General features: G+C 64.8%; 54 protein-coding genes and 1 tRNA gene (2 of these 55 running past the window's edge). 28 read left to right on the top strand and 27 right to left on the bottom strand.

Translation table 11 applies throughout. The features are described from left to right. The 5 genes from AC1RRJ_RS15795 to AC1RRJ_RS15775 all read left to right on the top strand — a co-directional run. Positions 1–1,833, top strand: partial view of a TonB-dependent receptor plug domain-containing protein gene (locus AC1RRJ_RS15795; protein WP_493124344.1) — the 3' portion only. The gene continues 363 nt to the left of window position 1, outside the view; the window shows 1,833 of its 2,196 coding nt (coding positions 364–2,196); its start codon lies off the left edge, out of view; it ends in the stop codon at positions 1,831–1,833. 113 nt (positions 1,834–1,946) lie between these two features. Continuing rightward, complete coding sequence (locus tag AC1RRJ_RS15790; RefSeq protein ID WP_493124342.1) at positions 1,947–2,882, top strand: phosphate/phosphite/phosphonate ABC transporter substrate-binding protein; 936 nt, start codon at positions 1,947–1,949, stop codon at positions 2,880–2,882. After that, complete coding sequence (locus AC1RRJ_RS15785) at positions 2,879–3,604, top strand: phosphonate ABC transporter ATP-binding protein (RefSeq protein ID WP_493124340.1); 726 nt, start codon at positions 2,879–2,881, stop codon at positions 3,602–3,604. Before AC1RRJ_RS15790 ends, AC1RRJ_RS15785 begins: the two co-directional genes overlap by 4 nt. Then, the gene (phnE, locus tag AC1RRJ_RS15780; RefSeq protein WP_493124338.1) at positions 3,601–4,596 is read left to right on the top strand and encodes a phosphonate ABC transporter, permease protein PhnE; all 996 of its coding nucleotides are present in this window, start codon (positions 3,601–3,603) and stop codon (positions 4,594–4,596) included. The genes AC1RRJ_RS15785 and phnE overlap by 4 nt, the downstream gene beginning before the upstream one ends. Positions 4,597–4,630: 34 nt before the next feature. Beyond that, positions 4,631–6,733: a phosphocholine-specific phospholipase C gene (locus tag AC1RRJ_RS15775; protein WP_493124336.1), complete on the top strand. Its 2,103-nt coding sequence runs from the start codon at positions 4,631–4,633 to the stop codon at positions 6,731–6,733. Positions 6,734–6,898: 165 nt separating this feature from the next. Here the strand turns inward: AC1RRJ_RS15775 and AC1RRJ_RS15770 are convergent. Then, positions 6,899–6,975, bottom strand: a tRNA-Arg gene (locus AC1RRJ_RS15770). A 147-nt stretch (positions 6,976–7,122) separates the two neighbouring features. On the opposite strand from AC1RRJ_RS15770, the gene AC1RRJ_RS15765 reads away from it, so the two are divergent. Further along, complete coding sequence (locus AC1RRJ_RS15765) at positions 7,123–8,154, top strand: YeiH family protein (protein ID WP_493124951.1); 1,032 nt, start codon at positions 7,123–7,125, stop codon at positions 8,152–8,154. A 32-nt stretch (positions 8,155–8,186) separates the two neighbouring features. On the opposite strand, the gene AC1RRJ_RS15760 is transcribed toward AC1RRJ_RS15765, so the two are convergent. Then, positions 8,187–8,987: a zinc-ribbon domain-containing protein gene (locus AC1RRJ_RS15760; RefSeq protein ID WP_493124334.1), complete on the bottom strand. Its 801-nt coding sequence runs from the start codon at positions 8,985–8,987 to the stop codon at positions 8,187–8,189. 207 nt (positions 8,988–9,194) lie between these two features. Between AC1RRJ_RS15760 and ftsE the strand changes: the two genes are divergently transcribed. From ftsE to AC1RRJ_RS15740, 4 genes are read left to right on the top strand one after another with little or no spacing between them, the layout of a single operon-like run. Next, entirely contained in the window at positions 9,195–9,890 is a 696-nt protein-coding gene (gene ftsE / locus AC1RRJ_RS15755) for a cell division ATP-binding protein FtsE (protein ID WP_493124332.1), read from the top strand. 7 nt (positions 9,891–9,897) lie between these two features. Then, entirely contained in the window at positions 9,898–10,803 is a 906-nt protein-coding gene (locus AC1RRJ_RS15750) for a cell division protein FtsX (RefSeq protein ID WP_493124330.1), read from the top strand. Further along, positions 10,800–11,330 (top strand): YdcF family protein, encoded by a 531-nt coding sequence (locus AC1RRJ_RS15745; RefSeq protein WP_493124328.1) that lies wholly within the window; start codon positions 10,800–10,802, stop codon positions 11,328–11,330. Before AC1RRJ_RS15750 ends, AC1RRJ_RS15745 begins: the two co-directional genes overlap by 4 nt. A 5-nt stretch (positions 11,331–11,335) precedes the next feature. Then, positions 11,336–12,046 (top strand): lysophospholipid acyltransferase family protein, encoded by a 711-nt coding sequence (locus tag AC1RRJ_RS15740; protein WP_493124326.1) that lies wholly within the window; start codon positions 11,336–11,338, stop codon positions 12,044–12,046. Between the two features lie 34 nt (positions 12,047–12,080). Here AC1RRJ_RS15740 and AC1RRJ_RS15735 read toward each other — a convergent pair whose 3' ends face one another. Together AC1RRJ_RS15735 and hisC are read right to left on the bottom strand one after the other, a co-directional pair. Further along, entirely contained in the window at positions 12,081–12,989 is a 909-nt protein-coding gene (locus AC1RRJ_RS15735; protein WP_493124324.1) for a prephenate/arogenate dehydrogenase family protein, read from the bottom strand. Positions 12,990–12,993: 4 nt separating this feature from the next. Further along, positions 12,994–14,100 (bottom strand): histidinol-phosphate transaminase, encoded by a 1,107-nt coding sequence (gene hisC, locus AC1RRJ_RS15730; protein WP_493124322.1) that lies wholly within the window; start codon positions 14,098–14,100, stop codon positions 12,994–12,996. A gap of 77 nt (positions 14,101–14,177) precedes the next feature. Between hisC and metX the strand changes: the two genes are divergently transcribed. Together metX and metW are read left to right on the top strand one after the other, a co-directional pair. Continuing rightward, a complete protein-coding gene (gene metX / locus AC1RRJ_RS15725; protein ID WP_493124320.1) occupies positions 14,178–15,299 on the top strand; it encodes a homoserine O-acetyltransferase MetX in 1,122 nt (373 codons plus the stop codon). A 3-nt stretch (positions 15,300–15,302) separates the two neighbouring features. Beyond that, the gene (gene metW, locus AC1RRJ_RS15720) at positions 15,303–15,890 is read left to right on the top strand and encodes a methionine biosynthesis protein MetW (RefSeq protein WP_493124318.1); all 588 of its coding nucleotides are present in this window, start codon (positions 15,303–15,305) and stop codon (positions 15,888–15,890) included. Between the two features lie 36 nt (positions 15,891–15,926). Here the strand turns inward: metW and AC1RRJ_RS15715 are convergent, their stop codons facing one another. Further along, positions 15,927–16,553, bottom strand: a complete 627-nt coding sequence (locus tag AC1RRJ_RS15715; protein ID WP_493124949.1) for a TetR/AcrR family transcriptional regulator — start codon at positions 16,551–16,553, stop codon at positions 15,927–15,929. A gap of 208 nt (positions 16,554–16,761) precedes the next feature. On the opposite strand from AC1RRJ_RS15715, the gene AC1RRJ_RS15710 reads away from it, so the two are divergent. Further along, on the top strand, positions 16,762–19,125 hold the full coding sequence (locus AC1RRJ_RS15710) for a TonB-dependent receptor (protein ID WP_493124316.1): 2,364 nt from the start codon (positions 16,762–16,764) through the stop codon (positions 19,123–19,125). A gap of 103 nt (positions 19,126–19,228) precedes the next feature. Here AC1RRJ_RS15710 and AC1RRJ_RS15705 read toward each other — a convergent pair whose 3' ends face one another. Genes AC1RRJ_RS15705 through hemC form a run of 5 tightly spaced genes read right to left on the bottom strand, consistent with a single transcriptional unit; the run spans position 19,229 to position 24,152 of the window. Next, a complete protein-coding gene (locus tag AC1RRJ_RS15705; protein ID WP_493124314.1) occupies positions 19,229–20,353 on the bottom strand; it encodes a CaiB/BaiF CoA transferase family protein in 1,125 nt (374 codons plus the stop codon). A gap of 1 nt (position 20,354) precedes the next feature. Then, on the bottom strand, positions 20,355–21,557 hold the full coding sequence (locus AC1RRJ_RS15700) for an acyl-CoA dehydrogenase (RefSeq protein WP_493124312.1): 1,203 nt from the start codon (positions 21,555–21,557) through the stop codon (positions 20,355–20,357). Between the two features lie 45 nt (positions 21,558–21,602). Beyond that, complete coding sequence (locus AC1RRJ_RS15695) at positions 21,603–22,499, bottom strand: mitofilin family membrane protein (RefSeq protein ID WP_493124310.1); 897 nt, start codon at positions 22,497–22,499, stop codon at positions 21,603–21,605. A gap of 19 nt (positions 22,500–22,518) precedes the next feature. Next, positions 22,519–23,208 carry a uroporphyrinogen-III synthase gene (locus AC1RRJ_RS15690; RefSeq protein ID WP_493124308.1) on the bottom strand — a complete coding sequence of 230 codons (690 nt, stop codon included), beginning with the start codon at positions 23,206–23,208 and terminating at the stop codon, positions 22,519–22,521. Continuing rightward, a complete protein-coding gene (gene hemC, locus AC1RRJ_RS15685) occupies positions 23,205–24,152 on the bottom strand; it encodes a hydroxymethylbilane synthase (protein ID WP_493124306.1) in 948 nt (315 codons plus the stop codon). The genes AC1RRJ_RS15690 and hemC overlap by 4 nt, the downstream gene beginning before the upstream one ends. A gap of 63 nt (positions 24,153–24,215) precedes the next feature. Between hemC and tsaD the strand changes: the two genes are divergently transcribed. The 3 genes from tsaD (at position 24,216) to AC1RRJ_RS15670 (ending at position 27,842) form a co-directional block, all read left to right on the top strand. After that, the gene (tsaD, locus tag AC1RRJ_RS15680) at positions 24,216–25,250 is read left to right on the top strand and encodes a tRNA (adenosine(37)-N6)-threonylcarbamoyltransferase complex transferase subunit TsaD (RefSeq protein WP_493124304.1); all 1,035 of its coding nucleotides are present in this window, start codon (positions 24,216–24,218) and stop codon (positions 25,248–25,250) included. Then, positions 25,247–26,242 carry an NAD(P)H-dependent glycerol-3-phosphate dehydrogenase gene (locus tag AC1RRJ_RS15675; RefSeq protein WP_493124302.1) on the top strand — a complete coding sequence of 332 codons (996 nt, stop codon included), beginning with the start codon at positions 25,247–25,249 and terminating at the stop codon, positions 26,240–26,242. The genes tsaD and AC1RRJ_RS15675 overlap by 4 nt, the downstream gene beginning before the upstream one ends. Positions 26,243–26,318: 76 nt before the next feature. Beyond that, entirely contained in the window at positions 26,319–27,842 is a 1,524-nt protein-coding gene (locus AC1RRJ_RS15670; protein WP_493124300.1) for a lipopolysaccharide biosynthesis protein, read from the top strand. A 38-nt stretch (positions 27,843–27,880) separates the two neighbouring features. Here the strand turns inward: AC1RRJ_RS15670 and AC1RRJ_RS15665 are convergent, their stop codons facing one another. Next, positions 27,881–28,879 (bottom strand): adenosine kinase, encoded by a 999-nt coding sequence (locus tag AC1RRJ_RS15665; RefSeq protein WP_493124298.1) that lies wholly within the window; start codon positions 28,877–28,879, stop codon positions 27,881–27,883. Positions 28,880–28,989: 110 nt separating this feature from the next. Here AC1RRJ_RS15665 and AC1RRJ_RS15660 point away from each other — a divergent pair, with 110 nt between their 5' ends. Together AC1RRJ_RS15660 and AC1RRJ_RS15655 are read left to right on the top strand one after the other, a co-directional pair. Beyond that, a complete protein-coding gene (locus AC1RRJ_RS15660; RefSeq protein WP_493124296.1) occupies positions 28,990–29,682 on the top strand; it encodes an EI24 domain-containing protein in 693 nt (230 codons plus the stop codon). Then, entirely contained in the window at positions 29,679–30,068 is a 390-nt protein-coding gene (locus AC1RRJ_RS15655; RefSeq protein WP_493124295.1) for a hypothetical protein, read from the top strand. The genes AC1RRJ_RS15660 and AC1RRJ_RS15655 overlap by 4 nt, the downstream gene beginning before the upstream one ends. Before the next feature lie 7 nt (positions 30,069–30,075). On the opposite strand, the gene queG is transcribed toward AC1RRJ_RS15655, so the two are convergent. Continuing rightward, a complete protein-coding gene (gene queG, locus AC1RRJ_RS15650) occupies positions 30,076–31,128 on the bottom strand; it encodes a tRNA epoxyqueuosine(34) reductase QueG (protein WP_493124293.1) in 1,053 nt (350 codons plus the stop codon). A gap of 49 nt (positions 31,129–31,177) precedes the next feature. Between queG and AC1RRJ_RS15645 the strand changes: the two genes are divergently transcribed. From AC1RRJ_RS15645 to msrB, 4 genes are all read left to right on the top strand, one after another. After that, on the top strand, positions 31,178–32,152 hold the full coding sequence (locus tag AC1RRJ_RS15645; protein ID WP_493124291.1) for an ABC transporter ATP-binding protein: 975 nt from the start codon (positions 31,178–31,180) through the stop codon (positions 32,150–32,152). Further along, a complete protein-coding gene (locus AC1RRJ_RS15640) occupies positions 32,149–33,423 on the top strand; it encodes an ABC transporter permease (RefSeq protein WP_493124289.1) in 1,275 nt (424 codons plus the stop codon). Before AC1RRJ_RS15645 ends, AC1RRJ_RS15640 begins: the two co-directional genes overlap by 4 nt. An 87-nt stretch (positions 33,424–33,510) precedes the next feature. Further along, positions 33,511–34,746: a cytochrome P450 gene (locus AC1RRJ_RS15635; RefSeq protein ID WP_493124287.1), complete on the top strand. Its 1,236-nt coding sequence runs from the start codon at positions 33,511–33,513 to the stop codon at positions 34,744–34,746. Between the two features lie 56 nt (positions 34,747–34,802). After that, entirely contained in the window at positions 34,803–35,288 is a 486-nt protein-coding gene (gene msrB / locus AC1RRJ_RS15630; protein ID WP_493124285.1) for a peptide-methionine (R)-S-oxide reductase MsrB, read from the top strand. Between the two features lie 6 nt (positions 35,289–35,294). On the opposite strand, the gene AC1RRJ_RS15625 is transcribed toward msrB, so the two are convergent. From AC1RRJ_RS15625 to AC1RRJ_RS15585, 9 genes are all read right to left on the bottom strand, one after another. Continuing rightward, positions 35,295–38,042, bottom strand: coding sequence for an MSCRAMM family protein (locus AC1RRJ_RS15625; protein WP_493124283.1), 2,748 nt, complete (start codon positions 38,040–38,042; stop codon positions 35,295–35,297). Between the two features lie 33 nt (positions 38,043–38,075). Continuing rightward, positions 38,076–38,900 (bottom strand): fimbrial biogenesis chaperone, encoded by an 825-nt coding sequence (locus AC1RRJ_RS15620; RefSeq protein ID WP_493124281.1) that lies wholly within the window; start codon positions 38,898–38,900, stop codon positions 38,076–38,078. A 237-nt stretch (positions 38,901–39,137) separates the two neighbouring features. Beyond that, entirely contained in the window at positions 39,138–39,647 is a 510-nt protein-coding gene (locus AC1RRJ_RS15615) for a DUF4402 domain-containing protein (protein ID WP_493124279.1), read from the bottom strand. Positions 39,648–39,897: 250 nt separating this feature from the next. Continuing rightward, on the bottom strand, positions 39,898–40,851 hold the full coding sequence (locus AC1RRJ_RS15610; RefSeq protein ID WP_493124277.1) for a ParB/RepB/Spo0J family partition protein: 954 nt from the start codon (positions 40,849–40,851) through the stop codon (positions 39,898–39,900). Continuing rightward, positions 40,852–41,634, bottom strand: coding sequence for a ParA family protein (locus tag AC1RRJ_RS15605; RefSeq protein WP_088473607.1), 783 nt, complete (start codon positions 41,632–41,634; stop codon positions 40,852–40,854). It lies immediately after the preceding gene. Then, positions 41,631–42,290, bottom strand: a complete 660-nt coding sequence (rsmG, locus tag AC1RRJ_RS15600) for a 16S rRNA (guanine(527)-N(7))-methyltransferase RsmG (protein WP_493124274.1) — start codon at positions 42,288–42,290, stop codon at positions 41,631–41,633. The genes AC1RRJ_RS15605 and rsmG overlap by 4 nt, the downstream gene beginning before the upstream one ends. A gap of 68 nt (positions 42,291–42,358) precedes the next feature. Beyond that, positions 42,359–44,221: a tRNA uridine-5-carboxymethylaminomethyl(34) synthesis enzyme MnmG gene (gene mnmG / locus AC1RRJ_RS15595; RefSeq protein ID WP_493124271.1), complete on the bottom strand. Its 1,863-nt coding sequence runs from the start codon at positions 44,219–44,221 to the stop codon at positions 42,359–42,361. A 185-nt stretch (positions 44,222–44,406) separates the two neighbouring features. Further along, positions 44,407–45,711 carry a tRNA uridine-5-carboxymethylaminomethyl(34) synthesis GTPase MnmE gene (gene mnmE, locus AC1RRJ_RS15590; protein WP_493124947.1) on the bottom strand — a complete coding sequence of 435 codons (1,305 nt, stop codon included), beginning with the start codon at positions 45,709–45,711 and terminating at the stop codon, positions 44,407–44,409. Positions 45,712–45,734: 23 nt separating this feature from the next. Next, complete coding sequence (locus AC1RRJ_RS15585; RefSeq protein ID WP_088473611.1) at positions 45,735–46,028, bottom strand: DUF6489 family protein; 294 nt, start codon at positions 46,026–46,028, stop codon at positions 45,735–45,737. Positions 46,029–46,145: 117 nt separating this feature from the next. Here AC1RRJ_RS15585 and AC1RRJ_RS15580 point away from each other — a divergent pair, with 117 nt between their 5' ends. The 3 genes from AC1RRJ_RS15580 to AC1RRJ_RS15570 are packed head-to-tail and all read left to right on the top strand — an operon-like array spanning position 46,146 to position 48,841. Continuing rightward, positions 46,146–46,853, top strand: a complete 708-nt coding sequence (locus AC1RRJ_RS15580; RefSeq protein ID WP_493124269.1) for a dienelactone hydrolase family protein — start codon at positions 46,146–46,148, stop codon at positions 46,851–46,853. Next, entirely contained in the window at positions 46,850–47,248 is a 399-nt protein-coding gene (locus AC1RRJ_RS15575) for a nuclear transport factor 2 family protein (protein ID WP_493124267.1), read from the top strand. The genes AC1RRJ_RS15580 and AC1RRJ_RS15575 overlap by 4 nt, the downstream gene beginning before the upstream one ends. A gap of 54 nt (positions 47,249–47,302) precedes the next feature. Next, a complete protein-coding gene (locus AC1RRJ_RS15570; protein WP_493124945.1) occupies positions 47,303–48,841 on the top strand; it encodes an FMN-binding glutamate synthase family protein in 1,539 nt (512 codons plus the stop codon). Here the strand turns inward: AC1RRJ_RS15570 and AC1RRJ_RS15565 are convergent. The 6 genes from AC1RRJ_RS15565 to hemE all read right to left on the bottom strand — a co-directional run bounded on the left by AC1RRJ_RS15565 (position 48,838) and on the right by hemE (position 53,373). Then, complete coding sequence (locus AC1RRJ_RS15565; protein WP_493124265.1) at positions 48,838–49,239, bottom strand: DUF1489 family protein; 402 nt, start codon at positions 49,237–49,239, stop codon at positions 48,838–48,840. The genes AC1RRJ_RS15570 and AC1RRJ_RS15565 overlap by 4 nt on opposite strands. 61 nt (positions 49,240–49,300) lie before the next feature. Next, a complete protein-coding gene (locus AC1RRJ_RS15560; RefSeq protein ID WP_419722570.1) occupies positions 49,301–49,963 on the bottom strand; it encodes a TerC family protein in 663 nt (220 codons plus the stop codon). Between the two features lie 59 nt (positions 49,964–50,022). Continuing rightward, positions 50,023–50,316: an antibiotic biosynthesis monooxygenase family protein gene (locus AC1RRJ_RS15555; RefSeq protein ID WP_493124263.1), complete on the bottom strand. Its 294-nt coding sequence runs from the start codon at positions 50,314–50,316 to the stop codon at positions 50,023–50,025. 10 nt (positions 50,317–50,326) lie between these two features. After that, the gene (gene rho / locus AC1RRJ_RS15550) at positions 50,327–51,583 is read right to left on the bottom strand and encodes a transcription termination factor Rho (protein ID WP_493124261.1); all 1,257 of its coding nucleotides are present in this window, start codon (positions 51,581–51,583) and stop codon (positions 50,327–50,329) included. A gap of 297 nt (positions 51,584–51,880) precedes the next feature. Next, positions 51,881–52,297 carry a CopD family protein gene (locus AC1RRJ_RS15545; RefSeq protein WP_493124259.1) on the bottom strand — a complete coding sequence of 139 codons (417 nt, stop codon included), beginning with the start codon at positions 52,295–52,297 and terminating at the stop codon, positions 51,881–51,883. A 50-nt stretch (positions 52,298–52,347) separates the two neighbouring features. After that, complete coding sequence (gene hemE, locus AC1RRJ_RS15540; protein ID WP_493124257.1) at positions 52,348–53,373, bottom strand: uroporphyrinogen decarboxylase; 1,026 nt, start codon at positions 53,371–53,373, stop codon at positions 52,348–52,350. A 340-nt stretch (positions 53,374–53,713) separates the two neighbouring features. On the opposite strand from hemE, the gene AC1RRJ_RS15535 reads away from it, so the two are divergent. The 3 genes in view from AC1RRJ_RS15535 to aroE are tightly spaced (each overlapping or abutting the next) and all read left to right on the top strand, a layout consistent with a single transcriptional unit that may run on beyond the window. Beyond that, complete coding sequence (locus AC1RRJ_RS15535; RefSeq protein WP_088473621.1) at positions 53,714–54,526, top strand: pyruvate, water dikinase regulatory protein; 813 nt, start codon at positions 53,714–53,716, stop codon at positions 54,524–54,526. After that, the gene (locus AC1RRJ_RS15530; protein WP_493124254.1) at positions 54,523–55,119 is read left to right on the top strand and encodes a Maf family protein; all 597 of its coding nucleotides are present in this window, start codon (positions 54,523–54,525) and stop codon (positions 55,117–55,119) included. Before AC1RRJ_RS15535 ends, AC1RRJ_RS15530 begins: the two co-directional genes overlap by 4 nt. Beyond that, a protein-coding gene (aroE, locus tag AC1RRJ_RS15525) for a shikimate dehydrogenase (protein ID WP_493124252.1) crosses the window boundary here: on the top strand, positions 55,116–55,190 show its start. The gene runs 744 nt beyond the window's last position; the window shows 75 of its 819 coding nt (coding positions 1–75); the start codon lies at positions 55,116–55,118; its stop codon lies beyond the right edge, outside the window. The genes AC1RRJ_RS15530 and aroE overlap by 4 nt, the downstream gene beginning before the upstream one ends.

Below are 55,190 nucleotides of genomic sequence, written 5' to 3'. Positions count from 1 at the left end.
GGCGTCCCGCTTTATGACCGCGGCCCCGCGCTCGAGGATATCTGGGGTACGACGACGATCGACCCGCATATGATCGAGCGCGCCGAGGTGTTCCGCGGCGGCAACAGCCTGTTCTTCGGCAGCAACGGCGGCATCGGCGTGATCAGCCTTGTCACCAAGCGCCCCGACGGCACGAGCAAGTTCGAGTTGGGCGCGCAATATGGCGCCTTCAACACGCGCGAAATCTGGGGCAATGCCAGCTTCCCGATCGACGCCGACGGGCGCCACAGCCTGATGGTCTATGGCGGCAGCATCCAGACCGACGGCCCGCGCATCTTCGCCCCCGAATCCTATGTCGACAATGTCGCCAAGGCCGGCGGCATCCAGAAATATCCGCTCAATCGCGGCAATATCGGAATCAAATATCTGTGGCAGGTCGACGACAAGACCGAATTGCGCGTCAACGGACAATATACCCAGATCGAGTTCCAGGACCCGTTCCCCGACGCCGAAACCTATTCGCCCAACCGTGTGCGTTACCCGATCGTCGATTTCACGCTCGACCGACGCTGGTCGGACAATGTCTACACCGAGATTGCGGGTTACTGGAGCAACCCGCAGCTCAACAACACCGAAACCTATCCGGAAATCTGCAAGATCGCCGCGGGCTGCATCGATCCGACGACCGGCAAGACGATCGCGTTCGGCGACGGCACGGGCAAGTCGATCCCCGCCGCCAACAAGGGCTTCGGCAAGGATTCGAAGGTCGGCGGGTTCCGCGAGATGGGGCTCAACATCCGCAACACCCTGTCCTTCCCCGACCTCTTCGAGTTGGTCACCGGCGTCCAGGTCGTATCGTACAAGGATGATTCCGATCCAGTCTTCCCCATCCCGAACAAGGCGAATACGATCACCGGCGTCTATGCCGATTTTCGTCCCGTGCTCTTCTTCAGCCCCACCACCAAACTCTCGCTCGCGCTGCGCACCGATTTTGCCGACAGCTTCGGATCGCGCACGATCTGGAAATTCGGCTTCCGTCAGCCGATCGGCGATTTCTACATTCGCGGCAACGGTGGCACCTCATACAGCCTGCCGCGCACCAACGAGCTTTTTGCCCAAAGCCCCACGCTCGTCGGCAACCCCGACCTCAAGACCGAAGAAACCGAAACCTATAATGGCGGCGTTGGTTTCGCGACCGAGTTCGGCAATGTTTCGGTGAATGCCGAAGTCGGCGCGTTCCGCACCGACGTCACCAACCGCATCCAGACGAAAGTTCCGCTGGCTGGAGAAGGCGTCGGCATTCCCGGCTGGGCACCAGGGAAATCCATCTATTTCAACAACGACCGAACCACCCAGATTCGCGGGCTGACCGCCGATCTCGACGTCCGCGTCGGCAAGGGCTTCTCGTTCAACATCAACTATACCAAGCAAAAAGCGCATCTCGACGGCGACAAGCTTCAGATCGGCGAGACCCCCGAATATATGATCGGCGGCAATGTCAGCTGGCGCAGCCCCGACGAGCGTTTCCACATCACGCTCTTCCCGCGTTACCAAGGACCCGAATTTGCGACCGGCGGGGTCAACAACTCGCTACGCCACAATTTCGGCAATTATTTCCTGATGAACGGGTCGATCGGATACCGGCTTGGCGACGAGCGCCAGCATCAGTTCCAGCTGCGTATCGTCAACATCTTCGATCAGAAATATGCCGAGCGCTACGGCTATGGCAACATGCGCTACAGCTCGGCGTTCAACCGCGGCGAGATCAAGCTCAACAGCCCCGAATATTTCTATGGCTATGAGTTCGAGGGCAAGCCGCGCAGCGTCTATGTCTCCTACTCCACCAAATTCTGATCATTCCGGGTCTGGCGCAGCAGAGCGCGCCAGACCCGCCGAACCCCGATTCACGATGCTGTCACAGCCCCCTCGTAGCTGCCCCCCGTCTTTCGGGTCGATGGAGCTTGCCTATGCGACGGTGGATCATGGCGGGCGTGCTGGCGGCGATGCTCGTCGCCGGCACGGGCTGGATCGCCTTGCGCCCGAAGCCGGCTCAGCCGCCACCGCTGCGCGTGCTGTTGATTCCCGCCGATGGCGGGACCGAAAGCGGCACGCTCGCCGACTATCGGCCGATCTTCAACGCGGTGGCGCTCCGTACCGGGATGCGCTTCGAGCTGAAGGTCGCACAATCCTATGGCGGGGTGGTCGAGGCGATGTGTAACAATGCCGCCGATATCGCCTTTGTCGGGTCCGTCACCTATCTCCAGGCGCGCAAGCGCGGCTGCGCCGAACCGCTAGCGGTCGCGGTCAAATCGGGGCGGTCGGTCTATTATGCCGGGCTGTTCGTCCGCGCCGACTCCCCCGTTCGCGCGATCAGCGAGCTGCGCGGCAGGCGCGTCGCTTTTGGCGACGTCAACTCGACCTCGGCCTTCGTCTTCCCTGTCGCCATGCTGCTCGACGCCGGGATCGATCCGGTCCGCGACCTGTCGGCGGTGCGCATGACCGGGACCCACGCCAACAGCCTCGCCGCGCTGATCAACGACGAGGTTGATGCCGCCGCGCTGTCGTTCGATAGCTATGACAAGGCGGTGCGCGCCAATGTCCCCGGCGCGCGTGCGCTGCGCGTCATCGCGCGGAGCGATCCGATTCCTTATCCACCGCTGATCGCGAGTACGCGCCTGCCTCCTGCGCTGCGCGGGCAGTTGCGGGCGGCCTTCGAGAATCTCGACGACAGCCCCGGCGTCACGCCCGCAATGATCCGCGGCTATGGCGGCGCGCAGGTCGATTCCTATGTCGGGCATGTCGCCCCCGATCATTTCGACCCCGCCGCGCGCAAGATGGCGCAGGTCAGCGAGGCACTGAAAGACGAGTTGCTGCGCAAGTCAGCTGAAAGACCCCGCCGATGATCGATATCCGCATCACTAACCTGTGCGTTGGCCATGCCGGCGGCACCGAGGCGCTGACAGATATGTCGCTCCACATCCCCGCAGGCCAGTTTTGCGCAGTGCTCGGCGCGTCGGGCGCGGGCAAATCGACCTTGCTGCGGGTGATCGCCGGAATGACAGCGGCCCACGCCGGGCAGATCCTGTATGACGGTTTCGCGTCGAACGCCTCGCTCCGCCGGCGCATCGGGCTGATCCCGCAAGACTTCGCGCTGTGCGGACGGGCGAGTGTTGCGGGCAATGTCATGGCGGTCGCCGATGTGGCGCTATGGCGTAGCTTCACCGGTCTTTACTCACAACCCGAACGCGAACGCGCGGCCCGGCTGCTGACGGAGCTAGGGTTGGAGCAAACCCATCTCGCGCGCCGTGCCGACAGTCTTTCGGGTGGTCAACAGCAACGCGTCGCGATCGCGCGCGCGCTGCTCCACCACCCCGCGATCATCCTCGCCGACGAGCCCGTCGCGAGCCTCGATCCGGCGACTGGCGAGGCAACGCTGGCGCTTCTCCGCGACGAGGCGCGCGACCTCGGCGCCACGCTCGTCTGCAGCCTGCACCAGCCCGACCTCGCGCGACGTTATGCCGATCGTATCATCCTGCTCGACGCCGGCCGCGTCGTCTTCGACGGCATCCCGGCGATGTTCGACGGCGGCATTACCCGGGCGCGCCTGTTAGCAGCACGGTCATGAACGCGGCGCTTCCCTGGCGCTTCCCGACCTTGCTCAACGCGCGCGCCGCCGCTATCCTCGTCGGCGCATTTCTCCTGCTCTTCTACACCGGCCAGCGCGTCGAGATCGACCGGATGCTGGCCCTCAGTGGCGAGGCGGTACTGGCACAGACCGGATTCGCCGAGCGCTCGCAGGTCGCCGAGGGGCTGGGCAGGACGCTCAGCCAACTGACGCCGATCCAGCTATCGTCGCGGCGCGAGGTGAACAGGATCGAGGGTTTCGACCCCGACAATCTGCCGCCATTCGCGCGCATCGAAAATGTCGAGACGCGCATCACCGAACTCAGCCCCGAGACACTCCGCCACGAGGAACGCGTCGTGCGCACCGCGTGGCTGGTCGAGCCGTTCGGCTATATCTTCCATATCGCGGCAAAAATGCTCGAGACGCTCGAGATCGCGCTTTGGGGTACGGTTATCGCGGTGTTGATCGGGCTGCCGCTCGCGCTGTTCGGCGCGAGCAATGTCAACCCGCACCCTGCAATTCGCGCCATTGCCCGCGCGGCATCGGCTTTCTTCCGCGCGGTGCCCGAACTCATCTCGGCGCTCTTCCTCGTCATCGCCTATGGTTTCGGGCCGATTGCCGGGGTGCTCGCGCTCGGCCTGCATGCCGCGGGCTTTCTCGGCAAATTCTATGCCGACGATATCGAGGATGCCGATCCGCGCCCGCAAGCCGCACTGGCGGCGATGGGCGCCGGGCGGTTGACGATCTGGCGCAGCGCGATCCTGCCGCAGGCGCTGCCGCAGCACATCGCCTGCACGCTCTACACCTTCGATCGCAACGTCCGCATGGGCGCGGTGATCGGCCTCGTCGGTGCCGGCGGCATCGGCCAGGAATTGAAGGGCCGTTTCGACATGTATGAATATGGCCATGTCGGCACGATCCTGATCGCCATCTTCATCGTCATCCTCACCCTCGACCTGATCGCGTCCCGCGCACGTCGGGCGTGGCGGTGACGCCAGTTTTTCTTTTCAATCCGGAGTAATTTGAATGAGCGAGTCTCGACGTCATTTTCTGAAAACCGCCGGTGTCGCCGGATCGGCCGCAGCGTTCCACGCCAGCATCGGCCGCGCGCTGGCGATCCCCGCCAAGCGTACCACCGGCACGATCAAGGATGTACGCCACATCGTCATCCTGATGCAGGAAAACCGCTCGTTCGACCATTATTTCGGGACGATGAAGGGCGTGCGCGGCTTTGGCGACCGCCATCCGATCCCGCTGCCCGACGGCAAGAATGTCTGGTTCCAGAGCAATGGCGCGCGCGATCTGCCGCCCTTCCACCTCGATACCGCGCGCACCAACGCGCTGAAAGTGCCGGGCACCCCGCACAGTTTCTCCGATGCGCAGGCGGCGTGGAACCAGGGCAAGTTCGGGCTGTGGCCCAAGTTCAAGACCGACTATTCGATGGGTTATTACAAGCGCGAGGACATTCCCTTCCAGTTCGCACTCGCCGAAGCCTTCACCATCTGCGACGCCTATCATTGCTCGATCACCACCGGCACCGATCCCAATCGCATCGTCTTCTGGTCGGGGTCGAACTTCGATCCCGAGGTCGCTGCGACCGGCACCAATTGCCGCGATGACAAATCGGAGCCCAATAATCTGCGCTGCTGGATCAAGGGTGCGCTGCCCGAGCCCGGCTATACCTACGCCGGCAATGCGCTCGAATGGGCGACGATCCCCGAGGTGCTCGAAGATGCAGGCGTCGACTGGCGCATCTATCAGGACCCCAATGACAATTGGACCGGTGCGATGCACGGCGGGCTGGCGTTCAAGGGCTTTCGCGACGCGAAGCCGGGCTCACCAATCTATGAACGCGGCATGGCGCATCATTCGCTCGAACAGCTCGCTGAAGATGCCAAGAACGGCACGCTGCCCGCGGTGTCGTGGGTGCTGCCGCCCAAGCAATGGTCCGAACATCCCTCGGCTTCGACCCCGATCGAGGGCGCCGAATTCACCGCGCGCGTGCTCGATGCGCTGACCGCCAATCCCGACGTGTGGAGCGGTACGGTCTTCTTCCAGACCTTCGACGAAAATGACGGATTGTTCGACCACATGCCCCCCGCCGCGCCGCCGTCGTACAATGCCGACGGCACGCTCGCGGGCAAGGCGACGCTCGCACTGCCCGGCCATTATTTCGACGATCATGAGGATAAATATCTGTCACGCGACGACAGTATCTCGGGGACGACGCGCCCCTTCGGGCTTGGCCCGCGCGTGCCGATGTATGTCGTCTCGCCGTGGAGCAAGGGCGGCTGGGTCAGCAGCGAGGTGATGGATCACACCTCGGTCGGCCAATTCCTCGAAAAACGTTTCGGCATCACCATCCCCGCGATCAGCCCGTGGCATCGCGCGGTGTGCGGCGACATGACCTCCTGCTTCGATTTCACCAAAAGCGCCGATGCGGCCTTTCCCGCGCTGCCCGATGTCAGCGGATCGACCGCGATCCTCGATACGCATTTGCAGCGTCCCAAGGCGATGCCGCCGCGCGTCCCGCAGGATCTGTTCCAGGAAAAGGGCATCCGCCGTTCGCGCGCGCTGCCTTATATCCTTCATGTCGATGCCCGGATCGACGCCGCGGGGAAAGCGGTCGGGCTCGACTTCGTCAATCAGGGCGCTGCCGGCGCGGTGTTCCACGTATATGACAAGCAAAATCTCGATCGCATTCCGCGCCGCTATACGGTCGAGGCAGGCAAGACGATCAACGATCGCTGGGACGTTGGCGCCGACGGGGCGTTCGACCTGTGGGTGCTCGGCCCCAACGGTTTTCACCGCGCCTTTCGCGGGAAATCGGGTGAAGCTGCGCGCGCACCCGCGATGACCGCGCGCTATGATGGGAAGAAGCTGGCATTCACCTTCGTCAATGAAACCGGTGATCCGCAAAAGGCCGTGATAGCGCGCGACGCCTATGCCCCCTCGGCCAGCAAGGAGATTGCAATCGCGGGTCGCAGCAAGGCGATACAGCCATGGCCGACCCCGAAGGATCATGACTGGTACGACGTGACCGTCACGCTGCCCGGCATCGAAACCCGCCTCGCCGGGCGTATAGAGCGCGGCGTTCACGGAATCAGCGATCCCTATATCTTCGCCTAGAAGCGCAGGAAAAGCCGGGCAGGCCGATCGCCTGCCCGGCTTTTCCTGCCGATCGGGGCGCGTCGGCAGCCAGACAGCAGAAAGATTCGGCCGCGGGCGACCGCGACAATCATGTCGCCAAATTTTGATGTGCTGAAAAGACCGCATGGTCAAACCATGGAAAAATGGCGCACCCGAAGGGATTCGAACCCCTGGCCTCTGCCTTCGGAGGGCAGCGCTCTATCCAGCTGAGCTACGGGTGCCGGTAGAGCGCGGCTCCTAGCAAGCTCCGGGCGCGCCAGCAATGGCCTTATCGCACGATCATTGCGCGGACGCATCCACGGGTGCAAAGCGGGGCCGCCGCCACGCCACAGGGAGCCGACGTGAAACCATCCGAAACGCGCTGGCCGATGGCCGCCGATCTTTATGGCGAGATGCAGCTTGAGGTGCATCCGCCCGCACGGCATCGCTGGCGCGACTATCTGCCCGGCATTCTCGTCACCGGCATCGCCGCGCTCGCCGCCGCGTGGCTCGCCGACCATTATGCCGCACCGCTGGTGTTGATGGGGCTGTTGATCGGCCTCGCCATGAGCTTTTTGTCGCAGGACAAACGCACCCACGCCGGGCTCGACCTGATGTCGCAAACCGCGCTGCGCGTCGGCATCGTCCTCGTCGGCGCGCGCATCACCGCGCAGCAGCTCGCCGAACTCGGCCCGCTGCCCTTCATCCTGCTCGTCCTGATCATGCTCGCGGTGATCATCGTCACCGTCGCGAGCGCCCGGCTGTTCCGGCAGGACAGCCATGCCGCGCTGCTCGCCGGCGGCGCGACCGCGATCTGCGGCGCGTCGGCGGCGCTCGCGCTCTATTCGCTGATCGGCGACAAGCGCGTCGATCAGGCACGCTTCACCATGACCCTCGTCGGCATCACCGTCGCGAGCGCGCTCGCAATGTCGGCCTATCCGGTACTGGCCGCCGAATTCGGCCTGACCGACGCGCAGGCAGGTTTCCTGATCGGCGCGTCGATCCACGACGTCGCGCAGGCGATCGGCGGTGGTTTTTCCTTCTCTCCGGAAGCGGGCGAGGTCGCGACGATCGTCAAGCTGGCGCGTGTCGCGCTGCTCGCGCCGATGCTGATGCTCGTCGCCATGTGGCTCGGCCGCGGCGGCGAAGGCGGCAAGATGAGGATTCCGCTGCGGCTGCCGTGGTTCATCACCAGCTTTCTGGCGGTCGCCGCGGTCAATTCGCTGATCGCCATCCCCGCGCCGGTTCAACACGCCGCAAACGGCGGTGCACAAGCCCTGCTGCTGCTCGCGGTCGTCGCCACCGCGATGAAGGCGCAGCTCGCGCTGCTGCTCGATCAGGGCTGGCGCAGCTTCGCGCCGATCATCGTCGCAACGCTGACCAGCTTTTTGCTTTCACTCGCCGCCGCACTCAGCCTGTGACGCCGTGACGTCACACCAACCCCCTGTATGATTTAGTTTTTTGGTAGGGCCCAGCTGACGGTCAGCTGCGTCGCGCGGCGCGGAATGTCGAGCTTCGCTTCGCTGAAATTGACCTTCTCATTGGGCGGCAGCATCCGCACCGGCGGCTTGATCGTCCAGCTATAGACGATCGTCCCCTGCGCATCGCGCAGCTCCGCAAGGATTGGCGGCACGCGCTGCTCGCGATCGGTCGGGTTGATGATCACCCCCGACGCGGCGAAATAAATCGTGCCGTCGGCGAGTTCGCGATGGTCCTGATTCGGCGGCAACTCGATCACCAGATCGGGTTCGTCGGCGGCCCCCGGAAGCCCGAGCCCCTGCGCCCAGCTCGGCAGTCCGAACCAATAGAGCGCACCGGTTGCGCCCAGCATCAGCGCCGCAGCGCCACCGGCAATGATCGTCCAGCGTTTTGCCGGGTTACGGCGGGCACGACGGAAAGGCAGCGGCGCGTCGTTCACGGGGGTCCGGGCGGGACGCGGCGCGGGTTCCGCCGATGCTGGCGCTGCAAAAGTCTGGGGCGGCTGGGATGGCGGAGGCGGCGGTGGCGCCGGATCGGCAACCGTCGGTGGTGCAACATCGACCTGCGCGGCAGCTACGGGTGCGGAAGAAGCCGGAGCGGAAGCCGGTTCGGGAAACGCTGCCGGGGCCAGCGGCGCGGCGGTGGCAGTTCCCGCCGCAGGCTCCTGAAACCAGCTATGACGACAACTGGCGCAGCGTACCGTGCGACCATTTGGACCGATCGCCGTATCGGGTACGACATAACGGGTGTGGCAGGACGGACAGGCGAGGATCATGGGACCCTTCTAAACACGCTGAGTCGCGGTGTTGCAAGCGCCGCGTCGTGCGCCCGCGATTACTCGCCGCTTTACCTCGTCGAACAGCCGTGCAACAGGCGTCGGGATGAGCGCGGAGGCTCCCCTGCTGACCGAACCGGCAAAGGCGCGAAATCGCGCCGGGGTGACACCATGACATTGACAGAAATCCCTCGCCCCGGAGGCGCGATGGTCGAATTCGACGGCGTCGGGCTGCGCTATGGCCCCGATGCGGAGGTGCTCGCCGACATCAGCTTCAACCTGCAACCCGGCAGCTTCTATTTCCTGACCGGCGCATCGGGCGCGGGCAAGACCTCGTTGCTCAAGTTGCTCTATCTCGCGCAGCGGCCGAGCCGCGGCATCGTCCGCCTGTTCGGCGAGGATCTGGTATCGATGCCGCGCCACCGCCTGCCCGGCTTTCGCCGCCGCATCGGCGTCGTCTTTCAGGACTTCCGGCTGATCCCGCACCTGTCGGCGCGCGACAATATCGCGCTGCCACTGCGCATCGCGGGGGTCAGCGAAGAGGATCTGTCAGGCCCGGTCGGTGAAATGTTGAGCTGGATCGGGCTCAGCGAACGCGCCCACGCGCACCCCGCGACTCTGTCGGGCGGCGAACAGCAGCGTGTCGCGATCGCCCGCGCCGTGATCGCACGCCCGCAATTGCTTATCGCCGACGAACCGACGGGCAACGTCGACCCCGAAATGGCGATGCGGCTTCTCGGGCTGTTCGAGGCGCTCAACCGCCTCGGCACCACCGTCGTCGTCGCGACCCACGATATCCATCTGATCAGCCGGATCGAAAATGCCCAGATGATGCGGCTCGAACGCGGCCGGCTCGCCGATCCAACCGGCGCGCTGCGCTATCCACCGGCGAACAGGGCGTGATTTGCACATGATCATCCCGCGCGTCCCCGTCCAGCATCGCCGCCTGCTTCCCGACCGTCGCCTGTCGGGTCCGACGCCGTGGGTGATCGCATTGTTGATGATGCTCACTCTGCTTGCCGCCGCCGCGGGGGTCGGGCTAGCACGCTCGGCGAACGCAATCGGCGATGCGATCGCCGGGCGTGTCACGGTGCAGATCGTCACCGCCAACCCCGTGACCCGCGCGCAGCAGGCGCGCGCACTGCGTCGCCGCGCCGCCGCACAGGACTTCGTCCTGTCGGCCCGCTCGGTCGAACAGGAGGAATTGCAGGCGACGCTCGGCCAGTGGTTCGGCAGCGCCGAGGGCGACGACCCCGTGCTGAAGTCGCTACCGCTCCCCGCGCTGATCGACATCGATTTCGTCGGCGAAAATCACGCCCGCCATATGCGCGCACTACGCACGCTCGTTGCTGAAGAAGCGCCCGGCGCGCGGATCATCCCGCATGCCGAATGGCTGGGGCCAGTCGCTCGGCTGATCCGCTCGCTCGCGTGGGTGGCAGGGGGGCTGGTGCTGCTGATGGCACTCGCCAGCGCGGCGGTGGTGATCATGACGGCACGCGCCGCGCTCGCCACGCATTTTCCGACGATCGAGATGCTCCACCTGATCGGTGCAACCGACCGCCAGATCACCCGACTGTTCCAGCGCCGCATCGCGATCGACACCGCTTATGGCATCGCGCTCGGCACCACGGTTGCCGCGGCGATCCTGCTGTTGATAGGCTTGCAATGGACCGGCGTTACGTCAGGGCTCGCCGCGACCGCATCGCTTGGGGCCGCGGGCTGGCTCCTCTTGCTGGCGTTGCCGCTATTGGCTATCGCGCTTGCAGCCCTTACCGCGCGGCAGACCCTGCTCAGCGCGCTCAAGAAGATTTTATGATCAAGCGCCTGATTTCCTTGCTCTTCCTGGCCTGGGTGCTCGGCTTCGCGTGGTTCGCGCTGCTTCTGCCGCTGCCCGCCAAGGACCAAAAGACCGACGCGATCGTCGTGCTGACGGGCGGGCCGGGGCGCATCGATCGCGCGCTCGAGCGGCTCGAGGCAGGCGACGCCAAGCGTCTGCTGATCAGCGGCGTCGCGCGCGAGGTCAAACCGCACGAACTCGCCGCAACCTATCACCGGCCGATGAAATTGTTCGATTGCTGCATCGCGCTGGGGTTCGAGGCCGAAGATACGCGCTCGAACGCCACCGAAGTCGCAACCTGGGTTGCGCGGCGCAACTATCAGAGCATCCGGCTGATCACCACCGACTGGCATATGCGCCGCGCCGAATATGAAATCGCCCGTGCGGTCGGCGACAAGGTGACGATCCTCCCCGACGCGGTACGTAGCCAGCCGAGTTTCGCGACCCTGTTTCGCGAATATCACAAATATCTGGCGGGGATCGCCGGCGGATGGCTTGGCCTGTGAGATATATGATCGCCCTCGTCCGCTCGATCCTGTTCTGGTTCGCCTTTTTCGTGATGAGCAGCATCAGCTCGATCGGCGGGGTCATCGCGCTGCCGGTTTCGCATCGCGGCACCATTTTCTTCGTCCGCATCTGGGCCAATTCGCATCGGTATTTCTGCCGCTTCCTGCTCGGCCAGACGATTATCGTCGAGGGCGAGATGCCCGATATCCCGGTGCTCTATGTCTTCAAGCATGAATCGGCGTTCGAGACGGTCGAACAGCCAATGCTGTTCAAGCACCCCGCGGTGTTCGCCAAGGAAGAATTGTTCTCGATCCCCGTCTGGGGTCAGGCGGCGCGCTTCTATGGCCTGATCCCGGTCGACCGCGACGGCGGCGGCAAGGCGATGCGCGCGATGCTCGGCGCCGCCAAGGCCGCGCTCGCGGCGGGGCGGCCGCTCTGCCTGTTCGCCGAAGGGACGCGCGTTCCGCATGGCGAGGCACCAGAGCTTCGCGCCGGTTTCGCAGGCATGTATCGTCTGCTTGGAGTGCCGGTGATTCCCGTCGCGGTGAACAGCGGCCTCGCTTATCCACCGCGCCGCTGGGTCAAATGGCCGGGCACGATCACTTACAAGGTCGGCGCGACGATCCCCGCCGGACTGCCGCGCGAGGAGGCAGAGCAACGGGTGCGCGTAGCGATCAATGCGCTGAACCCACCGGAAGCCTTGCTGGAATCCTGAACGTCGCCCCGCGAAGGCAGGGGCGACGGTGCAATCAGTGCTTGCGCCCGAAATCGGGCGCCGGGTCATCCTGACCCTCGGCGATGATCGAACGGCGGATCGCCCGCGTACGCGTGAACCAGTCCTCCAGCTTGTCGGCGTCGCCGCGGCGGATTGCCTGCTGCAGCACCGTCAGATCCTCGTTGAAGCGCTGCAGCGTCGCGAGCACCGCATCCTTGTTCGCAAGAAAGACGTCGCGCCACATCACCGGGTCGCTCGCCGCGATACGCGTAAAGTCGCGGAAACCGCCGGCCGAATATTTGATCACCTCGCTCTCGGTGACCTCTTCCAGCTCGCTCGCAGTGCCGACGATCGTATAGGCGATCAAATGCGGCAAATGGCTGGTGACCGCGAGCACCATGTCGTGATGCGCGGCGTCCATGACGTCAACTTTGGCGCCCAGTGCCTCCCACAACGACGACACCGCCTCGACCGCATCGGCGGGGGCGTCGGCGCCCGGGGTCAGGATGCACCAGCGCCCTTCGAACAGGGTCGCAAAGCCCGCCGCGGGGCCGCTATTCTCGGTCCCCGCGACCGGATGCGCGGGAATGACGACATGATCAGGAAGCGCCTTGGCAAGCGCCGCGGCGACCCCCGCCTTCGACGATCCGACGTCGGAGATAATCGCATGTGGCGCCAGCCCCGGCACGATGGCTTGCGCGGCATCGGCCATCCCGCCGACCGGAACCGCGAGGATGACGATATCGGCGTTTTCGACTGCGGACGCAGGATCGTCCGACAGATGGTCGCACAGGCCCAGACCGCGCGCGATCTCGCGTACAGCTTCGCTGGCGTCATGGCCGGTTACGACAACCTGCGGCAGCCGTTCCTTGACCGCGCGCGCGATTGACGATCCGATCAGGCCGAGCCCGATGACCGCCACCCGTTCGACGCTGCGCGCCATCGGCTCAGCCTTCCAGCGCGGCGCGGATCGCCGCCGCGAGTCCGCGCGTTTCATCCTCGGTGCCGATCGTCATGCGCAGCGCATGCGGCAGGCCCTGCCCCGGCAGCCAGCGCACGATATAGCCCGCCTCCATCAGCGCATTGTTCATCGCCTCGGCGGTGACCTTGCCCTCGAACAGCACGAGCAGGAAATTGGTCGCCGACGGCACGACGCGGACGCCATGATTGCCAAGGCTTTCGAGCTCGGCCTTCAACCAGCTGCGCCATTCGGCATTTTGCGCGCGGCTGCGATTGACGAAATCATCGTCGCCGACCGCCGCGATCGCGGCTTCCTGACCGCAGCGCGTGACGTTGAACGGCGCGCGAATCTTGTGGAGCGCCGAAATCACCTCGCTCGAGGCATAGCCCCAGCCAATGCGTTCGGCGGCGAGGCCGTGGATTTTCGAAAAGGTGCGCGTAACAAAAACATTCGCAGCGGTTTCGGCGAGTGCGAGCCCGGCGTCATCTTCGCCCGGCTCAAGATATTCGGCATAGGCCTGGTCGAGGACGAACAGCACATCGGCGGGCAGCCCGGCGTGGAGCCGCGCGATATCCGCCCGCGACGACAATGTGCCGGTCGGATTGTTCGGATTGGCAACGAAGACGACGCGCGTTTTCTCGGTCACCGCCGCGAGCAGCGCGTCGACATCGGTCGCATAATCTGTGTCGGGCGCCTCGACGGGCGTCGCCCCAACGCGCCGGGCCGCGATTTCATAGACCGCGAATCCGTAACGCACATACAGCACTTCGTCGCCGGGCCCGGCATAGGCACTCGTCGCAAGGTGAAGCAGCTCGTCCGAACCGGTGCCATAAATGACGCGCGCGGGGTCGAGGCCATATTTCGCGGCAATCGCTTCGCGCAGCGCCGCCGCGCCCGGATCGGGATAGCGCGCGAGATCATCTGCGGCAGCGCGAAACGCCGCGCGCGCCTTCTCACCGGTGCCAAGCGGATTCTCATTCGCCGACAGTTTGACGAGCGGTCGGCCATCGGCGCCCGCCGATTTGCCGGGAACATAGGGAGCGATGCCACTGATCCACGGCTTCGGCTGCAAGATACGGGTCGTTTCGGTCATGCGCGGCGTTTAACGCGTGACAGCGCCGAGTCCAGTCCGTTGACAGCCCGCCCCCGCCCGCTTAGCCCCGCCGCACCATGGCGAGCATGCTCCATCAGATCCAGCACCAGAGCGTGACAATCCGCACTCCGCTGCCACTCGACAGCGGCCAGCGGCTCGACGCGGTCACCATCGCCTGGCAAAGCTATGGCACGTTGAACGCCGACAAATCGAACGCCGTGCTGATCTGTCACGCGCTGACCGGCGACCAGTATGTCGCGAGCGACCATCCGGCGACGGGCAAGCCCGGCTGGTGGGCACGCATGGTCGGGCCGGGCAAGCCAATCGATACCGACCGCTTCCACGTCATCTGCGCCAATGTGCTCGGCAGCTGCATGGGGTCGAGCGGCCCCGCGACGCCCGACGCCGCGACCGGCCAGCCGCTGGCGATGCATTTTCCCGTCATCACCATCGGCGACATGGTGCGTGCGCAAGTGATGCTGCTCGACCATCTGGGGATCGCGCGGTTGCACGCCGTCGTCGGCGGATCGATGGGCGGGATGCAGGCGCTCGCCTGGACCGTCCATTATCCGCAGCGCATAACCTCGGCGGTCGTCATCGCCAGCGCGGCGCGCCACTCGGCGCAGAATATTGCGTTTCACGAGGTCGGGCGGCAAGCAATCATGGCCGACCCCGACTGGCGGGACGGCCAGTATTACGCCAGCAACCGCGCCCCGACCAAGGGGCTCGCGGTCGCGCGCATGGCGGCCCACATCACCTATTTGTCCGAAGCCGGACTGACCGAGAAATTCGGCCGCCGCCTGCAGGCGCGCGACATCAAAAGCTTTGGTTTCGACGCCGATTTCCAGATCGAATCCTATTTGCGGCACCAGGGGCTGGCCTTCACCGACCGCTTCGACGCCAACGCCTATCTCTATATCACCCGCGCGATGGACTATTTCGACCTCGCGGATCCGCACGACGGGCGGCTCGCGGGGGCGTTCGCGGCGGCAAGGGATGTGCGCTTCACCCTGGTCAGCTTCGACACCGACTGGCTCTATCCGACCAGCGAATCGCGCCGTATCGTCCAGGCGCTGCAAAGCGTCGGCGCGGCGGCGAGCTTCGTCGAACTGTCGGCGCCTTTCGGCCACGACAGCTTCCTGCTCGACGTCCCCGCACTCGACCGGATCGTCGCCGGCGCATTGACGGCGGGGGTCTGACCCATGGCGCTGCGCCCCGACCTTGCGACTATCGCCGACGCCGTGCCCACCGGCTCGCGCGTCCTCGACGTGGGCTGCGGTGACGGCGAGTTGATGGCGGCGCTGCAGGCCAAGGGCGTCGACTCCCGCGGGCTGGAGATCGACCCCGCCAATGTCACCGCAGCGATCGCGCGTGGCCAGTCGGTGGTTCAGGGCGACGCCAACCGCGACCTCGCCGATTATCCGGGCGGCGCCTTCGACTATGCGATATTGTCGCAGACGCTGCAGACAACCGAGCGCCCCGACCAAGTGGTCGACGAGCTGCTGCGCATCGCGCCGCGCGCCTTCGTCAGCTTTCCCAATTTCGCGCATTGGCGCGTGCGGCTCGCGCTGCTCTGGGGCGGCCGCATGCCGGTTACGCGTTTGCTGCCCGTCGCCTGGTACGAGACCCCGAACATCCACCATGTCACCGTCAGCGATTTTCGCGACCTGCTGCGCGCCAAGGGCATATCGGTCGAAGGCGCCTGGTATCTGTCGGGCGACCGGCCGACGAGCGACGCGGCCGCAAGTTGGCGCGCCGAACATGCAATTTTCCTGATTTCGCGAGCCTGACGACACCTTCTCCCGCATGCGGGAGGGGGAATAAGCTCAGCCCTTTCGAATCCCGTCGGCGATCAGCGCATTGGCGCGGCCAGCGACCTCGGCAATATCCTCGCGCCGGTCCCACACGCCGTAACGCAGCCCCAGAAACACGTTCATCCCCATGATCGCCCAGGCCTCGACCTCGCCGATCCCGTTCCGCAACTCGCCCGCGTCGGCGCCCGCGGAGAGGCGCGCGGCGATGCGATCGGCGGTCGTGGCATAATGGCCGCGAAAGCTGTCGGGGTCGACAAACTCGGCCTCGTCGATGATGCGATAGATTTCCTGATGCTCGCGCGCGAAGTGCAGGAAAGCGGCGAGCGCGCGGCCTTCGGCGTCGATCGCGCCTTGGGCCCCCTCCATCGCGGGGGCGACATGGTCGCGCACCCGCCCCGACATATCAGCGACGAGTGCGCGGAAGATCGCATCCTTCGAATCGAAATAGGTGTAAAAGCTGCCAAGCGCCGTGCCGGCGCGGCGGGTGATGTCGCTGATCGACGCGTCGTGAAAGCCCCGCTCGCCAAATTCGATCGCCGCTGCATCGAGCAATTTGCGCAGTGTACGCCGTCCGCGCTCGGTGCGCGGCGTCTTTTCCGGGTTACCGGCATCTTCTGCTGCTGATCGCGGCTCGTCCATAGCTGCCCCTGCGTCCTTCCCGCTCCGTTCGCCCGCACCGCCATCGTGGCTTTTCCGCACCACTGGCAAGCAAAAAACGTCCGGCGCAACTTCCAAGTTGAAACTTGGTTCACCTTTCATTATTGGACGTGCCGCGGCTTGGCAAGCACCGGGCCCAAAAAGAATGACAAGGGTGGCGAGGGGTCACCCGTCCATTGGGAGACTCTTCATGCGCCCTTTCGCCCGCCAGCTTCGCCGTGCCGTCCTCGCCACGAGCGCGCTTTCCATGCTCGCCTTCGCGCCGGCCGCCGCTTTCGCACAGGACGAAGGCGCGAGCGCCGACGCCGGCGATGAGGACATCATCGTCACCGCGCGCCGCCGCGACGAGCGGCTGATCGACGTGCCGATCGCGGTCACCGCGATTTCAGGCGATGCCCTCGCCGCAGCGGGCGCGATCGACATCACCGACGTTGCCAATATGACGCCGAACACGACGCTCGAAAATTCGCGCGGTACCAACTCGACCCTCACCGCCTTCATCCGCGGCGTCGGCCAACAGGATCCGGTTCCGGGCTTCGAAGCCGGCGTCGGCCTCTATCTCGACGACGTCTATCTCAACCGCCCGCAGGCCGCGGTGCTCGACATCTATGACGTCGAACGCATCGAAGTGCTGCGCGGACCGCAGGGCACGCTCTACGGCCGCAACACCATTGGCGGCGCGGTCAAATATGTGACCCGCGCGCTCAACCCCGACTCACCCGAGCTTCGGATTCGCGGGACTTTTGGTACATACAAACAGGCCGACCTGGTCGTGACCGCAAGCGCGCCGATCAGCGACATCCTGCGCGTCGGCGGATCGGTAGCGCGGCTGTCGCGCGGCGGCTTTGGCGATAATCTGAGCATTGCAGGCCTTGAAAATTACAACAAGGATGTCTGGGCCGGCCGCGGCACTGTCGAACTGGGCGGCAATGGCGCGCCAGTGCTGATCCGTATTTCGGGCGATTATACCCGCGACAAATCGGATCCGCGCAACGGCCACCGCCTGATCCCCGGGCTCATCTCGGGTGCCCCGGTCCTCGACAATGTCTATGACACGCGCGCCGGCCTCAACGACCCCAAGCAGGACATCAAGGCCTATGGCCTGGCGATGAATGTCTCGGCCGAACTGACCGACAATGTCACGCTCCGCTCGATCAGCGCATGGCGCAAGGACACGAGCTTTACTCCGATCGATTTCGACGCGCTTCCGGCGGTCGATGTCGATGTTCCGGCCGTCTATCGCAACGAACAGCTGAGTCAGGAATTTCAGCTGCTCTATGAAAGCGACCGACTGCACGGCCTCGTCGGCTTCTATTATCTCGATGCCAAGGCCGCGACGTCGTTCGACGTATTGCTCGGCCTGACGGGTGCAACATTGCCGCCCATACTCGGTGGACCGTTTCCCGGTTATAACGCCTATACTGCGGGCGACGTGCGGACAAAAACCTGGTCGGTGTTTGGTGACTTCACCTTTGACTTCAACGATCAACTCAGCCTCTCGGTTGGCGGCCGCTATACGAACGACAAGCGCAGCGCCTATGTTTACAAGGCAAGTCTGACCTCGGGCCTGTCTCCCGAATTTGGCGGGAACCCCCATGTCATTCTTGGCCCGCCGCTGGGCAACGGCCTTCCCGTGACCGACTTCCGCGGCGATCGCACATTCAAGGAATTCACACCCCGCGCGTCGCTGAGCTTCAAGCCCGATGCGAATAATATGGTCTATGCATCCTATTCAAAGGGCTTCAAGGGCGGCGGCTTCGACCCGCGCGGTTCGGGAACCTCGGCACCGATCAGCAACCCAGCTACCGGGCGCTCCTATAATGACACCTATAATTTCCTCGCCTTCGACCCGGAGAAGGTCGACAGCTATGAACTCGGCTATAAAGGCTCGCTGTTCGACCGCCGTCTGACACTCAGCCTCGCCGGCTTCTATATGGATTATAAGGATGTGCAGATCCCCGGCTCGGTCGGATGTCTGGTCAACAATATCCAAAGCTTCTGCGGCATCACCACCAACGCGGCGAAAGCGCGGCTTCAGGGGATTGAGGCCGAAGCCAATGCGGTGCTGGCGCGCGATTTTGCAGGCGCGGGCTCGACCTTCCGGTTCAACGGCGCACTCGGCTATGTCGATGCCAAATACAAGCGCTTCATCGGCCCCACCGGCGCCGACGTCGCCGATATCCGCACCTTTCAGAACACGCCGAAATGGACGCTGTCGGGCACGATCGCAGCTGGCATCCCGGCGATGGGCGGCAATGTCGACGCGTCGACCAGTCTGTCGTACCGCAGCCTGACGCATCAGTTCGAGGTACCGATTCCTGCGCTCGATCAGCCGGGCTATATGCTGTGGGACGCCAGCCTTGTCTGGACGGCAGACAGCGGCGATTATTCGATCGGCCTTCACGGCAAGAATCTCACCGACAAGCAATATATCACATCGGGCTATAATTATCAGAACGCCGCCGGTGCCTCGACGCTGGGACGCGAAGGCGTACAAACCGCCTTTTACGGCAACCCGCGCCAGATCTTCGTGACCGGCACGGTGAAGTTCTAGAGACAGGGCCCATTTCTCCGTTCGTGCCGAGCGATGTCGAGACACCCGTCGCGGTGTTTGCCCTTACGGCATCTCGACTTCGCTCGATGCGAACGGGTTTTGATTATCCAGCCAGCGGTGGCGCTCCCGTGGAAGCCACCATCCGCTCACCGTCGATGACGATCGGGCTCGCCAGCCCGTCGACGAATGCGCCATCGGGACGAAAGCGCATCCCGCGCGCCTGAACCTGCGGATTGGCGAACACCCCGGCCAGATCGTTGATCGGGCCCGCAGGGACATCCTCGGCTTCCAGCGCATCCGACAAAGGCTGCGCGTCCCAGCCCGCAATCTTCGCCGCGAGCATCGGAATCAGTTCGCGCCGGTTCGCAAGCCGCGCCGAATTGTTCGCAAAGCGTGCGTCATCGGCCCAGCCGACTTCGCCCAGGATCGTGCACAGCTTGCGAAACTGGCGGTCGTTGCCGACCGCGATCACCAGCTGGCCGTCGGCGGTCGCGAACGCCTGATAGGGCACGACATTGGCGTGGCCATTGCCCATCCGCGCCGGCGATACGCCGCTCGCCAGATAATTGGCCGCCTGATTTGCGAGCACCCCGACCTGACAATCGAGCAGCGCCATGTCGATATGCGCGCCCTTTCCGGTGACGTCACGACGTCTCAAGGCGGCAAGGATCGCGACGGTCGAATACATGCCGGTGAAGACATCTGCATAGGCGATTCCGGCCTTTTGCGGCGCGCCATCGGGCTCACCGGTCAGCGACATCGCGCCCCCCATCGCCTGGATGATGAAATCATAACCCGCGCGGTGTGCGTAGGGTCCGGTCTGCCCGAAACCGGTGATCGAACAGACGATCAGCCGGGGAAATTCGGCGCAAAGCGTCGCCGGATCGAGCCTATATTTGGCGAGCCCGCCCAGCTTGTAATTTTCGATCACCACATCAGCGCCGGCGATCAGTGTGCGGGCCTCGGCCTGGCCTTCGGGGGTCGCAATATCGATCGCGACCCCCGACTTGCCGCGATTGGTGCTGTGATAATAGGCCGCACCCAAATTCGCACCATCGTCATCCGTGATGAAGGGCGGGCCCCAACTGCGTGTGTCGTCGCCGACGCCGGGGCGCTCGATCTTCACCACCTCGGCGCCGAGGTCGGCGAGCAATTGCCCGCACCATGGCCCCGCAAGAACCCGCGCCAGTTCGACGACGCGAATTCCGGCCAGTGGCTTCGGCGCCACCTCAGGCAAAAGCAGCGATGCCGGTGATCGCGCGGCCGAGAATCAGCGCATGAACGTCGTGCGTCCCTTCATAGGTGTTCACCGTCTCGAGGTTCACCGCATGGCGGATCACATGATAGTCGGCTGAAATGCCGTTGCCGCCGTGCATGTCACGCGCGACGCGGGCGATATCGAGCGCCTTGCCGCAATTGTTGCGCTTGAGCAGGCTGATCGCGTCGGGAATGAGACGGCCCTCGTCGATCAACCGGCCGACGCGCAGCGCCGTTTGCAGCCCCAATGCAATTTCGGTGAGCATATTGGCGAGCTTGAGCTGGACGATCTGGTTCGCCGCGAGCGGACGCCCGAACTGCTTGCGGTCGAGCGTATATTGGCGCGACGCCTCATAGCAGAATTCGGCGGCGCCCATCGCGCCCCAGCCGATGCCGTAACGCGCGCGGTTGAGGCAACCGAAGGGGCCCTTGAGCCCCGACACGTCGGGAAGCAGTGCATCTTCGCCGACTTCGACCCCATCCATGACAATCTCGCCAGTGATCGACGCCCGCAACGACACCTTGCCCTCGATTTTCGGCGCCGACAGGCCCTTCATGCCCTTTTCGAGGAGAAAGCCGCGAATCGCGCCATCGTGCGCATCGGACTTCGCCCAGACGACAAAGACGTCGGCGATCGGCGCATTGGTGATCCACATTTTCGCGCCCTTGAGGCGGTAGCCGCCCGCGATCTTCTCGGCGCGCGTCCGCATCCCGCCGGGGTCGCTGCCCGCATCGGGTTCGGTCAGGCCAAAACAGCCGACAAGCTCACCCGACGCGAGGCCGGGCAGGAAACGCTGCTTCTGCTCTTCGCTGCCATAAGCGTTGATCGGGTGCATCACGAGCGAGCTTTGCACCGAACAGGCCGAACGATAGCCCGAATCGACGCGCTCGACTTCCCGCGCAATCAGCCCGTAGCTGACATAATTAAGCCCCGCGCCACCATATTTCGGGTCGATCGTCGCGCCAAGCAGGCCCAGCCCGCCCATTTCGCGCATGATCTCGCGGTCGAAACGCTCATCGAGAAAGGCCGAGGTGACGCGCGGCAGCAATTCGGCTTCGGCGTAGCTGCGCGCGGTATCCCGCACCATCCGCTCTTCTTCGCTGAGCTCGGCATCGAGTTGCAACGGGTCGAACGGGTCGAGCGCCTCGATGCGCTGTTCATCGGCGTGGGCCATATCGGTGAGCTTTCTCTGCAGCGAGCTGCCCTCCCGGGACGCACGCTATGGTGTCGGTTCGGCCTCTTTGCGGGCCATTGCGGCAGCGGGACTGTCGCGCGGCTCCAATATCGCCGCGGTCTCGATCAGGTCAAGCGCGCGCCGCGCTTCATGATAGCGACGGGCATCGATCAGCCAGTCATTCGCAGCGGCTGCGCCCGGCATCGCCTGAACCTCTTCGATCGCCTTGTCGACCTGCCCGCCCGCCAGATAGCGGCGTGCGCGCTCGAGCCGTTCCGACGCGCGCGGCGATTGCGTTCCCGCCGGCCGCACGACGAACAGTTCGGACAATTCACGGCGCAGCCCGGTCCACAGGCTGCCGCTACCCTCGCTCCGCCCGACTAGGTGGGGCGACAGCGCATCGAGTTCGGCGCGCAATTGTTCGAGCGTCACGGGCTCGCGCGAGGTTTCGATGATCGTCTTGACCGCATTGGGCTGATCATCGCCGAAGCGCAGCCGCAGTTGCGCATCGAGATACCCGAGCGACAGCCCGCGATCGAGCGCGCGGCGCACCGCGAACGCGACGAGCAACCCCTCTGCGCGCGAGGCATTGCCCGACGCCGACGCGGCTTCGAGTGTGATGCGCGACAATCTTTCTTCGAGGTCGGCTACCCGCGTCGCGAGCGCATCAGCGCCATCGACCGGCTTGACGACCAGCGGAACCTGTCCGCCAGTTGCCGGATCGTCCGCCAGTACCGCCGCGCCGCTGCCGGACGCATCGGCCACCTTCGTCACCGTCCCGGCATTGCGGTCGGCAAGCCAGCGGTTCATCGCCCAGCCGCCGCCGGCAATTCCGATCAAGAGCAGGATGAAAGCCCCGATGGCGAGAGCGCGAAACGAGAGCCCCCGCCTCGGGGCCACGCCGTCCGCAGGCGAGGACGTGTCGATATTGTCGATTGCCATGTGTCTCTTTCGAACGACCCTATTTTTGGCCCTTGTGGCACAAAGCATACGCCTGTGCCAACAATGCCGCATCGTCGGGGCGCTCGGCAACCCCTGCCGCAGCCCAGCCCGTACCCGCAGCCGCCGCGACCTTGGCGCTGATCGCAGCGAGGCGAAGATGCCCGCGCGAGGCTCCGGCAAGCTCGGCGATCCGCGTCGCACCGCGTACCGAATGCGCGAGCAGCACCGCCGGCGCAGCGATCGTTGCGACCCAGTCAGAAGGCGGCGCAATCGGATCGACCGCATAGCAAGGAAGCGGTACCAGCGTCGCGCCGAGTGGATCGAAAACCGACCGGTCGCGCGCGCAAAGCCATAAAATATTTCGGATATTTCGTGACGTCATAGCGCCAAGAAGGTCTTGCCCATCGGTCGATCCGGTCATTTCGACGCGCACCCCGGCGGTCTCCAATGCTGCCGCGGTCGCTGACCCGACGGCATAGGCAGGCAGCGACGCCAGCCGCGCAAGATCGGGTCCAGCAAGGCGCGCCGCCTGCGCGCTGGTCACCAGCAGCGCGTCAAAATCCATCGTCGCGGGAAGTGTCCAAGGCAGCGGCTTCGCCGCGAACAACGGCATCGGACGCGCGTCGAGCCCCAGCGCTTTTGCCCGCCCGACCGTCGCCGCGCCGCCCGGATCGGGGCGGGTGACGATCAGCGGCAGGCCGACGCTCATGCCGAAAACAGGCGCCGCACCGCTTCGGGCGCCTCGTCGAGCAGGCGATGCGCGAGCGCCTCAGCCTCGCCGGCGCCGGTCACCAGCGTGTGACCCGCAGCATGTTCGGCGCCATCGTCCGAAAAAATCTCGGCATCGAGACGCAGCGATCCGTCGTCGCGAAAAAATGCATAGGCCGCGACCGGCGACCGGCAATCGCCGCTCAGTGCCGCCAGAAACGCCCGCTCTGCCGAAACCGCTGCATGGGTCGGCGCATGGTCTATCGCCGCGATCAGCGCGCGCACATTATTGTCGTCGGACCGGCATTCGATCCCGATAGCCCCCTGCGATGCCGCGGGCAGCAACAGGTCGGCACCCTGGACCGCGCCGATATCGAACATCCCCAGCCGGTCGAGCCCGGCGGCGGCGAGCAGGGTCGCATCGACATCGCCGGCCGCGAGCTTGCCCAGCCGCGTCGCGACATTACCGCGCAGCAGCGTGGTGACGATATCGCGGCGTAGCCGTTTCACCTGCGCCGCGCGGCGCGGGCTGCTCGTCCCCAGCCGCGCACCGAGCGGCAGGTCGGCGATGCTCACAGCATCCACCCCGTCGCGCACCACCAGCCGGTCGCGCGGATCGGCGCGTTCGAGCATCGCGGCGAGCGCGAAGCGCGGGTCGCGGAGTGTTTCGACATCCTTCAGCGAATGGACCGCAATATCGATCGCGCCCGCATCGAGCGCGGCATCGAGCTCGCGCGTCCACAGCGCCTTGCCTCCGACCTCGGCCAGTGCGCGGTCCTGAATCCTGTCGCCGGTCGCGGTCATCGGCACGATTTCGAGCGTGTCAGACGCAATGCCATGCGCCGCGATCAACGCCGCAGCGGCCATATTCGCCTGCGCCAGCGCGAGCGGCGACGCGCGCGTGCCGATGCGCAGCGGGTTTTGAGCAGTAGGAAGGTCAATCATCGGCCTGCTGCTAGCGCGGCTTGCCCTGTCGATAAAGGGGCGCGTAAAGGGAGGCGCAACATTATGACCATCATCCTGGGCCTAGAATCGAGCTGCGACGAAACCGCGGCGGCGCTCGTCGATAGCAATCGGCGCGTCCTCGCGCACCGTGTCGCGGGGCAGGAGGCCGAACATAGCCCCTATGGCGGCGTCGTTCCGGAGATCGCTGCGCGCGCGCACGTCGACCGGCTTGCCCCGATTGTCGAGGGTGTGCTCAAGGACGCCGGCCTCGCTTTGGCCGATGTCGATGCGATCGCTGCAACCGCCGGTCCCGGCCTGATCGGCGGCGTCATGGTCGGGCTCGTCACCGGAAAGGCGCTCGCGCATGCCGCGAACAAGCCGCTGATCGCGGTGAATCATCTCGAAGGCCATGCGCTGTCGCCGCGGCTGGTCGCGCCCGAGCTGCAATTTCCTTATCTGCTGCTGCTTGTCTCGGGCGGCCATTGCCAGCTGCTGCTCGTCAAGGGCGTTGGCGACTACCGCCGCCTTGCCACCACGATCGACGATGCCGCGGGCGAGGCGTTCGACAAGACCGCGAAGCTGCTCGGGCTCGGCTATCCCGGCGGCCCCGCGGTCGAGCGCATCGCACAGCAGGGCGACCCGCGCGCCGTGCCGTTGCCGCGCCCCCTCGTCGGCAGCGCCGAACCCCATTTCTCCTTCGCCGGACTCAAAAGTGCGGTCGCGCGCGCATCGGCGTCGGGCATGCACAGCGTCCCCGACCTCGCCGCCTCGTTCCAGCAGGCGGTCGTCGACTGCCTCGTCGATCGCAGCCGCATCGCGCTGACCGCCTGCCCCGAAGCCAAGGCCTTCGTCGTCGCGGGCGGGGTCGCCGCCAATGGCGCGATTCGCGGTGCGCTCACCGAACTCGCCGCGCGTTTCGACAAGCCCTTCGTCGCCCCGCCCTTGTGGCTGTGCACCGACAATGGCGCGATGATCGCCTGGGCGGGCGCCGAGCGTTTCACCGCGGGGCTCACCGATCCGCTGTCGGTCGCGGCGCGCCCGCGCTGGCCGCTCGACCCCGAAGCCGAAGCCGTGCGCGGCGCCGGAGTGAAAGCATGACGTCACACTATTCGCGCTTCGGCGTCGTCGGCGGCGGTGCATGGGGCACCGCGCTCGCGCAATTGCTCGCCGCCGAGGGAGCCCCCGTCCGCCTTTGGGCGCGCGAACAAGAGGTCGTCGCGGCGATCAACGCCGAACATCGCAATCCCCTGTTCCTGCCGAACAGCGCGCTCTCGCCGTCGTTGAACGCGACCGCTGACCTTGCCGACCTCGCGCCATGCGACGCGTTGCTCATCGTCGTCCCCGTCCCCTATTTGCGCGCCGTCCTCGCCGAGCTTCCCGCGGGCGACGCGCCGCTGATCTTCTGCAGCAAGGGGATGGAGGCGGGCAGCTTCGCCTTCCCGATCGACATCGCGCGCGACCTGACGCCATCGCGGCCGCACGCCGTGCTGTCGGGCCCGACCTTCGCACATGAAGTCGCCGCCGGGCTGCCGACCGCGATCACGCTGGCCGCCGCCGACCCCGATATCGCCGCCGCGATCGCCGGCTCGCTCGCGCGGCCGCATTTCCGTCCCTATGTTTCGACCGACGTCATCGGCGCCGAGATCGGCGGCGCGGTCAAAAATATCCTCGCAATCGCCTGCGGCATCGTCGACGGCGCCGGGCTCGGGCTCAACGCGCGCGCCGCGCTGATCAGCCGTGGTTTCGCCGAAATGACGCGCTTTGGCCTCTCGCGCGGGGCGCAGGCCGAAACCCTCGCCGGGCTCGCCGGGCTCGGCGATCTCGTCCTCACCTGCACCTCGTCCAGTTCGCGCAACTTCGCGCTCGGCCAGGGACTGGGGCGCGGTCAAGCCGCCGAAACGCTTATGGCCGATCGCCGCACCGTCGCCGAGGGCGCGTTCAGCGCGCCGGTTGTCGCCGCCGCCGCGCGTGCCGACGGCATCGACATGCCGATCACCGACGCCGTCGCACGCCTCGTCGCCGGCGAAACAAGCGTGTCCGACGCCGTTCAGGCGCTGCTCAGCCGTCCGCTGCGACCCGAGGGCCGGTGACGATGTACATTCAATTGCCTGCCTCCGCCTGCCGGGCTAGACTGCGCCTCCGGGAGCAGCAGCAGGGGCGCAGGGCTTGAGCCAAACGGACAGCGCAGCCGCGCCCTCATCACCCGACGCCCCGCCGCGCGATGCCGACACCGCGGCGCTGGCGAAGGGCGGACGCACCAATTTCTTCGGATTCATCCTGCGCCTCGTCGCTCGCCTGCCCTTTCTCTATGTCGCCGGCCGCTGGTACGGACCAGAAGCCGTCGGGCGCTTCGCCTTTGCCGTGCTCGTCATCGAACTCGTCGCGCAGCTCGCAACGCTGGGCCTCAAACGCGGCCTCGCCGAACAGCTGAGCGCCCCCGGCGCCGATCACCGGACCGTCGTGTGGGACGGCATTTTCGTCGCTTTCCTTGCTTCGGCGTTCGGGTCGCTGATCCTCTTCTTCCTGCCGCAGCTCATGTATCCAGCGGGCGGGATCGACAGCACCGACCGCTGGATGGCTTTCCTTGTCTTTGCCATCGCCGGTACCGAGGTTGCGCTCGCCGCCTGCGCCTATCGCTTCGACATCGGCGCGACCGTGCGTGCGCGCGCGATCGTCGAACCGTGGGTGATCAGCATCGCCGCCGCCGGATTCTGGTTCGTGTCGGTCCGTGACGGGCTGATGCTCTCCTATGCCGCCGCGATGGTCGGCGCTTTCCTGACCGCGCTATGGCCGATGATCCGTCATTATGGCGGCCCCGGTGTATGGCGACCGCACCCCGCGCATCTGATAGCGGTGGCGCGGCGCAACGCCCCGCTCGCCGCCGCCGATGCAATCGAATGGGGGACGCGCCGGCTCGACCTGTTCATCCTCGGCCAGTTCACTTCGCCGACGATCTACGGCATTTATTATATGGCACAGCAGGTCGCCTCGCTGCCGCAAAAGCTCAAGACGAGCTTCGAGCCAATCCTGGGGCCCGTCATCACCCGCAACCTCGCAGAAAACCGCCTGGGCGCTGTCGCCGCACAGGTGAGTCAGGTCGGCTTCTGGATCATCGCCGCGCAAACCGGCGTCGCGCTTGCGCTCGGCATTCCGGGCGAAGCGGTGATGGGCCTCGTCGGCCCCGAATTCGTCAGCGGCACCGCTGCTCTCGCCTTCCTGCTCGCCGCCGAAGTCGTCGCGGCGACCGCGGTCGTCAGCGAAGCGGCGCTCGTCTATGTCGCGCGCCATCGCAATCTGCTGATCAGCCTCGCGACGCTCGCGCTGCAGGCGATTTTCAGCGTTGCGCTGATCCTGATCGCCAAATCGATGGGGTGGCCGCCGATCACCTATGCCGCGGCGGTCGCGCTGGCGCTGATGCTCGCGCTCGGCTTCGCTTCGGTCACCAAGGCGTGGCTACTCGGCCGCCTGCTCGGCACCCCGGTCAACAGCCTGCGCTGGGCGCTCGTCTGGGCAACCGCGGGCGCAGCGGTGCTCGGCTGGGGGGCGACCCAGCTTCCCGAATGGGCCGAACTGCTGATCGGCGTTCCGGTCATCCTCGGCATCTATGCCTGGCTGATCTGGACCCGCGGTTTCGGCCCCGCCGACCGCGCCTTGTTCAAGAAACATCCTGAAGAGGCGGCGGCGGAGTAGCAGGTCATCCCGGCTATCGCCGGGATGACTATAAAATCTTATCCCAGCCGCGCGGCAATCTTCGCCTTCAGGTCGGTCTGCGCCCGCGGGCCGACTTGCGCGATAATCTCGCGCGCGCACACCGCGCCCATCGTCAGGCAATCGGTCATCGAGCGTCCCTGGGCGTGCCCCGACAGGAAACCCGCAGCGAACAAATCGCCAGCACCGGTGGTGTCGACAACCTCGTCGATCGGCTCGGCGCCGACTTCGGTCCGCTCGCCGCCGCTCAGTGCAATCGCGCCATGCGCGCCGCGCGTCACGACGAGCAGCGGCACCTGCGCCGCGACACTCGCCACGGCGGCTTCGAAATCATCGCTTTCGGCGAGCGCGCAAATCTCGACCTCGTTCGCGAACAGGATGTCGAACAGCCCCTCGGCGATCAGCGCGCGGAAATCGGCGCCGTGGCGGTCGATGATGAAGGCGTCAGACAAGGTGAAGGCGACCTTGCGCCCCGCTGCGCGCGACACATCGATCGCACGGCGCATCGCTGCGCGCGACAGTTCGGGATCCCACAAATAGCCCTCGAGATAGAGGATTTCCGAATCGGCGATCCACGCCTCGTCGATCATCGCCTGTTCGAGCAGGTGGCTTGCGCCGAGGAAGGTGTTCATCGTCCGCTGCCCGTCGGGGGTGACGAGGATCAGGCAGCGCGCGGTCGGCGCGCCTTCGGCCAGCGGGGGGGTTTCATAGGCGACGCCCAGTGCGCGCAAATCGTGGGAGAAGACATGGCCGAGCTGGTCGTCGGCGACCTGCCCGATGAAGCTGCAGCGCTGACCAAGCACCGCCATGCCCGCGAGGGTGTTCGCCGCCGAACCGCCCGACATTTCGATCGCCGGTCCCATCGCACCATAAAGCCGTTCGGCCTCTTCGGCGTCGATCAGCCGCATCGACCCTTTGGTCAGGCCTTCGGATGTGATGAGCGCATCGTCGGCGCGGGCGATGACGTCGACGATCGCATTGCCGATGGCAACAACGTCGAAACGGGCGGTGGAGGCCATGAAAATTCCTGTCGATGATGGAAAAGATTGCGCGCGGCTTTAGGGATGGCGGCGCATCAAGGCAAGCGCGGCGCTTGACGCCCCCCACCCCGCCGCGCCATCCCCGTCGCATGGCCCGTGTCGTTCACGCTTTTCTCCTCGCTCTCAGGGATTTGCCGCACCCGCGCGTGCTGCGCATCCTCGCGCTCAGCCTCGCGCTCACACTGCTCCTCCTTGCCGCCAGCGGCGCAGCGCTCTTCTTCGCCGCGCGCCGGGGACTCGAACAGGGGCAGTGGCTGGACGGCAGCGGGCTCGACATGGCGGGCATCCTCATCGCGCTCGCGCTGATCGCGGGCGGCTGGCTGCTCTTTCGCACCGTCGCGATCGTCGTCGTCGGACTGTTCGCCGACGCGATCGTCGCCGATATCGAGGAGCGGCATTATCCGGACGCCGCGCAAAGCGCCGTCGCGGTCGGGTGGCGTCAGAACATCATGCTGGCGCTGGCGTCGCTCGCGCGCGTCATTGCCGGCAACCTGATCGCGATGCCCTTCTATATCCTGCTGCTGGTCACCGGGGTCGGCACGGTTTTGCTCGCGCTGGCAGTCAACGCTGTCCTGCTCGGCCGCGATCTCGAGGCGATGATCGGCGCGCGACACCCCACCCGGCCACGGCTCGACCGGTCGGCACGCTGGTCACTCGGCCTGCTGTCTGCCGCAAGCTTCCTGGTTCCCGTCGCCAATTTGTTGGCGCCCATCCTCAGCGCCGCTATGGCCGTCCACCTGTTCCATCTGCGTACCAACAACGAAAAGCGGGGCCTTTCATGATCCGAAACCGGATAACGCAAAACTGGCGCCTGACGGCAAGCGCCGGGCTCGCCCTCCTGCTCGGTGGCTGCGCCGGCTCCGCTATTCCGCGCGCCATCCCGCCACAAACCACCGCGCCGCCGCCGACCATCGTCAAGCCGGTGCAGAACAACAATCTGATCGGCAACAGCGCCGATGCGATCAGCAGCATGTTCGGCAAGCCGCGCCTCGATGTCGCCGAGGGCGCCGGCCGCAAGCTGCAATTCGCCGGCGCCGCGTGCATCCTCGACATTTACTTCTATGCCGCACGCGCCGGCGCCGCCCCGGTCGCCACCCATGTCGACGCCCGCACCCCCGACGGACGCGATGCCGAGGTCAACGGCTGCGCCGCCGCATTGCGCCGTTAGACTGGCATCACGCCGCCAGTTCAGCGAGCGCCCATAGCGCCGCGTCGGCGACCATGTCTGATTCATCCGCAGAAAGCCGCTCAAGCGCCGGCCGGAACCCGGCATCACCGCTGTTGCCCGCTGCGATTGCAGCATTGCGTACCATCCGATTCCGCCCGATCCGCTTGATCGGCGAGCCCGAAAATACCGCGCGAAACTCCGCGTCATCGAGCGCCAGCAAATCGCCGAGCGACGGCGCCACCAATTCGGCGCGCGGTAGAAAGGCGCGGTGCCGCGCCGCAGTATCGGCAAACTTATTCCACGGACACACTGCCAGGCAATCGTCACAACCGTAAATGCGGTTGCCGATCGCGCGGCGAAACTCGGCCGGAATCGGCCCGTTATGCTCAATGGTGAGGTAGGAGATGCAGCGCCGCGCATCGACGCGATACGGCGCAGGAAAGGCGCCGGTCGGACACGCGTCCTGGCACGCCGTACAACTGCCGCAGCGATCGCGCGCCGGCGCGCTCGGCGCCAGCTCCAGGGTTGTATAAATCGCCCCCAAGAACAGCCAACTGCCATGATCGCGGCTGACGAGATTGCTATGCTTGCCCTGCCAGCCAAGCCCCGCAGCCTCCGATAGCGGTTTTTCCATCACCGGCGCGGTGTCAACGAACACCTTGACTTCGGCGCCCTCGACTTCGGCGACGAGCCAGCGCGCAACCGCTTTCAGCGCCTTTTTTACGACGTCATGATAATCAGCGCCCTGCGCATAGACCGAGATTCGTCCATGCTCGTGATGATCGGCGAGCGCCAGCAGGTCATGCGACGGCGCGTAGCTCATGCCCAATGCTATCACCGACCGCACCTCGGGCCACAACCCTTTCGGCGAACCACGCTGCGCTGCGCGGCTTTCCATCCAGATCATGTCGCCGTGGCACCCGTCGGCAAGCCATTCGCCCAGCCGCGCCGCGGTTTTCGGCGCCGCGTCGGCATCGGCGACGCCAAACGCGACGAAACCGTGCGCGCGCGCGACATCGGCAAGCCGCTGTTCCAGCGATGGCAAGGGGTTCGCAACCATTGGCGCTCTATACGCCAAGCGCTTGTCCGTGCCATAGTTTGCACGTGCAATGATCGGGGACCGGGGTTTGAGCGACTATAGCGTCGAGGCGGCTGGCCTCACCAAATATTTCGGCGCCTTCAAGGCGGTAGACCATGTGTCGCTCGAAGTGCCGACAGGCAGTATTTATGGCGTCCTTGGCCCCAATGGTGCGGGCAAGACGACCAGCTTGCGCATGATGCTGGGCATCATCGACCCCGACGCAGGCACCAGCCGCCTCTTCGGCGATCAGCGACCACAGGCGGTGCGCCACCGGATCGGCTATCTGCCCGAGGAACGCGGGCTTTATCCCGGGATGAAAGCGCGCGAGGCGATCGCTTTCATGGGCGCGCTGCGCGGGCTTGACTGGCGCGAGGGCCGGCGTCGCGCCGCGACCTTCATGACCGAACTCGGCCTCGAACGCGTGATCGACGAGAAAATCCGCAAAATGTCGAAGGGTATGGCGCAGATGGTTCAGCTGATCGGGTCGATCGTCCATGCACCCGACCTGATCGTTCTCGACGAGCCTTTTTCGGGGCTCGACCCGGTCAACCAGGAGCGGCTCGAAATGCTGGTAAAGCGCGAGCGCGACCGCGGCGCGACGATCCTCTTCTCGACCCACGTCATGGCGCACGCCGAACGTCTGTGCGACCGGATCGCGATCATCGCCCGGTCGGAGCGTAGGTTCGAAGGCACGGTCGACGAAGCGCGCGCGCTGTTGCCGATGCAGGTGCGCTATACCCCGCGCGACAGTCGCGATGCTGCGGGAATCGTCGCAATCCTGCCCGCCACCGCCAAACAGCACGGCGAAGCGTGGCATTTCGCGATCGAAGACGCCGACGTCGAACCCCTGCTGTCGCAGATTACCGCCAGCGGCCATGGCGTCACCGGCCTGTCGATCACCCGTCCCGCGCTCCACGACGCCTTCGTCCATATCGTCCGCCAGGTCGATGCGGACTTCGCCGCCGATGCGACCTGCGATGCGGTGCAGGAGGCGCTGGCATGACCCCCTTCTTGCGCAGCATGTTCGTGATCGCGCGCCGCGACCTGATTTCGATCGTCGCGACGCCGACCTTCCTTCTCTTCCTGCTCGCGCCGCTATTCATGCTCACGGTCGGCGCGCTCGGCGGCATGGGCGCGTCGCAGCTCGCCGATAGCGCGCGCAGTGCGGGCCGGATCGTCGCGGTGATCGATGCGTCCGACATCGAGGCGGCGCGCGCGGCCGACGCACGTCTCCGTACCGCCTTTGGCCGCCCGCCACCCCCGCTCGAACTGCGCGCCGACGGGCCTCGGCCCGCCGACCCGGTCGCCATCGCACGCGAAAAGGGCAGCGACACTTATGCAGTGCTGAGCGGCCCGCTCGCGACCCCGCGCATCGTCGAGCGCGAGCCGGGCAGCAGCGCAGGCCGCTATCTGGCGCTGCTCGCAAGTGAGGTCCTGCGGACCCGCGCCGCGGGCGCCGCACCGCCAGTCGCCCCGCGCTTTGAAAATCTGGCGAGCGGCGGCACCAGTATCGCAGCGCAGCAGTCGATGGGTTTCGCCGCAGTCTTTGCGATCTTCCTCCTCACCCTCCTCCTCGCCGGGCAGACCGTCGGCTCGCTCGCCGAGGAGAAGGGCAATAAAGTCATCGAAATCCTCGCCGCCGCGGTTCCGCTCGAGAGCGTTTTCCTCGGCAAGCTGCTCGGCATGCTCGGGGTCGCGATTCTCTTCATCGCTTTTTGGGGTGGAATCGCGGTCGCGGGCGGACTTCTCTTCGCGACACAGATCGACCCCGCGACCCTGGCCGGCGCGGCGAGCAGGCCCGCTGTCGCGCTGACCGCCGCGCCGGCAAGCGGCTGGGCCTTCTTCCTCGGCGTCGGCCTGTGCTATTTCATCCTCGCCTTCCTGCTCCTCGGCGCGGTCTTCCTCGGCGTCGGCGCCCAAGCCGCAACGGTGCGCGAGATTCAGATGCTCAGCCTGCCGATCACTATCTTTCAGGTCGGGATGTTCAGCCTGTCGGCCGCCGCGGCAGGCGCACCGGGCAGTAATCTTGCGCGCTTTGCGCAAATCTTTCCCTTCTCCTCCCCCTTCGCGATGGCCGCACGTGCGGCGACCGACGAAGCGCGCGCGGTGCATCTGCTCGCGATCGGCTGGCAGGCGATCTGGGTCGCGATTGTCATCTTCCTGTCGGTGCGGCTGTTCCGCGCCGGGGTGCTGAACAGCGGCGGCGGCTGGAAATTCTGGCAGCGCGGACGCGCGGCGATGAGCGGAGAGGCCGCCTCGGACCAGCGTCATTGACAAAGCTGTCAACAGTGGCATTCTGCAACTGATCGAGCCGACGGCGGCAAACGCTGCGGCGAGTCTAGCAGAGAGAGGATGTCCCAGATGGCGACCGCAGCCAAGCCCCAAGTGACCACCGACCCCTATGATATGAGCCCCGCCGCGATCTATTCCGAGGATCGCTGGCAACAGCCTTTTGCCGAGCTGCGCGCCATGGGCGGCATCTACAAGGTCGAGGACAGCGTCCACGGTCCCCATTGGAATATCTCGAGCCATCAGGCGATTCAGCATATCGAAGCGCTGCCTGACATCTACAGCTCATCATGGGAGTATGGCGGAATCACCATCCTCGACCGCGACGAGGCCGAGGAGTTCCGCCTGCCGATGTTCATCGCGATGGACCGGCCGCAGCACACCGACCAGCGCCGCACCGTCGCCCCCGCCTTCACTCCCGCCGAAATGACGCGCCTGTCCGAAGACATCCGCCGCCGCACCGGCGAGGTTCTCGACAGCCTGCCTTGGGATGCCGAATTCGACTGGGTCGACCGCGTGTCAATGGAATTGACGACACAGATGCTCGCGATTCTGTTCGATTTCCCGTGGGAAGACCGCCGCAAGCTGTCCGAATGGTCCGACTGGATGGGCGATGTCGAGCTCGCCCAAAAACCCGAGCTCCGCGAACAGCGCCGTGCGGTGCTTGAGGAAGCCTTCGTTTATTTCCAGAAGATCTGGGTGGAAAAGGCGAACCAGCCGCCGACCCCCGACCTGCTCTCGATGATGCTGCACAGCGAAGCGATGAGCCATATGGACAAATATGAGTTCATCGGCAATCTCGTACTGCTGATCGTCGGTGGCAACGACACGACGCGCAACACCATGTCGGGGCTCGCCTACGGCCTCGATCTCTTTCCCGAACAGCGTGCGAAACTGGAAGCCGATCCGTCGCTGATTCCCAATGCTGTGAGCGAAATCATCCGCTGGCAGACTCCACTCGCGCATATGCGCCGCACCGCGCTCGAAGACACCGAATTGTTCGGACACAAGATCGCCAAGGGCGACAAGATTATCCTCTGGTATCTGTCGGCAAATCGCGATGAAAGCGTGTTCGACGACGGCGACGCGCTGAAGCTCGACCGCGACAATGCCCGCCGGCACCTGTCCTTCGGCTATGGCGTCCACCGCTGCGTCGGCGCACGCCTCGCCGAACTGCAATTGCGCATCCTGCTGGAAGAAATGGCGGCGCGGCGGATGCGCGTCAACGTCGTCGGCGCGCCCGAACGCGTCCACGCCTGCTTCGTCCACGGTTTCCGTACGATCCCGGTGACGATCGAGAAATATTGACGACTGCGGGGTCGCAGGCGCAGGGTGGCAGCGTATCGAAGGGGCAAGGAACGCTCATGATCGACCGCCGCCACCTGATTGCCGGACTCGCACTGGGCGGAGCCTTTATCGGCGCGCCGCTTCTCTTCGCCAAATCGAGCCGACCACAGGCCGAACCCGGCTGGCGATTGAGCGATGCCGAATGGAAAAACCGCCTCTCACCGCTGCAATATCGCGTGTTGCGCGAAGCCGCGACCGAACGCGCCTTCACCAGCCCGCTCGACAAGGAAAAGCGCGCGGGTACCTTCCTCTGCGCCGGCTGCGCGCTGCCGCTTTATTCCAGCAAGACCAAATATGACAGCCGCACCGGCTGGCCCAGCTTCTGGGCCCCCCTCAAAGGCGCGATCGCAACCTCGACCGACCACGACCTCGGCTATGCTCGCACCGAAGTCCACTGCAAACGCTGCGGCGGGCATCTTGGCCATATCTTCGACGACGGGCCGAAGCCGACCGGCAAGCGTTACTGCATGAACGGCGCGGCAATGACCTTTAGGCCTGAGTGACGAGAGTCAGCGCGCAGGACCTTCCTCCTCACTCACCCTACCGTCCCGCATCGCGACATCACGCGGCAACGGCTTCAGCGCCAGCGTCCCCAACCGCACCCGCGGGTTCGTCTTGCCCGGCACCGCGCCCAGCGCAAAGCCCGGGTCGAGCCGCAACGCCGCCGCCGACACCTGCCCCAACCGCACCGTATAACGCCCGTAAGCCACGCTTTCGAATAGAAAATATCCGTCGAACTCGCTCAACGCCGTTGCGCGAACCCGCCCTTCGGCGTCGACCAGCTCCAGACTCAACCCTTCGATCGCATTGCCCCCATCACGCATCGCAATGCCCTCGATCTCGCCCGCCACCGTCATCGGCAACGCGACCTTGATCGCGATGCCCGGGCGCGGGGTAACGACAACCCCGGGCAGCGCAGGCTGAACATAGGGGTCGGGCAGGCTTCCCGCGTCGATCCCGATCATCACGGCACGAAATGGCTCCAACCCGTCGATCATCGCGCGGCCGTCCTTACCTGTCGCCGCATCGACCATGCTGTTGCCCGCAGTCAGTGGCACTCCCGGCAACGCGGCTTCGCCGGGCTGGCGAACCCCGTCGCCATTTTCGTCCATCCATACATCGGCCATCACCTGACCGCGGCTCGCGAGCTTTTCGCTCGCCGCGCGCCAGCCGCCGCCGCGCGGGTCGGGACCCAGGCTGAAGGCGAGCGACAGCGATGCCGCGGCCGATCCGTCGCTCGCCACCTCGCCAAAACCGCTCAGCTGTAGCTTTTTGAAACGGCGCGTATATCCAAGTCCCGCGCGCGCGCGGTCGAGCCCGCGGTCATAGCCCGCCTCGGCGCGCCATTCGGCATCGCCCTTCCCCGCCCATTCGCCGATGACGGTCATTCGCGTGTCGGCATGGTCACCCGACAGTGCGAAGCGCGCCTCGCCGCGCACGCGAACGCGACCGATCCGGGCATTGGCGAGCAGGCTCGCGGTCATATTATCGGGCGGGTCGGGGCCAATCGGCACCTTGGTTCGCGCCCAGTCGAGCTGCCCGGTGAAGGTCAGGGCATGGAAGCTTGCCGATGCGCGCGCCGTCGCCTCCAGACTTTGCACGCCCGACGTGCGATCGACATGACGCAGGTCGAAATGCAACGGCAGCGCCGTCCGCCCCAGCGTCACCGGCTGATCGATCGACAGCGAATAGAGGCCGTTGATATGGTTGACGAAACGATCCGAAACAAAATCCTTCCAGCCGCGCATCGCGTCGGCGCGGACATAGGTTTCGCCAAAGGCCGCAAGCCAGCTCGCGCGCAGCGCCGCCCCGCCATCATCGGCATAAGCGCCCGCAACCTCAAGCAAGGTCGGGCCGATCGCACGCCGCAGCGCGACTTCACCATAGCTCCGCCGGACATTCTCGATCATCAGGCTGTGGGCATAGCCCGCAACCGATGTACGAAGGTCAATCCCGCGCTCGATTCCCAGCGTCCCGCGCCAGCCGCGCCGAAACGGCCCGCCGCGCCGGCCGCCAAATTCGATCAGGTCGGCATTTTCCTGCGCAATCCCGGCCCAATACCAGGTCTGCCGCGGCGGGATGGAATCCATCCCCACCTGCAACTGCCTCGTTTCGCGCCGCACCTGCCCTTGCGGGCCGTACATCACAATCTCGAAGCGGTTCGATCCATATTGCAGCGGAACGTCCGGAAACTCATAGCGCCCATCGCCGTTCGGGCTGGTGAACGCCAGCAATTGCCCGTTCCGATACAGCTCGGCGTCCCAACCCGCGGGCAAATCGCCGCGAAAGCTGGTCTTGTCGAAGCTGTCCGGACGATCGACCGGCCGATTGGTCAGGACCCCCCCGCGCCCCGGCGCTGATCCCGCGACAATCCCGGTCGCGAGCAAACCGACATCACCGACGGCATAATGGGTGGCTTTGAGCGCCCCGAGCAGCCGCCCTTCGGGATCGGTGCGATAGAGTCGCGGGCGCAGACTGTCCGGCACACCCCTGTCGTCGGACGACAGCCGCGCGTCGAAGCTTTGCGCCAATATCTCGCCCGCCGCGAAAAGCTCGTAACGTGCCTGAGCATGAGATCCGCCGCGCTTGTCCGACACAATCCCTGCCGAAGCGACAACATCAACCGAGGGCGTCGCCCAACCCTGATAAGGCCGCGACGCCTGTGGCAGGCTCGCAAGGTCAAACGACGCCTTCGGCCGCAGCCCCGCGGCGCGCACGCGGCGTTCGGCGGCGAGCTGAAAGGGAAGTTTTTCCCTGGTGTCGATGCGCAGCACCGCATTCGCCATGTCCGCCGCAATCGGAACGTCCAGCCAATGGCCGAGCTGGTCGAGATCGACGCACCACCCCGCCGGCGTGTCGCGGATCGCGGTGGAAGACAGTTTGAAAACCTCGCTGCCAACACGCACCGTACCTTCATCGCGGTCGATCGTCAGACTCCGGCGCTCGTCGAACACCCAGCCCGTTGCGCGGCGCAACTTCTTGTCGACGCGTACCGCCAGATCGAGCGCCAGAACCATGTCCGCCAGGTCGACGCACACACCCTGCGGCGTCTGATAGCCGCGCACCCCGTCGCCGAGCCGATAAGCACCCGAACGCATGTCGAACAGCCAGCTGTCGTCCTCGTTCGGCGTCCAATCGACCGCGACGACCGGAACTTCCGGATTTTCAGCGGCCTGAGCGCCGGAAAGGCCGAACCCCGCCAGCGCCATTCCGGCCAGAATTGCCGGTCTCCATCGTTTGAACAGCGCTTTCAGCACGGTCCGGCCGCCGCTGTCCGGCTCCCGTTCGCGCTATTTCACCACCCGTTCGGCTTCGTCGATCGTCGCGCCGCCCACTTCGCGACCCTCGCTGTAACGGATACGCAGCGGCCCCTTGAGCTTCGCGGCCAGCTCGGGCGGGACGCGAAGCGACACCGCACGCTGCGTCACCTCAGGATAGACAGCGATGCCGCGCGCGACGAGAAGCGGCTCTGCCACCCCCGGCCGCGTCACTTCGATATCGCCATAAACCGACCGGTTGCCGGTACGCTCGAGGTCAAAGTCGAACGCCGGCCCGTCAACGGTCTCGCTGATCCGGGCCTCCCCGATCGTCGCCTCGGCGCCCAGATCACCGACACGGACGATCACCGGAATCGTGATACCATAAATCGGGGTCAGCGCGATCGATACGCCGCTGCTTGCGGGTTTCGCCTTGTCGGTGGCAGCAATGCTATCAGGCACGGCGCGAAACAGCATATGCGCTCGATACTCGCCGGGTGGCGTGCCCTCGGGAACGCGCACGCCGACACGGATCACCTGCGGCTGATTCGGCGGCAGCGTGACGCGGCGCGGGCTGAAAGCAATCATGCCGAGCGCGGCCTTTTCAGCCGCATTGGCATCGGCTTCGGCGATTTCATCGAGCCCGCCCGCAGCGGTCATCCGCTTGATCTCGAGGCTGATGCGATAGGTCGCGGGCTCGGCGCCGATATTGTTCAGCACCACTTCGGTTCCGCGCGATCCATCGAGGATCACGCGCGTCGGGGCGACGAGCAGGTCTCCGGAGGCGTGTACCGGCGACGCGGTGACGCCGAGCGCAGCCGGAATGAACAGGCAAAACGCCCGAAAAATATGCAACATGGATACGATCCCCACAATCGTTTGCGGCACGATATCATCGTGCCGACGGCGTTATCCGACGTGGTCCCCACCGCGCCGCTGGTCCCATCCTGCCTGCATCAACATGGTTGATATTTTGCTAACCATGATGCGAACATGTGCGAAGCGCGCAAGAAGAAGGGGTCGCCAGACCCGCGTCCGACGCCCCCTTTTTCTCCCGACAGGCGCGCCCGAAAGCCCGCCTGCCTTCCCCCAAGCTTATTGATAATTGGCGGTGACGTTGAACGTCCCTGCATAATCGCCCGCCGCCTGGTTGGCACCGACGCTCAGCACGCCGCCGACACGGAAGCTGCCGCCGACCGTTCCCGGCCCCGCAGTCAGGGTAACCGACGTCGCCGAATAGCTGAGCGCCGCCGACATCGTGCCGCCGAGCGACCCGGTCAGCGTCACCGTATTGTCGCCACCGACGAGCACCACGGCATTGTTCGTGCCCTGGATATCGAAGCCGGCCGATGTCGGGGTACCGGTACAGGTCAGGTTCGCACCGCACGTCGCCGCGCCAGCGGGCGAAACCGTGACGGTCGAGGCAGTTGCGCCGCTGATGATCGTCGCAAATTCGAGGTTGCTGGTGTTGGTAAGCGTGATCTGACGCAGGATCTTGGCTTTCGCCGTCCCGGTGGCCGACGCCGCGTGCGCCACCGGCGCGTTTATCGCGAAGACAGCCATTGCCGCGCCGACGAGGGCGCGCTTCATTCCAAAGTTGCGCATATTTTCTGGTCCCTTGAACAATCAAAGTTCGAATGGAAATCCCACCCCATTCGCCTCCCCTTTAGCGGAGGACCAGTTCAGCCTTTGCCAGCGACCATGGTTAATGCCGAGTTATGACTCGGTCCAAAATTCCATAGAAAAAATAGCTATATGAATGACTTGAAGTCATTCTTCTACCGTTCCGAAAAACTTTTCTTCACCCTCGACGGCCCGCGCTGGCACAAGTCACCGTGTCGCCAACGACGAAAAATCAGATCGATTCGCCGCTCAGCCGCTGGCAGATCATGTCGAGCTGGTCGAGCGATCCGAATTTCAGCGCCAGCGTGCCTTTTCCATCACCGGCATACTGAATCGCGACACCGATCCCGAGCAGTTCGGACAAATGGCGTTCAACCGCCACGATGTCGGGGTCGCGGTTCAGGCCCGGTGATTCGACCACCGGAGCCTTGCAACCACCACCTTTTTCGACGCGCACCAGCGCCTCAACCGCGCGCACCGACAGGCCTTCCTTGACGACCCGCCGCGCAATCGCCTCTGCCCCGTCGGCGCCGATCAGTGCGCGGGCGTGGCCCATCATCAGCGATCCGTCACCGACGAGCGTCTGAACGCTCGCGGGCAGATCGAGCAGGCGCATCAAGTTCGCGGCATGGCTGCGCGACTTGCCGACCAGTTTCGCCAGCGCCTCCTGGCTATGGCCGAAATCATCGATCAGGCGGCGATAGGCCCCCGCTTCTTCGATCGCATTCAGATCCTGCCGCTGAATATTTTCGATCAGGGCGATCTCATAGGTCGCTGCATCGTCGAGATCGCGCACCAGCGCCGGGATCTGATGCAGCCCGGCGCGCTGCGCAGCGCGCCAGCGCCGTTCGCCCGCGACGAGCTGATAGCCCTGCCCATCAGGCGCGCGGCGGAGGATGATCGGCTGCAAAAGCCCGCGCGCCGAGATCGAATCAGCGAGCTCGGCGATCGCCGCCTCGTCAAAATGGCGCCGCGGCTGCCCTGGCAATGGGCGAATCGATCCGATCGGAACATGCTGCACCGCGTCGCCGGCCGCAGGCGTCGGCGCGGGCATTGCACCTCCCGGGCTCGCCAGTACCGGCGCTTCGACCGCGACGTCGCCGAACAGCGCGTTCAACCCGCGGCCTAGCCCCGATGGCCGCTTGCGCGGCGTTGGGGTGCCATTTTCATCATGATTATCAGCCATTTATGCAGCCTTGCGGACGTTGGGCAGTCGGTCGATCAATTCGCGCGCCAGCGCAATATAGGCGGCCGATCCGGCGCAGCGATGGTCATAGATCAGCGCCGGCAAGCCGTGGCTCGGCGCCTCGGAAAGCCGAACATTGCGCGGGATCACGGTTTCGAACACCACCGGCCCCAGCACTTCGCGGACATCGTCGGAGACCTGATCGGTCAGCCGGTTGCGGCGATCGAACATGGTCAGCGCGACGCCAAGGATCGACAATTTCTGATTGAAACGCTCGCGCACGCGCTCGACTGTCGTCAGCAGCTGACTGAGCCCCTCGAGCGCAAAAAACTCGCATTGGAGCGGCACGATCAGCGATTCGGCAGCGATCAGCGCATTGAGCGTCAGCATGCCAAGTGATGGCGGACAATCGATCAGGCAAATATCCCACTGCCCCGCCTCCGCGTCCGCCAGCGCCTGTTGCATGCGATGGAGCCGGTCCTGAAACTCGATCAGCTCAATCTCGGCGCCCGACAGATCGACCGTCGCGGGAACGATGTCGAGCCGCGGCACCGCGGTTGGAATCGCGCATTCTGCCAGCGTCGCGTCGCCGCGCAGTAGCTCATAGCTCGAATATTCACGCTGCGATTGCTTGATTCCGAGCCCGGTAGAGGCATTGCCCTGCGGATCGAGATCGATGATCAGTGTCCGCCAGCCGGTCGCCGCGAGCGCCGTCGCCAGGTTGATCGCGGTCGTCGTCTTGCCGACCCCGCCCTTCTGGTTCGCCACGGCAATGCGGATCATCGCTTTCCTCGCTGTTTTTCGCCGATCTGTCCCGTGCCGACCAAAATCTGGCTCTCGGCGTCGGTGCGGCTCTGTTCCACGTGGAACATTCTCTGCCATGGCTGCGGCAACAACGCCAGTTCCTTAACCGCGTTTCGTCCTTTTGGGAGCAGCCAGCGCGTCGATTCAGTGGAAAAACGCGTGGACAAGTCGATCAACCTGTCGAGCGGCGCAAAAGCGCGCGCACTGATCGTCGCTGCGACGCGCGTTTTGATCCGCTCGAGCGGCGCTTCGACGACCTCGACATGCGCCAGATTCAATGTCTCGGCGACCCCACGCAAAAACTCGCACCGGAGTTTGCGCGATTCGACAAGCGCCATCGGTCGCCCGCTGAGGATCGCGACGACCAACCCCGGAAGCCCCGCCCCGCTCCCGAGGTCGAGCCACACGCCGTCACCATCGCTCCGATCGAGCACCAAAAGCTGGGCGCTGTCGGCAATATGGCGAACCCACAGGTTCGGGATCGTCGACGCGGCGATCAGATTCTGCCGGTCATTTTCGGCCACGAGCAGTCCGGCGAAACGCTCAAGTTGTTCCCATTGATGCGCACTCGGGGCGAAGGTCTCGCCGATCCAGGCACGCGCGCCCTCTTCGCTGTCGAGCAATTCACTTCCCATGATTCAAACCACTTTCGTCATTCGCGCAAACGCGGGAATTAGCTTCACTGCCCACCCGGAGGGAAGAATCACGCCGCGCGCCGCCGGCTGTGAACCATGATCGCGGTGAGCGCCGCGGGCGTCACGCCATCGATCCGTCCCGCCTGCCCCAAAGTCTCGGGCCGTGCCTTGGTCAGCCGCTCGACCATCTCGCGCGACAGCCCACCGATCGCGCCATAATCAAGCGCCGGGTCGAGCAGGATGGCCTCATTGGCGGCGAGCGCCCGAAGCTCGGCCTGCTGCCGCGCGATATAGGGCGCATAATGCGCATCCTCGGCGATCTCTGAAAGGATCGTCGCATCGATCCCATTCAATTCGGGGGCAAGTTTGGCGAGCGTCGCCATGGTCACTTCGGAGAATCGCAGCAGATCGATCCGCTTGCGCGCCGCGCCATCGCCCGGCAGCGCGAGTTCCAACGCGGCATAGTCCGCGGTCACGACCGGCACGGCGAGCAAGGCCTCGGCCTCGGCGCGCGCTGCCTGCCGCGCTGCAAACAACGCCGCCGTTGCGGGACGCACCAGCCCAAGATCGATCCCCGTCGGGGTCAGCCGCGTCGCCGCATTGTCGGCGCGGAGCCGCAGCCGATATTCGGCGCGCGCCGTGAGCATCCGATAAGGTTCGGTCACCCCCTGCAGCACCAGATCATCGACCATCACCCCGATATAGCTCAAAGAGCGATCAAGGATTAGCGGGTCGCGGCCCTGCACCGCGAGTGCGGCATTGGCGCCGGCGATCAGCCCTTGCGCGGCGGCTTCCTCATAACCCGTGGTGCCGTTGATCTGGCCAGCACAATAGAGTCCGCCAATCGCGCGCAGCTGTAAACTCCGGTCGAGCGCGCGCGGATCGATATGATCATATTCGACCGCATAGCCCGGGACGACAATCTCGACCGTCTCCAGCCCTTCGACCGTCCGCAGCATCGCGAGCTGAACATCGGCGGGAAGCGAGGTCGAAACGCCGTTCGGATAGACGAGATGCGTGTCGAGCCCCTCGGGCTCGAGAAATATCTGATGCCCGTCGCGGTCGGCGAAGCGGTGAATCTTGTCCTCGATCGACGGGCAATAGCGCGGCCCCGCTGCACCGATCGCCCCGGTGAACAACGGTGACCGATCGAGATTGTTGGCGATAATCCCGTGAGTTTCGACATTGGTGCGCGTGATCGCGCAAAAAATCTGCGGGACGGTCCGTTGGCTGTTCCACGTGGAACAGGTCCAGTCGTCGCCATCCGACGGCTGTTCCTCCAGCCGCGCCCAATCGATCGTCCGCCCGTCGAGGCGCGGCGGGGTTCCGGTCTTGAGTCGTGCCATCGGCAGATTGGCCGCGCGCAGCTGCTCGGCGAGCTTATGCGCGCCGGCTTCTCCGATCCGGCCGCCTTCCATCCGCTCTTCGCCGCGGAACATCCGACCGCCGAGAAATGTCCCGGTGGCGAGCACCGCCGCCGGCGCGGCCAACACAGACCCGTCGCTCAGCTCCAGCCCCTCGACCTTCGCCCCGTCAGCCGACAAGCGCAGCGCCGCCGCCTCGCCCGCGATGACGATGATGCCATCTTCGGCGGCGAGCATCTGCTGAATCGCTTCGCGATAGAGCGTCCGGTCGGCTTGGATACGCGGCCCCTGCACCGCGGCACCCTTCGACGCGTTGAGCATGCGATAATGGATCGCCGCCTTGTCGGCCGCGCGCGCCATCCACCCATCGAGCGCATCGACCTCGCGCATTAAATGGCCTTTGCCAAGTCCCCCGATCGCCGGGTTGCACGACATCGTCCCGATCAAGGCAGGATCGAAACTGACCAACGCGACGCGCGCGCCAAGCCGCGCCGCTGCGGCGGCGGCTTCGGTTCCAGCGTGTCCACCGCCGACGACGATGACATCAAAATTGTTGCTGCTGTTCATGATTACCGCGCGCTTTAGCGCAAGAAGCGCCCAAAATCCACCGGCGCATCGCGCGCCCCAATCTCACCCAAAGACACAATGAGGTTTGCGGACGACTGCAATCGGCTTGCGCCTATCTCTTTGTGTCTGCGTATGAAATCCCCTGCTTCAGCTGCTTCCGGGTCGCCCGTGTTCCACGTGGAACATCATTTCCCGATACAAAAGCGCCCGAACAATGTGTCGAGCATATCCTCAACCCCGGCGCGTCCGGTGATGCGGTCAAGCGCGGCGCTCGCCAGCCGGAGGCGCTCGGCAAGCAGAATCAAATCGCCCGCTTCGCGCGAATCCCCTTCGACCATCAACCAGTTCTTCGCCTCGCCGAGCGCGGCGCGCTGGCGCTGACGCAGCGCCGCTTCGCCTTCGCGCGGCAACAATGTTCGCGCCATCTCGACGATATGGCGATGGAGGCTTTCCATCCCCTCGCCCATCGTCGCCGACAGGATGACATCGCATCGTGCTGCATCCGCTTCGGCCGCGGCATCGCCGCGCCAACGATCAACCTGCGCCGCGACGAGGATGCAGCGGCGATGTTCGGGCACCTCCTTTGGCGATCCAAGCCACAGCAAAATATCGGCGGCCTCGACCGCCGCGCGCGCGCGATCGATCCCGATCGCCTCGATCGCATCGGCGCCCTCGCCGCGCAGCCCCGCGGTGTCCGAAAAGCGCATTGCGATCCCGTCGAGCGCGAGCGGGGTTTCGATCACGTCGCGCGTCGTCCCCGCGACCGGCGAGACAATCGCGAGCTCGCGCTGCGCCAACGCATTGATCAGCGTCGATTTTCCGGCATTCGGCGGCCCAGCGATCACCACCGACAGTCCCTCCGCGATCACCTCTGCCGCTGGCCGCGCGAGCCAGTCGTCAAGGTCAGTCGCGAGGGCGCCCATTCCGGAGATCAGTCGCTCAGCAACTGCTTCGCCGACCTCGACATCATCCTCATCGGCGAAATTGAGCTCAGCCTCGGCGCTCGCCATCAAGGTCAGCAACTGATCCTGCCACGCCTCGACCGCGCGCGAGACATGTCCGCTCGCCATCCCCAGCGCCTGCACACGCTGGCTTTCGGTCTCGGCCGCGAGCAAATCGGCGAGCCCCTCGGCTTCGGCAAGATCGATTCGGCCGTTGAGGAAGGCGCGCCGGGTGAACTCACCCGCCGCCGCCGGATGCAGCCCCGGAACCGCGCCAAGCGCGGCCTCGACCGCCGCAACCACCGCACGGCCGCCGTGCAGGTGCAGTTCGGCCAAATCCTCTCCGGTCGCGGTTGCCGGACCCGGAAACCACAGGATCAGCGCGCGATCGAGCGCCGCGCCGTCGGCATCCTTCAGCTCGGCCAGCACCGCACGCCGCGCTTCGGGCAAACGTCCGGCAAGCTGACGCAGAGCCTCGCCCGCTTGCGGTCCACTCACGCGCACAACGCCGATCGCCGCCGGCGGCATCCCGCTCGACAGCGCAAATATCGTGTCGCTTACATCATCCTGCTTCAGCTTTTGCGCCCCCGCGCCGGCTTGTCGTCGTCGCTATCGGCGGGCTTGCCCGCACCGCCCATCAGCCCGCCGCCAAATTGGCCAAGCAGCGACTGAACGAGGCCCAGCCCGCTTTCGCCCATCGGCACCCAGGTCTTGACCATCGACTGCACCATCTCGGGGGTAATTCCCTTCGCCATCAATTCCTTGACGCGGTCGAGGTAGATATCGTGCAGCGGCTCAAGGTCGGGCAGACCGAACAGCCGACGCGCCTCTTCGGGGGTGCAATCCACCTCGATATTAAACTTCATCGCCTGTCTCCGCACCCGAAAGGAAAAACCGTGAAGCGCGCGCTTGAGCCGCGCCGCTACGGCGGCTAGCTTCGCGCTTTCATCACCAATAAGCAAGAGTCAGGAGAGCTCCCCCACATGTCCGGAACGTCCGCAACGAACGCCACCATCCCCGCCCTCAACGGCGAAGGCGACATCCCCGCCTATATCGCACGCCCCGACGCCGACTCGCCGCGTGCGATCATCGTCATCCCTGAAATTTTCGGCGTGAACGCCGGTATCCGCAAGAAATGCGACGATTGGGCAGCCGAAGGCTATCTGGCGATTGCTCCCGACATTTTCTGGCGTTTCGCTCCCGGGGTCGAACTCAACCCTGATGTCGAGGCCGAATTGCAGGAAGCCTTTGGTTATTTTGGACAATATGACGCAGACGACGGCGTCAAGGACATCGAAGCGACGATCCGCTGGCTCCACGCAGAGGGTGCGACCAAGGTCGGCTGCGTCGGTTTCTGCCTCGGCGGCCGCCTCGCCTATATGGCCGCGGCGCGCACCGATGTGCAGGCGTCGGTTGGCTATTATGGCGTGATGATCGACCAGATGCTGAACGAAAGCCACGCGATCGCGCATCCGCTGATGCTCCATATCCCGACCGAAGATCATCTGGTCGACCATGCGGCGCAGGCGAAGATCCACGAAGGGCTCGACGCGCATCCCAAGGTGACGATCCACGATTATCAGGGGCTCGACCATGGCTTTGCCGCGACGATGGGCAATCGCCGCAATGAAGAGGGCGCGCAGCTCGCCGACGGCCGCACCCGCGCCTTCTTCGCCGAGAATCTCGCATGACCGCGCACTCCGGGGTCGCCGCCTGGCACGCCTATATGGCGGGCGGCGGCGACCCGGAGGCGCTGAAGGCGCTGCTCGCCGAAGATGCGGTCTTTCATTCGCCGGTGGTCCATTCGCCGCAGGCGGGGCGCGACAAGGTCTTCGCCTATCTCCACGCCGCTAGCCACGTCCTTGGCGGTGACGATTTCCGTTACTTGCGCGAGATCGTCGATGGCGATCAGGCGATGCTCGAATTCCAGACCGAGCTCGACGGCATCCAGATCAATGGCGTCGACATCATCCGCTGGAATGACGACGGAAAGATAAGTGATTTCAAAGTGATGATCCGTCCACTCAAGGCGATCAACAAGGTTTGGGAGAAAATGGGCGAGATGCTCGCGGCACAAACCCGATGAAGCGCGGCTAGCCCGGTGCCCGGCTGGATCGCCTTTCCCGTCCTGATCGCCGCAATGGCGCTCGCGGGCTGGTGGCCATCCGCGCGGTGGACCCTCTTGCTGTGGGTGCCGCTGCTTCTGGTCGCCATTTATGACGTCACGCAGCGGCACCACAGCCTGCGCCGCAACTTTCCGCTGATCGCCCGCATCCGCTGGCTGTTCGAGGCGCTACGCCCCTTCCTCTACGCCTATGTCGTCGAAAGCCCGCTCGATGGCCGCCCTTTCGCGCGCGCCGAGCGCGACATTGTCTATGCCCGCGCCAAGGGCGAACTCGACAGCCACCCGTTCGGGACCGAACTCGATGTCTATTCGGACGAATATGAGTGGATGAGCCACAGCATCGCGCCCACGGTCGAGAGCGACCGGACGCAGCGGGTGACGGTCGGCACCGCGCAATGTTCGCGGCCCTATGATGCGGCGCTGCTCAATATTTCGGCGATGAGCTTCGGCTCACTCGGAGCCAACGCGATCGAGGCGCTCAATCTGGGCGCGCGCCTCGGCAATTTCTATCACGACACCGGCGAAGGCGGCTTCAGTCCCTACCATGGCATCCACGGTGGCGACATCGTCTGGGAGCTCGGCAGCGGCTATTTCGGCTGCCGCGATAGCGCCGGCCGCTTCGATCCCAATCACTTCCGCGAGCGCGCCGAGGACGATCGGGTCAAGATGATCGAGATCAAGCTGAGCCAAGGCGCCAAGCCCGGCCATGGCGGCGTCCTTCCCGGCGCGAAGGTCAGCGCCGAAATCGCCGCAACGCGCGGGGTACCGCAGGGGCAGGATTGCATCTCGCCCGCCGCGCATTCGGCCTTTTCGACCCCGATCGAGATGATCCTGTGGGCCGCGAAGCTGCGCGAATTGTCGGGCGGAAAACCCGTGGGAATCAAGCTTTGCGTCGGCCAGCCGCATGAAATTTATGCCGTCATGAAGGCGATGATAGAGACGGGCGTCCGTCTCGATTATATCGTCGTCGACGGCGCCGAGGGCGGCACGGGGGCCGCACCGATCGAATTTTCCAACCGCGTCGGCATGCCGCTGCGCGAAGGGCTGATTTTTGTCCGCAACGCCCTCGTTGGCTGCGGGCTCAAGGAAGAGATACGCCTCGCCGCATCGGGCAAGGTGCATTCGGGCGCGGGGCTCGCGGTCAATTGTGCGCTCGGCGCCGACTGGTCCAACGCCGCGCGCGCCTTCATGTTCAGCCTCGGCTGCGTCCAGTCGCTGCGCTGCCACACCGATCAATGCCCGACGGGTATCGCAACGCAGGATCCGGGGCGCCAGCGCGGCCTCGTCGTCGAGGACAAGGCCGAACGCGTCCGCCGCTTTCAGGCCGCAACCGTGTCGGCGCTCTGGGACATCAGCTGCGCAATGGGGCTCGACAACCCGTGGCAGATCCGGCCGCATCACCTCCACGAACGGTTGAATTCGGCGCGGTCGGATTCGATCGACCGCATTTATAATTTCTATGAGCGCGGCATACTACTCGACGACCCCAATTCGGTCGCCGGCGCACGCTATTGGGCGATGGCGCGCGCAGACAGCTTCCGCGCGGCCTGTTAGATCAGCATCAGCCCGGCCAGTTCACGATACAGCTCGGGCGGCAGCGTCGCGATCCCGCTCGCGTCGTCGGCCACCTTGGGCGCATCGGCATCGGCGAGATAACGCCAGCCCTGATGCGCGCGCCTGGGCTGCGGATGCACCCGCTCTAGCACCCCGGCACAGACAATATCGAGCCGGCCATCGGTGCGATCCTCAAAGCGCAAAATCTCGACCCGTGCGACAAGCGTATGGCGGACATTGAAATAGAGCCCGCCGCCGATCAGCTCCTCGGCGCGCTTCGGCCGCATCTTGGTTGTAATGCGAAACTCGCCGCACTCGCTGCGTTCGGCGATCCGTGCGGCAAGCGCGGAATAGTCGGCGCAACCGACGGCAACGCGGGTCATGTGAAGCTGGGCCATGATAGCCAGATGGGGAGCGGACAAGAAAAAAGCCAGCCCCGTGAGGGACTGGCCTTTTTGTTTAGCCGAACAAGGTGCCGATCCCGACACCCGGGTCGATCCAGCCTTCGTAGATCATCTTGACCGCGACATAGAGGATCACGGCGAGGCCGAAATAGGCGATCCAGCGATAGCGCTCGATATATTTGGCGATGATATTCGCTGCGATGCCCATCAGGGCGACCGCGAAGACCAACCCGACAATCATGATCCCGGGGTGATCGCGCGCCGCACCGGCCACCGCAAGAACGTTATCGAGGCTCATGCTGACGTCGGCGATCGCGACCGCCCAAGCGGCCGCGGCAAAGCTTTTTGCAGGTTTCAGGCCCGAATGCTCGTCGCCCGCAACCTCGGGTGAACCCGCCGAATGTGCGCCTTCGCGCAGTTCGCGCCACATTTTCCACGCCACCCAGATAAGCAGAAGCCCACCGATGAAGATCAGACCGACGACCTGCATCAGCTGGGTCACGACGAGGGCAAAGGCAATACGCAGCACCAGCGCGGCGAGCACACCGATCATGATCACCTTGCGGCGCTGATCGGCAGGCAGGCCCGCAGCGAGCGCACCGACGACGATCGCATTGTCGCCCGCGAGCACGATGTCGATCATCAGCACCTGGACGAACGCAGCCAGAGCCGCGGGTTCGGTGATGTTCGAAAAATCATTGACGATCGCGTCCCACATCCCGGCGGGCCCGCCAAATCCGCCGGCATGCGCCGCCGCTTGTGTCAAAAATTCGAGTATCACAGTGGGTCTCCGAAATAGCTGACCTCTGGCATAGGGTCATAAAAGTGATGGAGCAACGCCCGCCATTGTTGATAGCGTTCCGACATACGAAAACCGTCGCGGTGATCCGCAACGGTTCGCCAGGTTGCCAGCAATAAATAGGGAGCGCCGCTTTCGATCGGGCGCCGGATTTCCAGCGACAGGAAACCCGGCGATGCCGCGATCAAGGGTCGTGCCGCCTGCATAGCCGCCTCGAACGCCGCTTCCTCGCCCGTACGGACAGACAGCAGCGCATGTTCGATCACGGCCATAGGCGGTGGCCTATTGGTTCATGGAATCGAAGAAATCCTCGTTGGTCTTCGAATCCTTGATCTTGTCGAGCAGGAATTCCATCGCGTCGATGGTGCCCATCTGCATGAGGATGCGGCGCAGCACCCACATTTTGCTGAGCTTGTCCTTTTCGACGAGCAATTCTTCCTTGCGAGTGCCCGACTTGCCGACGTCGAGCGACGGGAAGATGCGCTTGTCGGCGACCTTGCGGTCGAGCACGATTTCCGAGTTACCCGTGCCCTTGAATTCTTCGAAGATGACTTCGTCCATGCGGCTGCCGGTATCGATCAGCGCGGTGGCGATGATCGACAGCGAACCGCCTTCCTCGATATTCCGCGCGGCGCCGAAGAAACGCTTCGGACGCTGGAGCGCATTGGCGTCGACACCGCCGGTCAGCACCTTGCCCGACGACGGGACAACGGTGTTGTAGGCGCGGCCAAGGCGCGTGATCGAGTCGAGCAGGATGACGACATCCTTCTTGTGCTCGACGAGGCGCTTGGCCTTTTCGATCACCATTTCGGCGACCTGGACGTGGCGCGTCGCGGGTTCGTCGAAAGTCGAGGACACGACCTCGCCCTTCACGCTGCGCTGCATGTCGGTGACTTCCTCGGGCCGCTCGTCGACCAGCAGGACGATCAGGTACACCTCGGGATGATTGTCGGTGATCGCCTTGGCGATATTCTGGAGCAACACGGTCTTACCCGTGCGCGGCGGCGCGACGATCAGCGCGCGCTGGCCCTTGCCCTGCGGGCTGACGAGATCGATCACGCGCGCCGACTTGTCCTTGACCGTCGGATCGAGCGTGTCGAGCGACAGCTTCTGGTTAGGATAAAGCGGGGTGAGATTGTCGAAATTGACGCGATGGCGGACGACATCGGGATCGTCGAAATTGACGCTGATCAGCTTGGTCAGCGCAAAATAACGCTCGCCGTCGCGCGGCGCGCGAATCTCGCCCTCGACTGTGTCGCCGGTGCGCAGGCCGAATTTGCGGACCTGGTTCGGCGAAACATAAATATCGTCGGGACCGGCCAGATAATTGGCCTCCGACGAACGCAGAAAGCCGAAGCTGTCGGGCAGCACTTCGATCGTTCCCGATCCGATGATTTCCTCGCCCTCTTCGGCGAGTTCTTTGAGGATCGAGAACATCAGATCCTGCTTGCGCAGCGTCGATGCGCCTTCGACGCCCAGTTCTTCCGCCATTTCGACGAGCTGGGCGGGCGATTTGGTTTTGAGTTCTTTAAGATGCATGGATGGATTCCAAGTGTAAGAAATTCTGGAGAAACAGTCTCTTTTGGCTGCACCGCGAAGGGTGCCTATCCGGTCGGGGGACGACCGTTTTGATAGATTCGGCGCGCGTAACGCACCGCCCGCACGAAACGGGGTTGATCGGCCCCTAGAACCGGGCCGGTTTCAAGTCAATCGGGCTTGCGCCGGGTAAGTGCTTTCACCGGACCTTGTGACTTTTCGTCACCCCGGATCAAGTCCGGGGTCCATTTCCGCGAGCTTAACGATAGATGCCGGATCAAGTCCGGCATGACGAAGCATCTAAGGTCGCACAACCACAAGGATCACAATGATCGCCGCGGCGATCCCGGGAACTTCGTTGATCAGCCGGAGCTGCTTTTCGGTCAGCGGACGCTCGCCACGCTGCAATTTCCTGAAATGCCCGATTATCCAGCCATGATAGCCCGACAGGCCAAGCACGAGCAGCAATTTGGCGATAAACCAGCCCTCGCCCCAGTAATTTCCGTTTAAGGCGAGTAGCAGCCCGAAAATCCAGACGATGATCAGCGACGGATTGAGAATGATACGACGCAAGCGATCTTCGCGCTCGATCCACCGCTTGTCCTCGTCGGACCCGACCGCGCATTGGCTGTGATAGATGAAAAAGCGCGGAATCATGAACAGACCCGCCATCAAAAAGATGACGAAGATGATATGCGCCGCTTTGATCCACAACATGGTGGCCCCCAGAAATCCTGCCCAGTCCGCTAATCCGCCCATAGCCCCGCCTATCCGCCGCGCACGCGTTTGATCAGATGTTCGACATGGGCAATCGGCGTATCGGGCACGATTCCATGGCCAAGATTGAAGATATGGGGGCGTGACGGGAAAGCCGCAAGGATGCGGTCGATTGCACCGTCCAGCGCTTCGCCACCCGCAACGAGCGCGAGCGGGTCAAGATTGCCCTGCACCGGCAGATGCGCCGGCAAGACCTGATCGGCCCAGATGGGATCGACCGTTTCGTCGAGCCCAAGCCCATCGACCCCGGTTTCGCGGGCATAGGCGGGAAGCTTGCCGCCCGCGCCCTTGGGAAAGCCGATGATCGGGGTATCGGGATGAAGTGCCTTCAGCCGCGCGACGATTTGGGCATTGGGCGCGATCACCCATTTTTCGAACTGTGCGGGGCTGAGGCTCCCGGCCCAGCTATCGAACAATTGCACCGCTTCGACGCCATTTTCGATCTGTCCCGACAAATAGGTGACCGACAGATCGATGATCGCATCGATGATCGCCTGAAACGCTACAGGATCGCTGAACGCCATGCGCCGCGTCGCGGCCTGGTCCTTCGACCCCTGCCCCGCGACCATATAGGTGGCGACGGTCCAGGGGCTTCCCGCAAAGCCCAGAAAGGTCGTCTCGGCGGGCAATGCCCCCGCGACGCGCGCCACCGTCGCATAGACAGGATCGAGCCGCCGGGTTGCCGCTTCCAGCGCGGTTAGCGCGCTATCGACGAGCGGAGGTGCCAGCCGCGGCCCCTCACCGGCCTCGAACCACAGATTCTGACCGAGCGCGTGCGGGATGACAAGAATGTCCGAAAACAGGATCGCGCCGTCGAAACCGAAACGGCGGATCGGCTGGAGCGTGACCTCGGCGGCGGCTTCGGGGTCATAGCAAAGCTCGAGGAATCCGCCTTTGGTCTCGCGAAGGGCGCGATATTCGGGAAGATAGCGTCCCGCCTGGCGCATCAGCCACAGCGCCGGTCGTTCCTGCCGCACCCCGCGCAACGTCGCCAGCAAACTCTTCGATTGCGTCATCGCGCGGACTCTCTTTCTTTCATCTATAATAGAGTAATTAAGATGGTGGTGGTTTGTTGGTGGTTGGATAAGCGTGGCTTTAGGCATCAGCGCCGTCTTTGCCAACAGCTTGACTCTGGCGTTGCCGATCTTCGCGGCAGAGTCGCGAAAGCTCTTGCCCCTAATCCACAGCCTGTGGATAAGATTCATCCCGTGTGGATAAGAGCCGGAGCGGAATCGGCACGGCCGGGGATGAATCGCCTCTCCCCGAATGTTCCCCGCGCTTATGCAAAACTTATCCACAGGGCGTGCGAACGCTTCGGCGCTTGCCTTTTTCGCCCGCGCCACGCCATGGTGAGCCATGGGCCGGCTCCACTTGCATCTGATATCCGATTCCACGGGCGAGACGCTCGAGAATATCGCCAAGGCGGCGATTGCGCAGTTCGACGATGTCGAAGTGGTGCGCCATTTCTGGCCGATGGTGCGATCGGAATCGCATCTCGACCGGATCATGGCCGAGGTACAGGCGAGTCCGGGGATGATCCTCTTTACTCTTGTCAGCGGCGAGTTGCGCGCGAGCCTTGAGCGGCGCGCGGGTGCGCTCGATCTGCCGCTCGTTCCGGCGCTCGATGCAGTCACCGACGCGCTGTCACGGATGCTCGGACAAGAAGCAAAGGCGCGTCCCGGCCGCCAGCACCAGCTCGATGCCGCCTATTTCGCGCGGGTGGAGGCGATCCAGTTCACCGTCGCGCACGACGACGGCATCGGTTGGGAAAATTGGGAACAGGCCGATATCGTCCTTGCCGGTGTGTCGCGCACCTCGAAGACGCCGACGAGCATCTATCTCGCCAACCGCGGGTTCAAGACCGCCAATATCCCGATCGTCCCCGAATCGCCGCCGCCCGCCGCGCTGTTCACGCTCAAGCGTCCGATGGTCGTCGGGCTCACCACCGGGCTCGACCGGCTGGTGCAGGTGCGCCGTAACCGGCTGCTCTCGCTCAACCAGGCGCCCGAGACCGCCTATGTCGACGACGAAACGGTGAAGGCCGAGCTCGCCTATGCGCGGCGGATGTTCGCCGACAACAGCTGGCCGGTGATCGACGTGACGCGCCGTTCGATCGAGGAAACCGCCGCTGCGGTGATCAAACTGGTCGAGGACCGGAGCGCAGGATGACGTTGCTCCTCGCCTCGCAAAGCAGTGGCCGCGCCGCGATGCTCCGCGCCGCCGGGCTCGATTTCGAAACGACGGCGGCGCATGTCGATGAAGAGTCGCTTACTGCATCGTTTGCCGCCGAGGGGCAGAGCGCGCGCAACATTGCTGACGCGCTTGCCGAGGCGAAGGCGGTCAAAATTTCGTCGCGGCTGCCCGGCGTCACCGTGATTGGCGCCGATTCGACGCTTGCGCTCGACGATGGAGTGATGCTGACCAAGCCGGAGACTCCCGAAGAGGCAGAGGCGCAGCTTGCGCGCATGGCGGGGCAGCGCCACCGCCTGTTCAGCGCGGTGGTCGCCGCGCGCGACGGTGCGCCGGTGTGGCGCGCGATCGGCGAGGCAAAGCTGTGGATGCGGCCCTTGCCGGACGCCTTCATCGCCGACTATGTGGCGCGCCACTGGGACAGCATCCGCTGGACCGTCGGCTGTTACGAGATTGAGGGGGCGGGCGTGCAATTGTTCGAACGGGTCGAGGGCGATCCCTGGACCATTATCGGGATGCCGATGCTGCCCTTGCTCAACTGGCTGCGTGCCACCGGACTCGCGCCGTCATGAGCAGTGCTGTTCCCTATGCCGAGGTGATCGGCGATCCGATTGCGCAATCGAAATCGCCGCTGATCCACGGC

This window comes from Sphingopyxis sp. GW821-FHT12C06 (assembly GCF_058807415.1).
This window is presented reverse-complemented; position numbering and strand designations above follow the sequence as displayed.

Bases quoted from the DNA above. Each gene is read 5' to 3' on its own strand.
- AC1RRJ_RS15790 (WP_493124342.1), top strand. From the start codon at position 1,947: ATGCGACGGTGGATCATGGCGGGCGTGCTGGCGGCGATGCTCGTCGCC.
- AC1RRJ_RS15785 (WP_493124340.1), top strand. From the start codon at position 2,879: ATGATCGATATCCGCATCACTAACCTGTGCGTTGGCCATGCCGGCGGC.
- phnE (WP_493124338.1), top strand. From the start codon at position 3,601: ATGAACGCGGCGCTTCCCTGGCGCTTCCCGACCTTGCTCAACGCGCGC.
- AC1RRJ_RS15775 (WP_493124336.1), top strand. From the start codon at position 4,631: ATGAGCGAGTCTCGACGTCATTTTCTGAAAACCGCCGGTGTCGCCGGA.
- AC1RRJ_RS15765 (WP_493124951.1), top strand. From the start codon at position 7,123: ATGGCCGCCGATCTTTATGGCGAGATGCAGCTTGAGGTGCATCCGCCC.
- AC1RRJ_RS15760 (WP_493124334.1), bottom strand. From the start codon at position 8,987: ATGATCCTCGCCTGTCCGTCCTGCCACACCCGTTATGTCGTACCCGAT.
- ftsE (WP_493124332.1), top strand. From the start codon at position 9,195: ATGGTCGAATTCGACGGCGTCGGGCTGCGCTATGGCCCCGATGCGGAG.
- AC1RRJ_RS15750 (WP_493124330.1), top strand. From the start codon at position 9,898: ATGATCATCCCGCGCGTCCCCGTCCAGCATCGCCGCCTGCTTCCCGAC.
- AC1RRJ_RS15745 (WP_493124328.1), top strand. From the start codon at position 10,800: ATGATCAAGCGCCTGATTTCCTTGCTCTTCCTGGCCTGGGTGCTCGGC.
- AC1RRJ_RS15740 (WP_493124326.1), top strand. From the start codon at position 11,336: ATGATCGCCCTCGTCCGCTCGATCCTGTTCTGGTTCGCCTTTTTCGTG.
- AC1RRJ_RS15735 (WP_493124324.1), bottom strand. From the start codon at position 12,989: ATGGCGCGCAGCGTCGAACGGGTGGCGGTCATCGGGCTCGGCCTGATC.
- hisC (WP_493124322.1), bottom strand. From the start codon at position 14,100: ATGACCGAAACGACCCGTATCTTGCAGCCGAAGCCGTGGATCAGTGGC.
- metX (WP_493124320.1), top strand. From the start codon at position 14,178: ATGGCGAGCATGCTCCATCAGATCCAGCACCAGAGCGTGACAATCCGC.
- metW (WP_493124318.1), top strand. From the start codon at position 15,303: ATGGCGCTGCGCCCCGACCTTGCGACTATCGCCGACGCCGTGCCCACC.
- AC1RRJ_RS15715 (WP_493124949.1), bottom strand. From the start codon at position 16,553: ATGGACGAGCCGCGATCAGCAGCAGAAGATGCCGGTAACCCGGAAAAG.
- AC1RRJ_RS15710 (WP_493124316.1), top strand. From the start codon at position 16,762: ATGCGCCCTTTCGCCCGCCAGCTTCGCCGTGCCGTCCTCGCCACGAGC.
- AC1RRJ_RS15700 (WP_493124312.1), bottom strand. From the start codon at position 21,557: ATGGCCCACGCCGATGAACAGCGCATCGAGGCGCTCGACCCGTTCGAC.
- AC1RRJ_RS15695 (WP_493124310.1), bottom strand. From the start codon at position 22,499: ATGGCAATCGACAATATCGACACGTCCTCGCCTGCGGACGGCGTGGCC.
- AC1RRJ_RS15690 (WP_493124308.1), bottom strand. From the start codon at position 23,208: ATGAGCGTCGGCCTGCCGCTGATCGTCACCCGCCCCGATCCGGGCGGC.
- hemC (WP_493124306.1), bottom strand. From the start codon at position 24,152: ATGATTGACCTTCCTACTGCTCAAAACCCGCTGCGCATCGGCACGCGC.
- tsaD (WP_493124304.1), top strand. From the start codon at position 24,216: ATGACCATCATCCTGGGCCTAGAATCGAGCTGCGACGAAACCGCGGCG.
- AC1RRJ_RS15675 (WP_493124302.1), top strand. From the start codon at position 25,247: ATGACGTCACACTATTCGCGCTTCGGCGTCGTCGGCGGCGGTGCATGG.
- AC1RRJ_RS15665 (WP_493124298.1), bottom strand. From the start codon at position 28,879: ATGGCCTCCACCGCCCGTTTCGACGTTGTTGCCATCGGCAATGCGATC.
- AC1RRJ_RS15660 (WP_493124296.1), top strand. From the start codon at position 28,990: ATGGCCCGTGTCGTTCACGCTTTTCTCCTCGCTCTCAGGGATTTGCCG.
- AC1RRJ_RS15655 (WP_493124295.1), top strand. From the start codon at position 29,679: ATGATCCGAAACCGGATAACGCAAAACTGGCGCCTGACGGCAAGCGCC.
- queG (WP_493124293.1), bottom strand. From the start codon at position 31,128: ATGGTTGCGAACCCCTTGCCATCGCTGGAACAGCGGCTTGCCGATGTC.
- AC1RRJ_RS15645 (WP_493124291.1), top strand. From the start codon at position 31,178: ATGATCGGGGACCGGGGTTTGAGCGACTATAGCGTCGAGGCGGCTGGC.
- AC1RRJ_RS15640 (WP_493124289.1), top strand. From the start codon at position 32,149: ATGACCCCCTTCTTGCGCAGCATGTTCGTGATCGCGCGCCGCGACCTG.
- AC1RRJ_RS15635 (WP_493124287.1), top strand. From the start codon at position 33,511: ATGGCGACCGCAGCCAAGCCCCAAGTGACCACCGACCCCTATGATATG.
- msrB (WP_493124285.1), top strand. From the start codon at position 34,803: ATGATCGACCGCCGCCACCTGATTGCCGGACTCGCACTGGGCGGAGCC.
- AC1RRJ_RS15620 (WP_493124281.1), bottom strand. From the start codon at position 38,900: ATGTTGCATATTTTTCGGGCGTTTTGCCTGTTCATTCCGGCTGCGCTC.
- AC1RRJ_RS15615 (WP_493124279.1), bottom strand. From the start codon at position 39,647: ATGCGCAACTTTGGAATGAAGCGCGCCCTCGTCGGCGCGGCAATGGCT.
- AC1RRJ_RS15610 (WP_493124277.1), bottom strand. From the start codon at position 40,851: ATGGCTGATAATCATGATGAAAATGGCACCCCAACGCCGCGCAAGCGG.
- AC1RRJ_RS15605 (WP_088473607.1), bottom strand. From the start codon at position 41,634: ATGATCCGCATTGCCGTGGCGAACCAGAAGGGCGGGGTCGGCAAGACG.
- rsmG (WP_493124274.1), bottom strand. From the start codon at position 42,290: ATGGGAAGTGAATTGCTCGACAGCGAAGAGGGCGCGCGTGCCTGGATC.
- mnmG (WP_493124271.1), bottom strand. From the start codon at position 44,221: ATGAACAGCAGCAACAATTTTGATGTCATCGTCGTCGGCGGTGGACAC.
- AC1RRJ_RS15585 (WP_088473611.1), bottom strand. From the start codon at position 46,028: ATGAAGTTTAATATCGAGGTGGATTGCACCCCCGAAGAGGCGCGTCGG.
- AC1RRJ_RS15580 (WP_493124269.1), top strand. From the start codon at position 46,146: ATGTCCGGAACGTCCGCAACGAACGCCACCATCCCCGCCCTCAACGGC.
- AC1RRJ_RS15575 (WP_493124267.1), top strand. From the start codon at position 46,850: ATGACCGCGCACTCCGGGGTCGCCGCCTGGCACGCCTATATGGCGGGC.
- AC1RRJ_RS15570 (WP_493124945.1), top strand. From the start codon at position 47,303: ATGGCGCTCGCGGGCTGGTGGCCATCCGCGCGGTGGACCCTCTTGCTG.
- AC1RRJ_RS15565 (WP_493124265.1), bottom strand. From the start codon at position 49,239: ATGGCCCAGCTTCACATGACCCGCGTTGCCGTCGGTTGCGCCGACTAT.
- AC1RRJ_RS15560 (WP_419722570.1), bottom strand. From the start codon at position 49,963: ATGTGGGACGCGATCGTCAATGATTTTTCGAACATCACCGAACCCGCG.
- AC1RRJ_RS15555 (WP_493124263.1), bottom strand. From the start codon at position 50,316: ATGGCCGTGATCGAACATGCGCTGCTGTCTGTCCGTACGGGCGAGGAA.
- rho (WP_493124261.1), bottom strand. From the start codon at position 51,583: ATGCATCTTAAAGAACTCAAAACCAAATCGCCCGCCCAGCTCGTCGAA.
- AC1RRJ_RS15545 (WP_493124259.1), bottom strand. From the start codon at position 52,297: ATGTTGTGGATCAAAGCGGCGCATATCATCTTCGTCATCTTTTTGATG.
- hemE (WP_493124257.1), bottom strand. From the start codon at position 53,373: ATGACGCAATCGAAGAGTTTGCTGGCGACGTTGCGCGGGGTGCGGCAG.
- AC1RRJ_RS15535 (WP_088473621.1), top strand. From the start codon at position 53,714: ATGGGCCGGCTCCACTTGCATCTGATATCCGATTCCACGGGCGAGACG.
- AC1RRJ_RS15530 (WP_493124254.1), top strand. From the start codon at position 54,523: ATGACGTTGCTCCTCGCCTCGCAAAGCAGTGGCCGCGCCGCGATGCTC.